This window comes from Streptomyces durhamensis (genome assembly GCF_000725475.1).
Lineage (GTDB): Bacteria > Actinomycetota > Actinomycetes > Streptomycetales > Streptomycetaceae > Streptomyces > Streptomyces filipinensis.
This window is the reverse complement of the sequence record NZ_JNXR01000027.1, coordinates 57,086-99,399: the sequence shown is the minus strand read 5'-3', so window position 1 is coordinate 99,399 and position 42,314 is coordinate 57,086. Positions and strand designations below refer to the sequence as shown.

Sequence of the window (42,314 nt, the reverse complement as noted above, 5' to 3'; positions counted from 1 at the left end):
GTCCCGCCCGGCCCCCGCATCCTGCGCCGGGATCTCCCCGCCCCGCGTACGCCCGTGCCACAGCCGCCACGCCCGTACGACCAGCGCCACCGGCATCCCGAACACCACCGTCCACGTGCCCACCGCTCCCCCGGTCTGCCACCACACCGGCCCGAAACGGGCCAGCGCGGCCACGCCCAGGGGACCGCCCGCCAGCGCGGCGAGCAGGGCGAAGGCCACCGCGCACACCGTCGCGGTCAGCAGCATCACCCCGGCGGTACGAGCGAGGGGCCACCGAGCCGTGGCCGCTCCCCCCGACTCCGGCTCCCCCACGGCACCCCGCGCCACGAACCACCCCGCCATCACCCCGGCCGCCACCGGCACCAGCCCCGCCAGCCAGTTCGGCAGCGTCCCGGCGCCCGGGTCTGGCACCGCGGCCAGCAACGGGAAGGGCGGCAGCAGCGGCGCCGGATCGGAGGCGAACGGGGTCACCCCGTGCCCGGTGCCGAGCAGGAAGCCGGGACCGAGGGCGTAGGACGCGGCCCAGAGCGCCGCGTTGGGGATGAGCGCGATACCGAGCAGCAGCACCGCGAACCGTCCCGTCCAGCCCTCGGTCAGCCGCAGGAAGGACGCCTGCGCCGCCTCTCCGTGCCACACCAGCGACACCCCGAGCACCAGCGCCCCGCCGCCGAAGAGCACCGCCGTGGCGGCACCGGTGGCCCGTACGGCCGTACCCACCCGGGCGCGTGCGTCCGCACCGAACACCGCCCGCCGCACCGGCCCCGGCAACACCGTCAGCGCACGCAGCACCGGTTCGCGCGGACGGCCGTACGCCGACCACACCCCGGCCGCCGCCGAGCCCGCCGCGACCAGCGGCAGACAGGCCGTCACCCAGGGCCAGGCGGGGCGCAGTTCACCGCCGGAGCAGTACAGCGCGATCGCGCCGCCGACACCCAGATAGCCGAGAACGACCCCGGTCCACACCGTGCGCGCCGGTACGGGCGGCGGGCCGTCGGCGTCCTCGGGTGCGTCCACCGCGTCCCTGGCCGCCCGGTACACCCGCCACACGGGCAGCGCGAGCAGCAGCAACGGGGTCACGCCCACCGGCATGGGCGTACCGGAGAGCGTGTCGGTGCGGACCAGTTCGACGCCGTGCGCCAGCAGCCACAGCCCGGCGGCGACGTGCAGCGCTCCGGCCGGACCGCTGTCGGGGTACGGCGAGCTGACCCACAGCACCATCAGCAGCGCGGCGTACGAGGCGAATCCGAGTCCGGCCGCGACGGCTCCGGCCAGCAGACTCGCGGCCAGTCCGGGCTCACGGTCCCGCATCCGGGTCAGCAGGGGGGCCAGCGACGGTCGGCGAGCGGTCATCAGAGTCACCACGCCATGCTGCCAATGCCACCCGCTTTCCCCACGCAAGAGGCGAACTTCCGCTGTGTCGCCCAATATACGTTTATGTTCTTTTTCGCACGGAAGGGCGCATGGTGACGACGACGCAGAACCCGGCCGGCCCGCTGCCGCCGCCGAACGAACGCCGACGGCTCCGTGAGTCCCGGTCGCTGACGAATGCTCAGGTCGCCGCGCGGATCGGCGTCAGCCGCTCGACGCTGCGCGCGTGGGAGTCCGGCCGCCGCGTCCCGCACGGACGCGAGGGCGAGGCGTACGCCCGGCTGCTGCGGGCGCTCGCCGCACCGGCGGCCGAGGACACGTCGACGGCCGAGGCGCTCCGGGAGCAGCCGACCGCGACCGCCGCCGCCCTCGCCCCCGCCGGACACACGGCCATGGGCTCCGCCGCTCCCCTGACGCCGGCTCAGGCCTTCGACGCGCTGTACGCCTTCTGCGCCCCGGCCCTCGTACGCCAGACGTATCTGCTCACCGGGCGCCGGGAGCTGGCCCGCGAGTCCGTGGAGCAGGCCTTCCAGCTGGCCTGGCAGCGCTGGCCCGAGGTGGCCCTGGACCGGGATCCGGGCGGCTGGGTGCGGGCGGTGGCGTACGACTGCGCGCTCTCACCCTGGCACCGCTTCCGGCCCCGGTACCGGCACCCCGAGCCGCCGCCCGCCGATCCGGCCGACCGTGCGCTGCTGAGCGCCCTGCTGAAGCTCCCGCCGTCGTACCGGCGCACGCTCGTCCTCTACGACGGGGTGGGCCTCGACCTGCCCGAGACGGCGGCGGAGACGGAGGCCAGCACGCCGGCGGCCGCGAGCCGGCTGACCCACGCGCGGGCGGCGGTGGCCGCGCGGCTGCCGGCCCTGGCCGACCCCGCGGAACTGCATCGCCGGCTGCTCGAACTGGGCTCGGCGGAGCAGGTGCGTGCGGCGAAGCCGCCGGTGGTGCGGACCGGTACCGAACGGCGGAACGTGTTCTGGACCCGGGCGGCGATCGCGTTCACCGTGACGATCGTCGGCGCGACGACGCTCACGCTGCGGACGGCACCGACGCACTACGAGCCCCCGATCGCTCCGGCCCAGGCGGTGGAGGGGGTGCCGTCGGTGGGGGTGATGGGCCCGCTGTCGCCGGACCAGCAGGCGTTGCGGGCGAAGCTGCGGGCCGCCGCGAGGGGTCCGGAACGGCTGGTGCCGGAACCCGGGTGAACCGGCCCTCCTCGCGGGAGGCGCTCACTGAGCGCGTCCGTCGCGAACGGCGGTAGGCCCGCCCCGGCGAACGGGACGGGCCTACCGGCGCTCAGCTGACGTGTCTCAGCCGGCCAGGATCTCGCGGGCGAGCTTGGCCGTCTCGGTCGGCGTCTTGCCGACCTTGACGCCCGCGGCCTCCAGGGCCTCCTTCTTGGCCTGCGCGGTGCCGGAGGAGCCGGAGACGATGGCGCCGGCGTGGCCCATGGTCTTGCCCTCGGGCGCGGTGAAGCCCGCGACGTAGCCGACGACCGGCTTGGTCACGTTCTCCTTGATGAACGCCGCGGCACGCTCCTCGGCGTCACCACCGATCTCACCGATCATCACGATGAGGTCGGTCTCCGGGTCGTTCTGGAACGCGGCGAGCGCGTCGATGTGCGTCGTACCGATGATCGGGTCACCACCGATGCCGACGGCGGTGGAGAAGCCGATGTCACGCAGCTCGTACATCATCTGGTACGTCAGCGTGCCGGACTTCGACACCAGGCCGATGCGGCCCGGCTTGGTGATGTCGCCCGGGATGATGCCGACGTTCGACTGGCCCGGGGTGATGATGCCGGGGCAGTTCGGGCCGATGATGCGGGTCTTGTTGCCCTTCTTGCCGGCGTACGCCCAGAAGGACGCCGTGTCGTGCACGGCGATGCCCTCGGTGATCACGACGGCCAGCGCGATCTCGGCGTCGATCGCCTCGACGACCGCGTCCTTGGTGAACTTCTCCGGCACGAAGATGACGGAGACGTTGGCGCCGGTCTTCTCGATGGCCTCCTTGACGGTACCGAAGACCGGTACCTCGGTGCCGTCGAAGTCCACGGTGGTGCCCGCCTTGCGCGGGTTCACGCCGCCCACGACGTTGGTGCCGTCACCGAGCATGAGCTTCGTGTGCTTCATGCCCGTGGCGCCGGTCATGCCCTGGACGATGACCTTGCTGTCCTTGTTGAGCCAGATAGCCATGGTGTGTTGTGTCCTCGTCCTGAGTGCTTACTTGGCGGCGTGGGCCAGCTCGGCGGCCTTGTCGGCCGCGCCGTCCATGGTGTCGACGCGCTGCACCAGCGGGTGGTTCGCGTCGGTGAGGATCTGTCGGCCCAGCTCGGCGTTGTTGCCGTCGAGGCGGACGACGAGCGGCTTCGAGACGTTCTCGCCGCGGTCCTCCAGAAGCTTCAGGGCCTGCACGATGCCGTTGGCGACCTCGTCGCAGGCGGTGATGCCACCGAAGACGTTCACGAAGACGGACTTGACGTCCGGGTCGCCCAGGATGATCTCCAGGCCGTTCGCCATCACCTGGGCGGAGGCGCCACCGCCGATGTCCAGGAAGTTGGCGGGCTTGACGCCACCGTGCTGCTCACCGGCGTACGCGACGACGTCCAGGGTGCTCATGACGAGACCCGCGCCGTTGCCGATGATGCCGACCTCGCCCTCGAGCTTGACGTAGTTGAGGCCCTTCGCCTTGGCGGCGGCCTCGAGCGGGTTGGCCGCGTCCTTGTCGTGGAGCTCCTCGTACTCGGGGTGGCGGAACTCGGCGTTCTCGTCGAGCGACACCTTGCCGTCGAGGGCGATGACCTCGCCGGAGGCGACCTTCGCGAGCGGGTTGACCTCGACGAGGAGGGCGTCCGACTTGATGAAGGTGTCCCACAGCTTGATCAGGACGTTGACGACCTTGTCCGCGACCTCGGCCGGGAACTTGGCGGCCGCGACGATCTCGCGGGCCTTGGCCTCGTCCACACCGTCGATCGGGTCGATCGGCGTCTTGGCGACGGCCTCCGGACGGGTGGCGGCCACCTCCTCGATCTCCATGCCGCCCTCGACGGAGGCGATGGAGAGGAAGGTGCGGTTCGCACGGTCGAGGAGGAAGGAGACGTAGTACTCCTCGAGGATCTCCGGGGCGGTCTCGGCGATCATGACCTTGTGGACCGTGTGGCCCTTGATGTCCATGCCGAGGATGTCCGTCGCCCGGGCGACGGCCTCGTCCGCGGAGGCGGCCAGCTTGACGCCACCGGCCTTGCCGCGGCCACCGACCTTCACCTGCGCCTTGACGACGGACTTGCCGCCCAGACGCTCGGTGATCGCGCGCGCCGCCTCAGGCGTGTCGATGACTTCACCGGCCAGCACCGGTACATCGTGCTTGGCGAAGAGGTCCCTCGCCTGGTACTCGAACAGGTCCACGCGCTTCCGTCCCTATCAGTGATCTCGCGGTTCGTTGGATGCGTGGGCGTGCCGCGAAGGGCAACGTGACGTCCGCTTGTCACAAGGGAGGCGCACACGGTGTCCGAGCGCGCGGCATGTCCGTCTCGCAGGTTATCGCCGCTTGCGGGGGCTCCCTAAATCGAGGGTCACACACGAGCGGTGATACCTGTCACATGATGCCGGGTTTCCTGACACGCCGTGCCGCAACCGGAGTGAAGTGCGAGGCCTCACCGGGCTGGGGTTGACCCGGTGAGGCCTCTGGGCGACCCCGGTGGTGCCGGGGCCGGGGCGGGTGGCCCCCCCCCCGGAGGGGGCCCCCCCGCCCGGGCCGCGGGGCCCCGCCCGGACGAACCGACGGCATTCGGCCGCCCGGGTCAGGACACCCGCGGAGCGGTGGGGGCCTCGGCCCTGCTCGCCGGAGGCCTGGACGGACCGCGAAGCCCGGACGCCCTGAACGCCCCGGACGGAGAGGCCGCGGGCGTCGCGCGTCGTGGGCGTCGTCGAGGTCGTGGGGGTATCGGGGCACGGCGGTACGGCCGTACGGATGACCGGCACCGCCTGTGGGGCGCCGGCCCTGCCGCCTAGCCGGGGAAGACGGGGATGTCCCGGTGCCGTTCCCGGGTGCGGGGCGCCTCGGCGTACGCGGTGGCGCAGGGCCCGCGCCACAGGGGTGCCCGGTGGTCGAGGGTGACGGCATGAGCGTCACCATGGCGGGACGCCGCACCGTCGGCCGCCTGCTTGCCGAGCACGCCGGCCGGGTCTCCGCTCGGCGCGGGACAGCCGGGGGCTCCCACGGCGGCGATGCCGTCGTACGCCGGGGTGTGCGCCGCGCGCCGGGGCGCGGGGGCGGCCTGCGGGCCGTACGGGGCGACCTGCGCCGGTGCGCCGCCTGCACCGCGGGCCTGGGCGCGGGCGTGGGGCCGCTGGTGCCCCGCCCGGCCGGGCGGGGCCGCACCGCCGTACCGCTGCGGGCCGGGTGCCATGGACTTCGGCTGCGGCGCCTCAGGCGCGGGGGCGGCCGGGACCGCGGTGCCGTCGTCCGGTGCCTGGGTGAGGGGCGGCAGGTGCGGGGAGGGTGCCGAGGACCGGGTCTGCCCGACGGCTCGGGCGCCGGGGGCGTCCTTGATGGACCGGAGCTCCGTGGAGACCGCGGTCACCGCGGTCACCACGTCGCGTACCGGAGCGACGGCCTGTGCGCCGGTTCGCCGTACAGGGGGGACGACCCGTTCGCCGGCACCGTGCATGGGAGCGGCGATCGACGTCACCTCGGCCGGCACCGGGATGCCGTCCGCCGCGTGCGCCTGTTCACCGCAGAGGAAGCCCAGCGTGAACAGTCCGCCGACCAGCAGCACCAGCTGGAGCGCACGCCGCCCACCCGCCGTGCGCAGCACGCGCACGGTGGCACCAAGGAAGGCTGCTGGGAGGGTCAAGGAGCTGAACATCCTCGGCTCGGCACGACACGGGCTCCGCCGATCCTTGCACGGCACGTCCGAGGCAGCGCAACCCCGCGGTTACCGATGGGTAGTCATGTCCCTTTTCTCTCCCTCCCCTTCCCTCCCCTCCCCTTCCCTTCGCTCCCCTTTCCCGCCCGGCGTCACGCGGTGTCCGGAATGGGCAGCGGCCGCTTTTCGAGCGCCGCGGCCATGACGTCGGGGAACAGGTCGGGTGTGCAGGCGAAGGCCGGTGCGCCGAGCGTGGCGAGCGCCGCCGCGTGCTCCCGGTCGTAGGCGGGTGCGCCCTCGTCCGACAGCGCGAGCAGCGCCACGAACTGCACCCCGGACGCCTTCATCGCCGCCACCCGCTTGAGCATCTCCTCGCGGATACCGCCCTCGTAGAGGTCGCTGATCAGCACGACCACCGTCTCGGCCGGCCGGCTGATCTGTGACTGGCAGTAGGCGAGCGCCCGGTTGATGTCCGTCCCACCGCCGAGCTGGGTACCGAAGAGGACGTCGACCGGGTCGTCCAGCTGGTCGGTGAGGTCGACCACCGCCGTGTCGAAGACGACCAGCCGGGTGCTGATCGACCGCATCGAGGCGAGCACCGCGCCGAACACCGACGCGTAGACGACCGAGGCGGCCATCGACCCGGACTGGTCGATGCACAGGACGACCTCCTTCTTCACCGACCGCGCGGCGCGCCCGTATCCGACGAGGCGTTCCGGCACCACCGTGCGGTACTCGGGCAGGTAGTGCTTGAGGTTGGCCGCGATGGTGCGGTTCCAGTCGATGTCGTGGTGGCGTGGCCGGCTGATCCGCGCGCTGCGGTCGAGGGCGCCGGTGAGGGTGGCCCGGGTACGGTTCGCGAGCCGCTTCTCCAGGTCCTCGACGACCTTCCGCACGACCGCGCGTGCCGTCTCCTTCGTCGTCTCCGGCATCGCCTTGTTCAGCGACAGCAGCGTGCCGACGAGATGCACGTCCGCCTCCACCGCCTCCAGCATCTCCGGCTCCAGCAGCAGGGAGGCGAGCCCGAGCCGGTCGATGGCGTCACGCTGCATGACCTGGACGACGGAGGACGGGAAGTACGTGCGGATGTCGCCGAGCCAGCGCGCCACGGACGGTGCCGAGGCGCCGAGGCCCGCCGAGCGGTCGCGTCCCGCCTGCGGCTTGTCCCCCTTGCCGTACAGCGCGGCGAGCGTGCTGTCCATCGCCGCGTCCCGGCCAGACAGCGCGCATCCGGTGCCGTCGGCCTGGTCGCCGCCGAGCACCAGCCGCCAGCGCCGCAGCCTCTCCCGCGCCCGGTCGTCGAGATCCACCGGCATCGACCCGGTCGTCATGCGCCCACCCCCGCAAGGCTGTTGTCATCACACGTGCCACCCCGGGTGGCAACACACCCGACCGACCCAGGCTGAGCCGGATCACCCTCGGCCGGGTCACGCTGAACCGGGTCCCATTCGGCCGGGGCATGCCTGGCCGGGGCACGCTGAGCCGGGTGACATTCGGCCGGATCATGCCTGCCAGGGTCACGCTCGGCCCGGTCACGCTCGGCCGGGTCATGCGTGTCCGGGCCACCCTGAGCAGGGTCACATGCGGCCGCGTCACGCCTGTCCGGGCCGCACTCGGCCAGGTCACATGCGACCGGGGCCCGCCTGGCCGGGTCACACTGAGCCGGGTCACATTCGGTCGAGTCACGCTGAGCCGGATCACAATCGGCCGCGTCACGCCTGTCCGAGTCACGCTGAGCCGGGGCACATTCGGCCGGATCATGCCTGCCAGGGTCACGCTCGGCCCGGTCACGCTCGGCCGGGCCACCCTGAGCCGGATCACTTTCGGCCGGGTCGTGCCTGGTCGGGTCACGCTCGGTCCGGTCACGTCTGGTCGGGTCACGCTCGGCCCGGTCACGCTCGGCCGGGTCATGCGTGTCCGGGCCACCCTGAGCCGGATCACTTTCGGCCGGGTCGTGCCTGGTCGGGTCACGTTCGGTCCGGTCACGTCTGGTCGGGTCACGCTCGGTCCGGTCACGCTCGGCCGGGTCGTCCAGGCCGAGCAGCAGCCGCAGCACCGGCAGAACCGCGTCGGCGCGCTCGGTGTCGGCCTCGGCGGCGAAGCCGGGCGTCACGGCTCCGTGAGCGGCCCGGCCCGCCGCCCCGTCTCCGGGGCCCCGCCGGACCAGCTCGCCGAGCGTTCTGCGCACCCCCGGCTCATACGCCGCGAACGTGCGGCGCAGCAGCGGCAGTACGTCCGTGAACGCCTCCGCCGACACCCCGGTCAGCCAGCTGTCCACCAGCCCGAGCAGCCGCTCGTCATGCACCAGCAGCAGCCCGCCCCCGCCGCCGACGAAGCCCTCGATCCAGGCGGCGGCGTCGGCGGGCGGTGTCCCCGGCGACAGCGCGAGCCCCATCAGCCGCGCCGCCTCCTCGGACCGCAGCTCCCCCTCGTCCAGCAACAACCGCACGGCCCGCCCGCGCAACACACCGGGCACGCTGTCTCGCGTCGACAGGGTCCGCAGCACGGCCCGCCATCGGTCCCGCAGATCGCCGCGGCCGGCTTCGCCGACGGCACGGCCACTCGTGTCCGGGCCGTGGCCGTGGCCGTGGCCGGAGGAAGCCGAACCGCCGGGGTCGGCCCGAGTGGGCACACCGGCACCGGCACCGGCACCGGTCAGGGTCTCCGTCAGCAACCCCACCGCCGTGTGCACGGCGTCCACATGGCCCCGCATCTCCTCCGCGGCATCGCTGTCGAGCGCGGCGCACGCCGGAGGCAGGCCCACGAAGATGCGTTCGGCGAGGCCCGCCGCGACGCCGGCCAGCGCTTCCGTGTCGGTGCCGCGCACGTCGCCGTAGCGCAGGGAGCGGACCAGGGCGGGCAGGGCTTGGGCGAGATGGCCGACGTCCGCGTCGAGCGCCGCCCGGTCGGCGAGCACCCGCATGACCACGGGCAGGGCGTCCGGCAGACCGGCCAGCAGGCACTGCTCGGCCAGCGCGGTGACGTCGGCCAGCGTGCGCGCGGCCGTCGCGTCCGCCTCGGCCTTGGCCTGCGCCGCCGCCAGTACGGTCGTCCCCCACCCGCCCGCCTCGGCGACCCGCACCGACAGCTCCGGCTCCCAGCGCAGCCGCCAGGTCTCCCGGAACGTGCCCGTGCTCCCCCGTGACCGCGCGGGCTCGCCCCAGCCGACGCCGAGCAGCCGCAGCCGGTGCAGCAGCCTGCTGCGGCCGGCGTCGGTGTCGCCCCGCAGGTCCAGCTCCAGTTCACGTTCCAGCGCCTCCGGCTTGAGCCGCAGCGCACGCTGCTGCCGGGCCAGGTCGCGCTGCAGCGGCACCGCCGGCGCCGACTCCGGGACCTCGCCGAGGACGTCCCCGACCACCAGCCGGTCGTGCACCAGCGCCAGCGGCACGTCCGAGCCGTCGCCCATCACCGCGCGCACGGCGTCGGTGGTCTCGCTCAGTCCGGGCAACGGGCGGCCGCGCAGCGCCGCCAGGGTCTCGGCGAGCCGGACGGCCTCGATGACATGGGCCGAGGAGACGATCCGGTCCTCCTCGCGCAGCAGCCGCGCCACCTTGGTCAGCCATCGCTCGACCGGCCGGTCGGGGGCATGGAACAGATGGCCGTACCACCCTGGCGAGTCGATGCCCGCCCCGTACCCGCTGGACCGGGCGAGCCTGCGGTGCGTCCAGGGCACCCAGGTCAGGTCGGCCTTGACCTTGGGCAGCCCCTTCAGCAGGGCGCGGTCGGCGGCGACGGTGGTCTTCGCGCGCAGCGCGGGCACGTGCCAGGCCCCGCACACCACGGCCGGCCCGTCCCCGTACTCCTTGCGCGCCGCGCGCAGCCGGAGCCGCATGTGGGCCTCGCGGACGAGGTCCCGGGAGTGCCCTCCGGCGCCGTACCGCTCGCGGAGTGCGCCCATGGCGTCCTCCAGTGCGCTGAACGGGGCGAAGGGGTCCCGCTCCCCCGGGCCCCGGTGCTCGACGACGTCCTCCCACCAGCGTTCGGGGTCGTCGTACCCGGCGGCCTCGGCGAGCACGGCGAGCGGATCGACACGGACCTGCTCGACGTCGGCACCGGCGCCCTGCCCCTCCCCCGCCTCCCCCGCCTCTCCCTTCTCTCCCTCTTCTCCCCGCTGCTGCTCTCCCCTCTCCCCTCTCTCCCCTCTCTCCTCCCGAGGCCCCCCGTTCTCCTGCCGGGGCTCCTCCTTCTCCTCCCCCGGCTCCTCCCACGCGAGCGTGTGTGTGGCCGGGAGGTCGATGAAGTGGGCGGGGACCTCGTGTTCGAGGGCCCAGCGGATCGCCACCCATTCGGGACTGAACTCGGCGAACGGCCAGAACGCCGAGCGGCCCGGCTCGTCCACGGCATGGGCGAGCAGGGCGACCGGAGGCCGCAGGTCCGGGTCGGCGGCCAGCTGGATCAGCGCGTCGGCCTCGGGCGGGCCCTCGATCAGGACGGCGGTGGGCCGGGCGGCGTCCAGGGCGGTGCGCACCGCGCGGGCGGAGCCGGGGCCGTGGTGCCGCACACCCAGCAGGAGCGGCCCGGAGTCGTGGGCCTGGGGCCAGCGGGTGTCGTTCACGCGCTCACCTCCCGGCACACGCGGTAGAAGTCCGTCCAGCCCGCGCGCTCGCGGACGACGGTCTCCAGGTACTCCTGCCAGATGACCTTGTCGGCCGCCGGGTCGCGGACCACGGCTCCGAGGATGCCGGCGGCGACATCGCCCGGGCGCAGCACGCCGTCGCCGAAGTGGGTGGACAGGGCCAGGCCGTTGGTGACGACGGAGATCGCCTCGGCCGTGGACAGCGTGCCGCTGGGCGACTTCACCTTGGTGCGGCCGTCGGCGGTGATGCCGTCGCGCAGCTCCCGGAAGACGGTCACCACCCGGCGGATCTCCTCGATGCCGTCGGGCGCAGCCGGCAGGTCGAGGGAGCGGCCGATCTGCTCGACCCGGCGGGTGACGATGTCGACCTCGGCGTCGGCGCTCTCCGGCAGCGGCAGGACCACGGTGTTGAAGCGGCGGCGCAGCGCGCTGGAGAGGTCGTTGACGCCTCTGTCCCGGTCGTTGGCGGTGGCGATGAGGTTGAACCCGCGGACCGCCTGGACCTCCTGGCCCAACTCCGGGACGGGCAGCGTCTTCTCGGACAGGATCGTGATCAGGGTGTCCTGCACATCGGCCGGGATGCGGGTCAGTTCCTCCACGCGGGCCGTCATGCCCTCGGCCATGGCACGCATCACGGGGCTGGGCACGAGGGCGTCGCGGCTGGGGCCGTGCGCGAGCAGCTGCGCGTAGTTCCAGCCGTAGCGGATCGCCTCCTCCGGCGTGCCGGCCGTGCCCTGCACCAGCAGGGTGGAGTCGCCGCTGACCGCCGCCGCCAGGTGCTCCGACACCCAGGTCTTCGCGGTGCCGGGCACACCGAGCAGCAGCAGGGCGCGGTCGGTGGCGAGCGTGGTGACGGCGACCTCGACGATCCGGCGCGGGCCGACGTACTTGGGGGTGATCACCGTGCCGTCCGGCAGGGTGCCGCCGAGCAGATACGTCGCCACCGCCCACGGCGACAGCTTCCAGCGGGCGGGGCGCGGGCGGTCGTCCTGCGCGGCGAGCGCGGACAGTTCGGCGGCGAAGGCGTGCTCGGCGTGCGGGCGCAGCACCTCGGCGCTCGTGTCGTGGCTCGGTGGTGCGGTGGTCGGTCGCACGGACGTAGACGCAGACGTGGCAGAAGCAGACGTGGCGGACATGGCTGAGGCCCCCTCCAGCTCGGCCGGTTCGGTTCTGGCACCCACCGTGCACCACGCCACTGACAATCGCTCTGACCTGCACAAACGCCAGCTGTGGAGCGATTGTCAGTGGCGGGTCCTACCGTCGGTGGCATGACTGAGCAGGGGGTGCGCTGGACCGCGGAGCAGGTGCTGGCACTGGCGCCTGACGCCGCGTCACGCAAAGCGGGCGGAAAGCTCGGCACGGCCGGTCCGTGGTCCGAGGCGGGGAGCGGAGAGGGGACGGTGTGGGGGCTGTGCAAGGGCAGCGGCAGCAGGCCGTATCAGACGGTGGTCGATCTCGCCGACGCGGCCGGTCCGGCGTACAAGTGCAGTTGTCCGAGCCGTAAGTTCCCGTGCAAGCACGCGCTCGGGCTGCTCCTGCTGTGGTCCGGCGACGACGGCTCGGTGACGGCGTCCGCCGAGCCGCCGGACTGGGCCGATCAGTGGCTCGCGGGCAGACGCAGGCGGGCCGAGGGCAAGCAGGACCGGATTGAGGGGAGTTCTGCGAGCGGGTCCGCCGATCCCGAGGCGGCGCGGCGGCGGGCCGAGCGCCGGGCCGAGCGGGTCACCGCGGGCGCGACGGAGCTGGAGCAGCGCCTCGCGGATCTGCTGCGCGGCGGCCTGGCCGCGGCCGAGCAGGCGGGGTACGGCCTGTGGGACGAGACGGCGGCCCGCATGGTCGACGCTCAGGCGCCCGGACTTGCGGCGCGCGTAAGGGAGTTGGGGGCGATCCCGGCGTCCGGGGCGGGCTGGCCGGCCCGGCTGCTGGAGGAGTGCGCGCTGCTGCACCTGCTCGATCAGGGCTGGCTGGGCCGCGACCGGCTGCCGGACGCCCTCGCGGCCACGGTCCGCGCCCGGCTGGGCCTGCCCGCCACGGCAGAGGGTGCACCGGTCCGCGACCGCTGGCTGGTCCTCGCCCAGTACGACACGGTGGATCCGAAACTGACGACCCGGCGGATATGGCTGCACGGCGCCGCTTCGGGCCGCACCCGGCTGCTGTTGTCCTACGGCGCGGCCGGCCGGGCTCCGGAGCTGTCGCTGCCGGTCGGCCTGGCCCTGGACGCGGAGCTGACCGCCTATCCCGGCGCCGGCCAGCCGCGGTCGGCCCTGGGTGAGCGACACGCCCCGCCCGCACCGGCCGCGTTCCGCCCGCCGGGCACGACCACGGCCGAGGCGGCGGCACGGTACGGCGAGGCGCTGCGGGACGACCCCTGGCTGGAGTCGGTCCCGGTGACGCTGGCCCGGGTGGTACCGGTCCCGGACGGCGACCTGTGGCAGCTGGCCGACGCCGACGCGGACTCCGCTCTGCCGCTGACCCGGTCCGCCCGTTCCCGTCCCGGGCTGTGGCGGCTGGTCGCCCTGTCCGGCGGCGGTCCGGTCACCGTGTTCGGCGAGTGCGGTCATCGCGGTTTCACGCCGCTCACGGCCTGGCAGGAGGGCACGGGCGAGGCGGTACCGCTGTGCTGACCGTCTGCCGGGAAGACGCCCGCGCCGGTGGGACGCGGACAGCGGGGGCACCTCTCGGGCGCACACGGACCGGCACCCCGCACCAGCACCCCACAGCCACACGCAGGAAAGGGACGCGATGAACGGGACGACTTCGACCGCCGGCGCCGCCGCGGCCGCCGCGAGCTCCTGGGAAGACCTGGTCACCACCGCTCTCCTCGGCACCGACCGGCGCCCGCCGGCGAAAGGCGGGTCCGGCCGCCAGGCCCCCCTGGCACTGCTGGACGAGGCCGCCGTGGCGACCGTACGGCGGCGGGCCGGGCTGCGGCCCGCCCGGGTGGCCCGCCGGCCGGAACGGGCGCCCGAGGATCCGCGCCCGGTCCTGCCCGCCGCGGCGGCCCGCCGGCTCGCCACGTTGCTGGCCGACCGTTCCGGTGGCGGGACCGGTGGCCGGCGGGGCAGTTCCCCGGACCTCATGGAACTGCTCCCCCAGTGGCTCGCGGCGGCCAACGCACACGGGTACGCGGCACCTCCGCAGGCGCTGCCCGCCCTGCTCGACGCGGCCCGGGGCCGTACGGACCTGCGCCCGGCGGCGCTGGAGTTCGCGGGCCCGCGGGCGCTGTGGCTGGCCCGGCTGAACGCCGACTGGCGCTTCGCCCTGCGCGCGACCCCCGGCGGCGGCGCCGCGCTGCCCGATCCCGGGGACGCCGAGGCGGTGCTACGGCTGTGGCAGGAAGGGCTGTTCGCCGAGCGGGTGGCCCTGCTGGGCGCGCTGCGCGCCGGTACGCCCGAGCTCGCGCGCGAGCTGCTGGCGTCGACCTGGTCCACGGAGCGGGCGGAGGACCGGCTGATGTTCCTCGACTCGCTGCGCACGGGCCTGTCCGCCGCGGACGAGGCGTTCCTGGAGCAGGCGTTGGCCGACCGCAGCCGTAATGTGCGGGCGACGGCGGCGGAGCTGCTGTCGGCGCTGCCCGCTTCGGCGCTCGCCGCGCGCATGGCCGTACGGGCCGCGGCCTGCGTGGCCCTCGACCGCACGGGCGACGCGCCGGCGATCGCGGTGGAGGCGCCGCTCGAGTGCGACTCCGGTATGGAGCGTGACGGTGTGGCCGCCACACCTCCCGCAGGCAGAGGGGAACGCTCATGGTGGTTGGGGCAGTTGGTGGAGGCGGCTCCGCTCGGCGTCTGGCGGGATCGGCTCGGCGGGCGGACGGCACGGGAGATCGTGGCACTGCCGGTGACGGACGGCTGGCAGGGCGAGCTGCATGCGGCCTGGTGCCGGGCCGCGGTGCGGCAGCGGGACGCCGAGTGGTCGAGGGCGCTGCTCGGCTCGCCGTCGGCGCCGGAGGCCGGCGGTCCGGGCGCGGTGTCACTGGCCGAGCGCGCGAAGCTGCTGGCCGCCCTGGAGCCGGCGGAACGGGCCGCCTGGGTGGCCGGGTTCATCGCGACACACGGTCTGTCGGAGGCGTTCCAGCTGCTCGGGGTGTGCGCGGTGCCCTGGGCTGCGCCGCTGGGCCGGGCGGTCGTGGACGCGCTGAACATCGCGCGGGACGCGGGCAGTTACCCGTGGAGTTTCAGTGGCGTGATGGGTCTGACGGAACGCTGCCTGGAACCCGCGGAGGCCGGCCGTCTGGAGGCGCTGCTGGCGATACCCGACGAACGGGAGGACGCCGCGCCCGGGGCCGGGGGATACTGGGCGGAGGCGTTCCAGCGGCTGGTGACCACACTACGGCTGCGGGCGGAGATGGCCCGGGAGTTGGCCCCCGTCAGCCCGTCCGGCGGTGCCGCTCGTGGTGGTGTTCGAGAGCACGGCAGCCAAGCCGGCCGGGAGTCCGGGGGCGGTGTCCCCAAGGACACCGGGCCCCGCTCACCGCAACCGCCGGCTCAGCCCCCCGACGCGGCCGGCTGACCGGCGTTCGCCCGCACCCACTCCACGATGGACACGGTCGTCGCCCCCGGAGTGAAGATCTCCGCGACGCCCTTCTCCTTCAGCGGCGGGATGTCCTCTTCGGGGATGATGCCGCCGCCGAAGACGAGGATGTCCTCGGCTTCGCGCTCCCTGAGCAGGTCGATGACCGCGGCGAACAGCGTGTTGTGCGCGCCGGAGAGGATGGACAGGCCGATAGCGTCGGCGTCCTCCTGGATGGCGGTGTCCACGATCTGTTCCGGCGTCTGGTGGAGCCCGGTGTAGATGACCTCCATACCGGCGTCGCGCAGGGCACGCGCGATGACCTTGGCCCCGCGATCGTGGCCGTCGAGCCCCGGCTTGGCCACCACCACGCGGATCGGACCGGCTGCCACACCCATCACTGCCTCCATCAAACGACCCCGGAAGCGATCGCTTCCGTCCGTAACGACAAGTACCGCACTTTTGGCGCGTTCCGCCACCCGTCGCGAAGTGAACGAACGTTATCTCCAGCATCCCGCAACCGGCAGTTTTACGGTGCGCAGCGAGGGGGAAATCACATGGTGGGACATGAGGGCACACGGGGGATCGAGCCGTCCTCCGGCGTGCCGACAGGAGGTCGGCCATGAAGGTCACCGGGGTACTGCCGCTCTTCCTCCCGTTCTGCCGCCGCCTGTGGCCCGGCAGACTGGCCGGACTCTCGGTGGCGCTGCTGAAGGCGACCGCCCTGGAGGCCGCGATCCTGACCGGCCATCTCCTGCTGTACCCCACCGGCCTCACCCAGGAACGCCACTGGCCCGCGCTGCCCGCCCAGGACGGCACCGCCCAGCTTCCGGTCCGGTCCGGCCCACCGGTGGTGCTGCTGCACGGCTTCATCGACAACCGTTCGGTGTTCGTGCTGCTGCGCCGCAACCTCGCCCAGCACGGCGGCCAGCGCGTCATCTCGCTCAACTACTCCCCGCTGACCTGTGACATCCGTGCGGCCGCCGAGCTGCTCGGCCGGCACGTGGAGGAGATCTGCGAGCGCACCGGCAGCGACCGGGTCGACATCGTGGGGCACAGCCTCGGCGGGCTCATCGCCCGCTACTACGCGCAGTGCCTCGGCGGTGACCTGCGGGTGCGCACGCTCGTCACGCTGGGTACGCCGCATGCGGGGACCAGCGCGGCGCCGCTGGCCGACGCCCATCCGATCGTGCGGCAGATGCGGCCCGGTTCGGGGGTCATCGAGGAGCTGGCCCGGCCGGCGCCCGGCTGCCGTACCCGGTTCGTCAGCTTCTGGAGCGACCTGGACTCCGTGATGGTCCCGCTGGAGACGGCCTGCATCGAGCACCCCGACCTCGACGCGGAGAACATCCGCGTGACCGGCATCGGGCATCTCGCCCTGCCTGTACACCCCGCCGTCGCGGCCGGGATACGCACCGCGCTCGACACACCGCGCCAGGGGGGCCGGGTCGACGACGGCCTGACGGTGGCGTGACGCACAGGTGACGAACAGTCACCTCACATCGAACACCAATCGAACTCTCGGCCAAACTCGTGTCCGGCACCCCCCGAAACACCGCCGAATGCCCGTTTCCCCTGCACCCGAAACCAGCTGAAGATTGTCGCGCCCAGGTACCGGCGGGTACAGTCGCCGCACTGCTCTGGCAGCCCCTGTTGTCGAGGCGAAAGAGAAGTTGGTGAACGACCGTCACCCGTCGGGGACCATGACCACCCCGGCCCCGGCTTCCGACGCCTCCGCCGCGCACTACGCGCCGTACGGCACACACGAAGCCCCCTACGGCGACCTCACCACGTACGGCGACTACGGCGCCACCGGTTTTCCGGACGGCACCGGCACGGGCTCCTTCTCCACCGACCCGCTCTTCGGCAGCCTGCCCAGCCAGCAGACCACCAGCGCGTACGAGACCACGCAGTGGCAGACCGGCCAGCACCTGAACCACGACCCGTACGCGGCCCAGCACCACACCGCCTACGACTCCGGTGCCTACGACACCACCGCCTGGACGGTCCCCGCCCAGGCGACGGGCAACGACATCAGCGGCCAGTGGGACGCGAGCGCCTGGCTGCAGCCCGACCAGTCCGACGGCGCCGGCCCGACGCAGCAGTGGGAGTGGGGCACCCAGACCTTCGAGACGGGCACGTACGACGCCACCCAGTGGAATTCCGGCGGCCAGGGCGTACCGGCGGAGCCGGAGGCCGGAGAACCGTTCGGCCAGCAGGCCACCGCCCTCTTCGAGCAGGTCGGCGACCCGCAGGCGACCGCGGCCTTCGCGCAGACGCCGTACCAGCACGAGGCGCCGTACGCGGACACCGGCTTCGCCGAACAGGTTCCCGGGACCGACGAGCCGGGCGGCACGGGCGAACTGCCCGCCGTGACCGGCCTGCTGGACGACCAGGAAGAGGTCACTCCGGCACCGGCGACCCGCGCCGGCGCGCGCAGCGCCGCGCGCTCCCGCCGCCGTACCCCCGCCAAGCGCTCCGCACTGCTGACCGTCGCCGTGCCCTCGGCGTGTGTGATGGGGGTCGCCGGGATCGCCGCCGCCTCGGTCGGCGCCCTGACCGACGGTGGCGGCAAGGACACCACGGCCGCCGCCTCGGACGCGCACGCGGTCAAGCCGTCGATCGCCAACAGCAAGCTGGACTCCCAGCTGAAGACCCTGTCCGCCGGCGCCGACGACTTCGCCGACCGGGCGAGCCGGACGCAGGAGCGGATCGACCTCAAGAACCAGCAGGAGCAGGAGAAGAAGAAGGCCGCCGCGGAGGCCGCGCTCAAGGAGCGGCTGCGCCCGAAGTTCGTGCTGCCGGTCACACAGAGGGGGCTCAGCGCCTACTTCGGCCAGGCGGGCGTGAACTGGATGTCCGTGCACACGGGCATCGACTTCCCCGTCTCCTACGGCACCACGGTGATGGCCGCCACCGACGGCACCGTCACGACCAAGTGGAACAGCGCCTACGGCAACATGTTGATCTTGACGGCGAAGGACGGCACGGAGACCTGGTACTGCCACCTGTCCAGCTACCGCGTCGCCTCCGGGACGGTCGTCAAGGCCGGCCAGCCGATCGCCTATTCCGGCAATTCCGGCAACTCCACCGGTCCGCACCTGCACTTCGAGGTACGACCCGCGGGCGGGGCGGCCATAGACCCGCTGCCGTGGCTGCGGAGCCACGGGCTCGACCCCACATAGGCCCCGGGGGCTCGCACCCACAGGTACGGGGGAACGGGAGGCTTACGCCCCCCGGGCCTCCTACAGCTTCTCCACCGGCGCGTACCGCAGCAGCAGCCGCTTCGGCTTGGCGTCGCCGAAGTCGATCGTCGCCTCCGCGTTCCCGCCCGTGCCCTTCACGGCGACGACCGTGCCGAGCCCGAACTGGTCGTGGGTGACCCGGTCTCCGACGGCCAGCGCGACCACCGGCTTCTCCGCCGTACGCCGTGTGGCGAAGCCGGACGCGCCCGACGCCGAGGAACGCGAGCGGGACGAGGACAGCGAGGCCGCGATCCCGGAGGCCGGGCCGGAGGACATCGGTGCCGTCGCTCCCGTCCGCTTCCAGTCCACATGGGTGGGCGGGATCTCCTCCAGGAAACGGGAGGGCGGGTTGTACGACGGCTGGCCCCAGGCGCTGCGCATCGCCGAGCGCGTGAGGTAGAGCCGCTCCCGCGCGCGCGTGATGCCGACGTACGCCAGGCGCCGCTCCTCCTCCAGTTCCTTGGTCTGGCCCAGGGCGCGCATGTGCGGGAACACGCCGTCCTCCATGCCGGTCAGGAAGACGACCGGGAACTCCAGGCCCTTGGCGGTGTGCAGGGTCATCAGTGTGATGACGCCGTCGCCGTCCTCCTCGTCGGGGATCTGGTCGGAGTCGGCGACCAGGGCGACCTGCTCCAGGAAGTCGGCCAGCCCCACCGACTCGCCCTCACCGCGTTCCTGCTCGAACTCCAGGGCCACGGCCGCGAGTTCCTGGAGGTTCTCGATGCGGGTCTCGTCCTGCGGGTCGGTGGAGGCCTGCAGCTCGGCGAGGTAGCCGGTGCGTTCGAGCACCGCCTCCAGGACGGTCGCCGGTCCGGCTCCGGACTCGACGATCGTGCGCAGGTCCTCCATCAGCGCGTTGAACCGCTTGACCGCGTTGGTGGAGCGCGCGGCCATGCCGTACGCCTCGTCCACACGCTTCAGCGCCTGCGGGAAGCTGATCTTCTCGCGCTGGCCGAGGGCGTCGATCATCGCCTCCGCGCGCTCGCCGATGCCCCGCTTGGGCACGTTGAGGATGCGGCGCAGCGGCACCGAGTCCTCGGGGTTGGCGAGAACGCGCAAGTAGGCGAGGACGTCCCGGACCTCCTTGCGTTCGTAGAAGCGGACCCCGCCGACGACCTTGTAGGGCAGGCCGACGCGGATGAAGATCTCTTCGAAGACACGGGACTGGGCGTTGGTGCGGTAGAACACGGCGACGTCGCCGGCCTTGGCATCGCCCGCGTCGACCAGGCGGTCTATCTCGTCGGCGACGAACTGCGCCTCGTCGTGCTCGGTGTCGGCGACGTAACCGGTGATCCGCGCGCCCTGGCCGGCGTTGGTCCACAGGTTCTTCGGGCGGCGGGACTCGTTGCGCTCGATGACCGCGTTGGCGGCGGACAGGATCGTCTGCGTGGAGCGGTAGTTCTGCTCCAGCAGGATCGTCGTCGCGTTCGGGTAGTCCTCCTCGAACTGCAGGATGTTGCGGATCGTCGCGCCCCGGAAGGCGTAGATCGACTGGTCCGCGTCACCCACGACGCACAGCTCGGCGGGCGCGAGGTCGTACTCGCCGGGCGGGGTGTCGGCCTCGTCGGCGCGCTCACCCGTGCCGACCAGCTCGCGTACCAGGGCGTACTGGGCGTGGTTGGTGTCCTGGTACTCGTCGACCAGGACGTGCCGGAAGCGGCGGCGGTAGTGCTCGGCGACGTCCGGGAAGGCGCGCAGCAGGTTGACCGTCGTCATGATCAGGTCGTCGAAGTCGAGGGCGTTCGCCTCGCGCAGCCGCGACTGATAGAGCGCGTAGGCCTGGGCGAGGGTCTTCTCGAAGCCGTCGGTGGCCTGGGCGGCGAAGTCCTCCTCGTCGATCAGCTCGTTCTTCAGATTGCTGATCTTGGCGCTGAACGACTTCGGCGGGAAGTGCTTGGGGTCGAGTTCCAGGTCGCGGCAGACCAGGGCCATCAGGCGCTTGGAGTCCGCGGCGTCGTAGATCGAGAACGACGACGTGAAACCGAGCTTCTTGCTCTCCCGGCGCAGGATGCGCACGCACGCGCTGTGGAAGGTCATCACCCACATCGCGTTCGCACGCGGGCCGACGAGTTGCTCGACGCGTTCCTTCATCTCGCCCGCGGCCTTGTTGGTGAAGGTGATCGCGAGGATCTGGCCCGGGTGCACATGCCGCTCGGCGAGGAGGTGGGCGATGCGGTGGGTGAGCACACGGGTCTTGCCTGAGCCGGCGCCGGCGACGATGAGCAGCGGCGAGCCGGCGTGCACGACCGCGGCGCGCTGGTTGTCGTTCAGCCCCTCCAGGAGGGCTGCCGCGTCGAGCGCGGGGCGGGGGGCGCCGTCGCGGTAGTAGGCGTCCCGGTCCGGCGGCACGTCGAACCTGCCGCCGAACAGGTCGTCCGGAAGCGGCTCCGGGGCGTGATCGTCCTCGGGCGGCGGCGGGGGCTCCTCCTCGCGCCCGCGAGGGGGCTGGAGGTCCGCCAGGAAGCTGTCGTCAAAGAGGCTGCTCATCGCTCTACGAGTCTAGGGCGCCCCACCGACAACCGGTCGCCGTCCCGGGAAGACGGCCCCACGGGCGAAAGCGGCGAACACCCTCCGCACGGCCCTCACGCTGGGGAATCGTCCGATGACAAGAACGTGATTCTCAGCCCAGATCACGAAAATGTATCGGACATATCACGCACCAACCTTCACACTAGTCACACCAGTTGGCTAGGTTGCCGTCAGGCCGCGTGCGCGGCCTCCGCCGAGTCCGGCGCGCCCCCCTGGCGCCCGGAGCCGGGGACCCACCGATCCTGGGGTGAATCGGCCGACTCCCGCCCGGGACGACGCCGTAGGGCAACCCTTCCGAACCACCGCCCGAACCCGACAGCTAACCCGGTAGGCGGCTCATTGGAAGGAGTCGCCTCCCTTGGCGTCGCACCGCAAGCCGCGCCCCGGCGGGACCACCGGAGCGGGCATCCGCACCCCCGCCCTCGCCACCGCCGCCCTCACCTCCATGGCCATGCTCTCGCAGACCGCCGAGGCCGCCCCGAGAACCGATCACGCCAAGCCGAGCCTGGAAGAGGTCGAGAAGAAGGTCGACGACCTCTACCGCCAGGCGGAGTCGGCGACCGAGAAGTACAACGCGAACAAGGAGCGGACCGGGAAGCAGCGGAGTCGCGTCGACGCCCTGCGCGAGGAGGTCGCCCGGCGCACCGACCGCCTCAACAAGGCGCGCGAGGAACTGGGCTCCTTCGCCGCCGCCCAGTACCGCACCGGCGCCGCCGCGCCCGACACGGCCACCTTCCTGCTCGCGGACAGCCCCCAGGACTACTTCGACCAGAGCCAGCTGATGAACCGGCTGACCTCCCGGGAGAAGCGCGCGGTCGACGACTACATCGGCGAGCAGGCCACGACCATGAAGAAGCGGCGGGAGGCCGCGGAGAGCCTGCGGACGCTGACCGACTCGCAGCACGACCTGCAGACCGCCAAGACGACCGTCCAGCAGAAGCTCGCCTCCGCGCGCGAGCTGCTGTCCCGGCTGACGGCCCAGGAGAAGGCGCGGCTGGCCGCCATCGAGCGGGAGAAGCAGCAGGAGGCGGCGCGCAAGGCCGCCGAGCTGGCGAAGCGGCAGGCCCAGCAGCAGTCCGACTCGTCCTCCTCGTCGTCCTCCTCGTCGTCGTCCTCGTCCTCGTCTTCCGGGTCCGGGTCGACCGGCTCCACGACGTCCGGCGCGTACGACACGAAGGCCGAGAAGGCGATCGCCTTCGCCCGCGCGCAGATCGGCAAGCCGTATGTGTGGGGCGCCACCGGGCCGGACTCCTACGACTGCTCGGGCCTCACCCAGGCCGCCTGGAAGGCCGCCGGCGTCTCCCTTCCGCGCACCACGTACGACCAGGTCGACGCGGGCACCACGGTGTCACTGGCGAACGCGCGGCCGGGCGACCTGATCTTCTTCTACGACGACATCAGCCACGTCGGCGTCTACATAGGCAACGGCATGATGATCCACGCCCCCAAGCCGGGCGCGTACGTCCGTGAGGAGTCGGTGTACTACGGCGGAGAGTCGATCATCCACAGCGTGGTCCGGCCGGGCTGACCGAGCCGGCTTTCTCCGCTCCACGCGCGCGTACCGGGGTTTTCGCCTTCCACGCGCGCGTGCCCTTCCTGGCCGGAACCGCGCGGCTCCCTAGCATCGGCGCATGTCCGGCATCTCAGGTCTGCGTACGTGGTGGGCGGAGCGGCCTCCCGCGGCCGGGGCCGCCGTGATGGCGACCGGCATCCTGTCGGTGGGCCTGCAGCTGACCGGCGCGGAGACGGTCTCCCGGCTGGCGCTGGCACTGACCGCCGTCGCCTGGGTGGCGCTGGCCGCCGACTTCGCCCTGCGGCTGCTCGGCCGGCGGCAGCGCTGGGCGGCCGAGGCTCAGAGCCCCGGCGCGCTCAACGCCGTCGCCGCGACCACCGTGCTCGGCACCGGGATCTCGGCGCTGGGCCGGCAGACCCTCGCCGGGGCCCTGCTGGCGCTCGCGGCGCTGCTGTGGCCGGTGCTGCTGGTCACGGTCGTACGGCACTGGAGGCGGCGCATGCCGGGCTCGGTGTTCCTGTGTTGTGTGGCCACACAGGGGCTCGCCGTACTGGCCGCGACACTGGCTGCCGCCGAGCACCGGGCGTGGCTCGCCCACACCGCGCTGGTGCTGTTCTGGCTGGGTCTGGTGCTCTACGGGCTCGCGCTGGCCCACTTCGACGCACGGCAGGTGTGGGAGGGGGCCGGCGACCACTGGGTGGCGGGCGGGGCACTCGCGATCTCGGCGCTGGCGGGGGCGAAACTGCTCATCGCCGCGGATGCGGGCCCTTACCTGTGGGACGACGACGACCGCGCCGTGCTGCGCACCACGACGGTCGCACTGCTCGTGCTGGATCTGGCCTGCTACCTCGCGCTGCTGGCCGCCGAGGCGGCGCGGCCCCGGCGCGGCTACCACATGCTGCGATGGGCGACGGTGTTCCCGATGGGGATGACGGCGACGGCGACGCTGTCCGTCGCGACCGCCGTCGGCGTCCCGTGGCTCGGATGGCCGGGACGGGTGCTGCTGGGGGTGGCGGTGGCGGTGTGGCTCACGGTCGCCGCCGGTGCGGTGCTCGCGGCCCGCGCCGGTGGCAGGGACGGCTGACGGTCAGGTCCACAGCACGGCGATGAAGATGTTCGCCATGGTCAGCAGGCCGACCAGCCCGAACGTGCCCTTGTCGATCTTCTCCTCGTCGCGCTTCACGTAGACCAGCCCGAGGATCACGATCAGCAGCGCCAGCTTGACGCCGATCTTGATGGTGTTGACGTGGTGGTCGTCGGCCTGGTTGAGACCGACCAGGGCCACACCGGTGACCAGCATGGTCAGCGCGCCGTGCAGCATCCCGGGCACGAAGCGGGCCGTGCCCTGGCCCATCGCCTTCATCTGGGTGAGGAAGCCGCCGAGCAGCGCGGCGATACCGATGATGTGCAGGCCGACGAAGAGATGGATGAGTACGTCCATGGGGCCGGAGCCTAGCCAGCGGTGTGCGGGCCCTCTGTCACCGGGCCCGCCCCAAGCAGTCGATGATCTTGCGCAGGGGACCCGCATATATGCGCCCCATAGCACTCCGCACCTCCCGTCCGCCCTGGTTTCCACACATCGGTCACTACGCTGCGTGAAGGCAACGACTCCAGACCGGCGGCATGGTCACATACGGTCACTTCCCGGTCTGTCCGGACCAGTTCCGTACACCGCGTTACCTGGTTGTCACCGTCCGTCCTAGCCTCCTCCTCCAGGTGACCGGCTCCCCACCGCCGCCCGGGCCAGGGACGGCCGTCGGCCACCACCACCGAGAGGTCCGGCGGTGGCCCGCTCCCCCTGTGCGGGCCGCCGCCGGACGCGACGTACGGGCCACTCGGTCGGGCCGCCCGGCCCGGCCTTCGGCCGTACGCGTCGTACGGAAGGACGTGACGGCCCAGGTGGCAGCACACCGCAAGCCCCGGCAACGCTCGCTCGGTGGCCCTACGGCCCGGACGGCCGCCACGCTCGCCCTGGCGGGCGCGGCCACCGCGACGGGGTTCGACGGGACGGGCCACGCCGAGACACAGCTGACGCCGGCCCAGGTCAGGGCCAAGGTGGACGAGCTGTACCAGGAGGCCGAGACCGCGACCGAGAAGTACAACGGCGCGAAGGACGAGGCGGACACGGCGCAGCAGCGGCTGAACGCGCTGCGGGACGAGACCGCCCGCAAGCAGGAGAAGCTCAACTCCACCCGGGAGACGCTCGGTTCGTTCGCCGCGGCGCAGTACCGCGACGGCGGGTTCGCCCCGGCCTGGCAGCTGGCCCTGTCCGGCGACCCCGACCGGTACCTGGACAACGCCGCGCTCGCGGAGCGGGCCGGCGACCGGCAGGCCTCCACCGTGTCCCGGGTGCGCGAACAGCTGCGGGAGATCGAACGGTTGCGCGGCGCCGCGCGCGTCGAGCTGACGTCGCTGCGCGCCCGGCAGGCGCAGCTGGGACGACAGAAGGAGGCCGTCACCGGCAAGCTGGCCGAGGCCCGTCGGCTGCTGGCGCGGCTCACCCCGCAGCAGCACGGCACGGTCACCGGTGACGGCGTCGCGCCGGAACGTGCCTCCCGCTCGGCCTCGGACACCCGTGAGGATCTGCGGCAGGCCGGGTCGGCCGCCGCCCCGAACGCGCGCGCCGCCGCGGCCGTCTCCTACGCCTACGCCAAGCTCGGCAGCCCCTATGTGTGGGGCGCGGCCGGCCCGAACGCCTTCGACTGCTCGGGGCTGGCCCAGGCCGCCTACCGCGCCGCCGGCATCACCCTGCCCCGCACCACCTACACCCAGATCAACGCGGGCCGGCGCGTCTCCCGCTCCGAACTCCAGCCCGGAGACCTGGTGTTCTTCTACTCCGGGATCAGCCACGTCGGCATCTACGTGGGCAACGGGCAGATGATCCACGCTCCGAACCCCTCGGCCCCGGTGCGGCTGGCCCCGGTCGACCTGATGCCGTTCGCGGGGGCCACCCGGGTCGTGTAGGGGCGCCGCGGCAGGGGTCAGACCAGCCGGCGGGCCGTCGCCCAGCGGGTCAGTTCGTGGCGGTTGGAGAGCTGGAGCTTGCGCAGCACCGCCGAGACGTGGGACTCGACCGTCTTCACCGAGATGAACAGCTGCTTGGCGATCTCCTTGTAGGCGTAGCCACGGGCGATCAGCCGCAGCACCTCGCGCTCGCGCTGGGTGAGCCGGTCCAGGTCCTCGTCCACGGGCGGGGCGTCGGTGGAGGCGAAGGCGTCGAGGACGAACCCCGCCAGCCGCGGGGAGAAGACGGCGTCGCCCTCCTGGACGCGGAAGATGGAGTCGACCAGGTCGGTGCCGGTGATGGTCTTGGTGACATAGCCGCGGGCGCCGCCGCGGATCACTCCGATCACATCCTCCGCCGCATCGGACACGGACAGGGCGAGGAAACGGACGGGCCGCTCGGCGTCCGCCGTCAACGCCGCGCACCGGCGCAGCACTTCGACACCGCCGCCGCCCGGCAGGTGCACGTCGAGAAGGACCACCTCGGGCCGGGTCGCGGTGATGACGGTGACCGCCTGGTCGACGTCCGCGGCCTCGCCGACCACCTCCACGCCGGTCTCGGCGGTCTGCCCGATCTCGGCCTGGACGCCGGTGCGGAACATACGGTGGTCGTCCACGAGCACCACCCGCACGTGCCGTCCGCCCGCGCCGCCGCCGGCCCCGGACCCGGCCGCCTCGGGGACTCCCGCCGTGCCGTTCGCCTCGGTCGCGTCGCTCATGACGTCTTCTCCGCCCTCTCCATCTCCAGCTCGATCTCCGTGCCGCCGCCCGGCACCGACCGCAGCCGGGCCGTGCCGCCGTGGCGCTCCATGCGGCCGATGATCGATTCTCTAACGCCCATGCGGTCGGCGGGTATCGAGTCGAGGTCGAAGCCCGGTCCGCGGTCGCGCACGGACACGAAGACCGTCTTACCCTCGACCTCGGCATAGACCTGTACGGCACCGCCCTCGCCACCGTACTTGGCGGCGTTCACCATCGCCTCGCGCGCGGCCTGCATCTGTGCGCCGGTCCTCTCGTCCAGCGGGCAGTCGCCGACGATGACGACCTCTATGGGCACCCCGTGCTTGTCCTCCACCTCGGCGGCGTTGCGCCGCACCGCCTCGGCGACCGTGTCCGGCTCGTCGGCCTCGTCCTTGCCGGTGCCCTCCGGCTTGTACAGCCAGGTACGCAGGTCGCGTTCCTGGGCGCGGGCGAGGCGGCGCACCTCGTTCGCGTTGTCGGCGTTGCGCTGGATCAGGGTGAGGGTGTGCAGCACGGAGTCGTGGACGTGGGCGGCGACCTCCGCGCGCTCCTGGGCCCGGATGCGCATCAGGCGCTCCTCCGACAGGTCCTGCGTCATCCGGACCAGATAGGGGCCGGCGAGGAGCGTGATGCCGACGAGGACGGCGAGGGCCGCCTGCAGGACCGCGCCGAGGTGGGCGGCCGAGCCCTGCAGCACGAAGATGGCGGAGACACCGGCCGTGACGAGCAGGACGCCGCCGGCCGCGCGCAGCAGGGTGAGGGTGCGGCGCCGGCGGCCGACCTCCACCCAGCGGGCCCGGCGGGCGTTGTCCGCCTGACGCCAGACGAGGGCGACACCGGCCGCGACGAGGACGGCGGGCACCAGATACATCTTGGCGCCGCTGCCCAGATTGACGCTGCTGACGAAGACCACGGACACGATGACCATGAGCAGCAGCGCGACGATCTGGCCCTTGTCCGGCTTGCGGGCCACGAGTCTGCGGCGGCCGTCCGGCGCGCTCTCGCCGCCGGCGAGCGACTGCCTCTGCTCGACGACTCCGCCGACGCCGAGCGGGACCCAGAACCAGAAGGCCGCGTACAGCAGCGCTCCGAATCCGTGGGCCATGAACAGGCCGACGAAGGCGAGCCGCACCCAGATGACGGGCAGCCCGAGATGCCCGGCGAGGCCCCGCGCCACTCCGCCGAGCCAGCGTCCGTCGCTGCTGCGGTAGAGCTTGCGCGGCGGCCGCGGGTCGTCGACTGGCAGGGGTGCGGCTTCCGGCATGCCAACGATGGTCACATGGCCGGCGGGGCTGGGCATCAGGGTCGGCCCCCGAGACGCCCCTGATCTTCGGCCGGGGCCGGGTCGGGGAGCACCGGCCGGCGGCGTCGCCGCGCTGGTCGAACGGTTCCCCGCCCCGTCTCAGGGCCGATTTCAGGGTTCGGCCAGGGTCGTCCCGACTGCCGCGGCGGTGGACGGGCCGTCACCATGGACACATGACGGATCACGAGCACGCCGCGACGGGTCCGGGACCCGGCCCCGGCCCGCGCCCGGTCCCGGGCACCGGGCCGACGGATGCCGCGCCCGCCGCGACTCAGAAGACGGGAGCGGCCACCGCCGGCACCGGCACGCACGTCGACGCACAGCAGCAGGACCGGGAGCGGTCCGCCGCCGCGGCCCCCGAGCGGTTCCGGCGCGACCGCCGGCACAAGATGATCGCGGGCGTGTGCGCGGGCCTCGGCCGGCAGACGGACATGGACCCGGTGATCTTCCGGATCACGCTGGCCGTGCTGTCGGCGACCGGCGGCATCGGCCTGATCTTCTACGGCTTCGCCTGGCTCCTCGTGCCGTACGAGGACGAGGAGGAGAACGAGGTCCGCAAGCTGCTGACGGGCCGGATCGACGGCCAGGCGCTCGCCGCCGTGCTGTTCGCCCTGGTCGGCTGCGGGATCTTCCTGACCATGCTGAGAAACGGCGGCGTGCTGACCTTCGCCGTCGTGCTCTCCCTGCTCCTGGCGGGCGCCGGGTACTGGTCTCGGCGCCGCGGTGCTCCCGACACCGACCCGCTCGCCGCGCAGGCCGCGGCCGACGCCCCGCCGGAGGCCCAGGCCCCCCCGGTCGTCACCACCTATCCGTCCTGGTGGCGGGATCCGATCGTCAAGGACGGCACGCATGTCGGCGGCACCGGCTATCTGTGGGGTCCCGGCGACGCCCGCGACCCGGACGTCACCTCGGTGATCGACGTGGGCATCGCCACCCCCTGGACGCACCCCGGCTCCCCGCAGCCGCGGCCCGCCGCGCCTCCGAGACCACGCGGTCCGCGCTGGATCGGCGGCTGGGTGTTCCTGCTGGCCCTGGTGGCGGGCGGCCTGGGCACCGGACTGACGTGGGACACGCATCCGCTGGGCGCCAGTCTGCAGGCCGGTCTGGCGTGCGCGCTGGGCGTCTTCGGCCTGGGTGTCGCGGTCAGTTCGTTCCTGGGCCGCACGGGAGCCGGGACGGTCTTCCTGGCGATCGTCACCGCGGCCCTGCTGGCCGGGGCGGCGGCCCTGCCCAAGGACATCACCACCCACTGGAGGGACGCCTCCTGGAGACCTGCCGCGTCGGCGCAGGTGCGGCCGGCCTACGACCTCGGCAGCGGGCGCGGCACCCTGGACCTGAGCCGGGTGCACCCAGGCACGGGGCGGACGGTCACGACCGGCGCCCATGTGGGTGCGGGGCAGCTGAAGGTGATCGTGCCGGCGGACGCGACCGTGCGGATGAAGATCGACGTGGGCGTGGGCGACATCCGGTTGCCCGGGGACAGCAGAAAGGACGTGGACGTGCAGCCCGACCGGCACAAGGTCGTGACGCTGGCTCCGGCCAAGGGCGCCAAGGACGCCGGCACGCTGGATCTGACGCTCGGGGTCGGTCTGGGACAGGTGGAGGTCAGTCGTGCTGCGTCATGAGTTCCAGCCCGGGAAGCTGGTCGCCGGACTGTTCCTCGCCGCCACGGGCGTGGTGTTCGCGGGGGACGCGGAAGGACTGTGGCAGACGCCGTGGTTCGCGGCCGTCCCGCTGGTCGTGGGCGGTCTCTGTCTGGCCGGGGTCGCGGCGGCCGTGGGGCGGGCCGTCCGCAGACGGGGCGGCGCCGAGAGCGGCTGAGCGCTCCGCCGGAAGGCCGCGATGTTCCCGATGTGCCGCCGTGCGGCCGCCGGCTCGGCTCGTCGGCTCGTCGGCTCGTCGGCTCGTCGGCTCGTCGGCTCGTCGGCTCGTCGGCTCGTCGGCTCGTCGGCTCGTCGGAGACCGTACAACCGCCGTCCGGTCGCCCGGCCCGTTTCAGGGCCCGCCGATCCGCCCAGCGCCCGCCCAGCCATCCGGCCCGGCCCAGTGCCTGCCCGGCCAGGGCCCGTCCGGTCGCCCAGTGCCCGCCCAGGCGGCCGGTCGGCTAGTGGTAGCCGCCCAGCGGCGGTCGGCGGCGGGCCCGCCAGGCCGCGTCGAGGGAGAGATAGGGGGCGCCGGCGAGGATCAGGGGGAGCCAGGCCATCAGATAGGCGAGGTCGTTGCCGTAGTAGTAGGGGCTCGTCGCCCAGCTCACCGTGAGCCACAGGCTGAGCGAGATCAGCGCGCCGCCGAGCGCGGCCAGCCGGCCGAACAGCCCGATCAGGGTGCCGATGCCGACGGCCAGCTCACCGAGGGCGATGCCGTAGCCGAAGCCGACCGGAGCCTTCAGGGCCAGGTCGACCAGGGCCGGGACGGCGGCGGAGTCGCGGGCGGCGCGCATGGTCTCGCCGACGGACCCGGCACCGCCGGACTTCATGAAGGCGCTGTCGGTGAGTTTGTCCAGGCCGGCGTAGATGAACGTGACGCCGAGGAAGACGCGCAGGGGAAGGAGCGCGTAGTGGTTGGCGGTCTCCCGCCAGCCGCGGGGGCCGTTCAGCCTGGTGGTGTGCGTGTCCGTCCGGATGCCGTGGGTCATCGTCGCCAGCCGCCTCTCGCCTGCCGTGCCGCTCCCTCATCTGACCATACGTATGACAAGGGGAGGCGGTTCAACCCCGTCCCAGGTGTTTTTCCGGATTTCGGCGCCTCGGCGCCGCCCGGTCGTGCGTGCCGTTCACTCGGTCACCTGGACGATGCACCGGTTGGTCGCGACCCCGGCCGCGGTGACCACCTGCACCTCCACCGCCCCGGGTTCCACGTCGGCCGGTACGGGCACGGTCAGGAGGTTGTCCGTGGGGTTGCGGAAGCCGCCGGTGACCGGGACCAGCGGGACGTGGACGTCGACCGCGCCGATGCGGACGACCATCCGGGAGAGCCGCTCGGCGGTCTGCGCACCTGGCGGGACGAAGCCGGCTCCGCGGATCTCGACGTCGTCGCCGGTGCGGATCGGGCCGTCCAGGTCGCCGGGTTCACGGGCGCGGACCACGGACAGGACGACCGGGCGGCCGCCCTCGGCGTACTTGCCGGCCAGGTAGGTCGCGGCCGAGACCAGCACCACCAGGCCCAGCCCCCAGGGCAGGTCGGGCAGCTGGTCGGTGCGGCGGGCGAGCCGTACGGCGGCGAACAGCACGGCGACGGCGCTGACGGCGACGTACTGGATGTCGGCGAAGGCGCCCCGGCCGGAGTCGTCGGTGAGCAGATCGGCGGCGCGCGGCCGGTGCGCCGGTACCTTCTGCAGCCGTTGCGTGAGGATGCGCAGGCCCACCACCCGGCGGACCAGGACGGCGATGCCGCACACCACGGCGAGGACGGTCACCACGCCGGCGCCGCGCGCGAGGTCGAGGCCCGAGATCAGCGCGTCGCGTTCGGCGTGGTCGGAGGCGGCGGCCAGCCGGGCGGCCAGCAGCAGGACGGCGTAGCCGACGAACAGCACCCAGCCGGCGGCCACGGTGCGGGAGGTGGACATCCGGTTGTCCTCGCCGATCACCGGGGCCAGCGCTCCGCCGCGCGCCCGGTGCAGCCAGGAGGCGGCGCTGAGCGTGGTGGCGACCACGAGCGCGGCGGCCAGGGCCGCGGTGCGGGGGCCGGTCCAGCCCGTGCCGACCGCGGTGAGCGCCTCGCCGAGCAGCAGCGCGAGGACCGCGCCCCACACCGTGCACACCGTCCGCAGCCACAGCCGTGCGAGCCGGGCCTCGCCCTCGGCGCGCCCGCGTTCGGCGACGGCCTCCGCCCGTTGGGTCAGTTCCTCGGAGACCCACCGGCGCGACGCCGAGGCGGAGTGCGCCACGCCCACCGGCAGGCCCTGCCCGGCCGCGTACCCGTCACGCAGGCGCAGGAACGCGGCGACGGCCCTCCGGTGCCCCTCGCGGGCGCCGTGCGGGCAGTCCCCGCAGGTGCAGCCGCCCCCGTGGATCCCTTCGGCACCCGTGCCCTGCCCCGCCTCCTGCACCGCCACGCCCGGCGCCCGCCTTCCCCACGACCTTCCGGCACGGCCGGCGGCGCCCCGTTGGAGGCCCCGCCGCCGTGCAACTCCCCTGCATCGACAGCGAATTGTTCCCTATGCCGGGCCGTCAGGAGCCCTCGGAGCGGGTCACGGCGGGTGAAGTACGAGCCGTCGTGTTGACCCGGCTGCGAGAATTTCCGCATGGCCGAGATCATCCAGCGGGACGGGACCTGGGCCTTCGACGGCAGCACGATCCGGATCACCCCCGGGCTGCACCGCCGCGTACCGCTGTTCCGGCAGACGTACGGGGAGGTCTGCGTGCCCCTGGAGGCGGTCTCGGACGTCGTCTGGGAACCCGAGCGGGGGGGTGGCCGGCTGCGGATGCGGCTGCGCGAGGGCGCCGACCCACTGCTCCAGGCGACGGGAGGGCGGCTGCCGGACCCGGCCGACCCCTACCGGCTGACGGTGGACGCGAACCGCGGCGGGGTCGCGGAGTACGTCGCCGAGGAGATCCGGCAGGCCCTGCTCCTGGACCGGGTCCCCAAGGAGCCCACGCACGCCTATCTGCTGCCGGGCCCGCCGGTGCCGGTGTCCGTGCGGTCCTCCGACGGCACGGTCTCCTTCGACGGCACGCAGGTGCGCATCGACTGGGCCGACACCTCCGACCGGATCAAGCGCGCGACCGGCCCGCGGATCATCGCGCTCGGCGACCTGGTGCAGGTGGAGTGGCTGCCCAACCGCGGGTACGAGGACGGCTTCCTGCGGTTCGTGACGCCGGAGACGGTGTTCTCCAAGCTGCCGCCCGAGCGGGACCCCTACACCCTGGACCTGTGGGGCAGTGTGCGGCGCGATCTGCTGACGGCGCTGGTCGCGACGGCCGTCACCGCCCGGCTGCCGCATCCGTCCCTGCGCACGGGCACCGGCTTCGACGGCCGGGACGGGCGGCGGACGGCCGTGCCGGGGCAGGCCGACCACCATGACGTCCTGCTGCGCCGGCTACGGGAGTTGGGCGAGCTGCACCGGGACGGGGTCCTCACGGACACGGAGTTCGCGACGACCAAGGCCGCCGTGCTCAGAGGCTTCGGCTGAGGGGACGCGCCGGCCGACCAGGCGCACCCGGTCGCCGCCCCGGCTTCCGGTCAGGAGTGGGGCCCGGTCAGCTGAGCAGGTCCGGTTCGGTGCGGCTGATGTCCTGCCACAGCGGCTGGTAGTTGATCCAGGCCACCAGGTCGCCGCCGAGCTGTTCCCGGGTGGCGACGGCCAGTTTGTGGTCGATGAGGACCGGACGGCCGGCCGCCTTCGCCATCAGCTGCACCTGGCAGGACCGCTCCATGGACATGAACCACCAGGCCGCCGCGTCCACCGAGTCGCCCACGGTGAGCATCCCGTGGTTGCGCAGCACGAGCGCCTTGCGGGAGCCGAGGGCGCCGGCGATGCGGCGGCCTTCCTCGATGTCGACGGTGACGCCGGTGTAGGCGTCGTAGAGCGCGACGTCCTCGTAGAAGGCGCAGCTCTCCTGGGTGATGGGGTCGATCAGCTCGCCCAGCGCGGCGACGGCGCGGCCGTGCACGGAGTGGCAGTGGGCGACGGCGACGACGTCCGGGCGGGCGGCGTGCACCTGGGCGTGCACGGTGAACGCGGCCTGGTTGACGTGGTAGCGGCCCTCGACGACCTGCCCCTCCTGGTTGGCGAGGACGAGATCGCTGACGGTGACGTGCTTGAACGGCATGCCGAACGGGTTGACCCAGAAGCAGTCGCTGAACTCCGGGTCGCGGGCGGTGATGTGCCCGGAGACCCCGTCCTCGAACCCGGCCCGGCCGAAGATCCGCAGGGCTCCGGCGAGCCGCTCCTTGCGGTGCTGGCGTTCGGCCTCCACCGACTCGTGCATCGGCGGCATGGCGAACCGCAGCTGGTCGGTGGGCAGCGGCAGGGGCGGGGTGGGCCCGTGCATAGGTCCTCCAGCGGGCGAATTGCTGTACGCGCCGGAAGTTACCGCCGGTCAGCCCAAAAGGGCAGAGCTGTTTTGTAAAGATGGCGTACGCGGTGAATACCCGACAGAGGTTGTCCGGTTTTCCGGTGAGACTGGCGGGTATGAACTGGGCAGCCTTCACATCCGCCGCACCCGAACTGGCGACGATCGCCGAGGCACGCTTCGGCGCGTACCGGCACCACGTCCTCGCGACCCTGCGCAAGGACGGCTCCCCGCGCACCTCCGGCCTGGAGGTCCGCTTCCTGGGCTCAGAGCTGTGGCTCGGGATGATGCCGGGCTCGGTGAAGGCGCTCGACCTGCTCCGCGACCCCCGCTTCGCGCTCCAGACCCACCCCGGTGCCGACGACATGAGCGACGGCGGGGACGTCCGGGTCGGCGGGCGGGCGTTCGAGGTCGTGGACGCGGCCGTGAAGGGGACGTACGCGAAAGAGGTGGAACCGCCGCAGCCGTTCCACCTCTTCCGTACCGAGCTGACCGAGGTCGTACGGACCTACGTCGAGGACGAGAAGTACCTCGTCACGCAGGTCTGGAAGCCCGGTGAGCCCCTGCGCACGCTCAAGCGCGCCTAGGGCCCCTGGGGACTACTCCCACTCGATGGTGCCCGGGGGCTTCGAGGTCACGTCGAGGACGACGCGGTTGACGTCCCGGACCTCGTTGGTGATCCGGGTCGAGATGCGGGCGAGGACGTCGTACGGCAGGCGCGACCAGTCGGCCGTCATGGCGTCCTCGGAGGACACCGGGCGCAGCACGATCGGGTGGCCGTAGGTGCGGCCGTCGCCCTGGACACCGACGCTGCGGACGTCCGCGAGCAGGACCACCGGGCACTGCCAGATGTCGCGGTCCAGCCCGGCGGCGGTCAGCTCCTCGCGGGCGATCGCGTCGGCGTCCCGGAGCAGGTCCAGGCGCTCCTTGGTGACCTCGCCGACGATGCGGATGCCGAGGCCGGGGCCCGGGAACGGCTGGCGCTGGACGATCTCCTCCGGCAGGCCCAGCTCCTGGCCGACCATGCGGACCTCGTCCTTGAACAGCTTGCGCAGCGGCTCGATGAGCTTGAACTCGAGGTCCTCGGGCAGGCCGCCGACGTTGTGGTGCGACTTGATGTTGGCGGTGCCGGTGCCGCCGCCGGACTCGACCACGTCCGGGTACAGGGTGCCCTGGACCAGGAACTCCACGGCCGGGCCCTCGTCGGCGATGATGTCCGCCTGCGCCTGCTCGAAGACGCGGATGAACTCCCGGCCGATGATCTTGCGCTTCTCCTCGGGGTCGGAGACGCCCTTGAGCGCGGTCAGGAAGCGCTCCTCGGCGTCCACGACGACCAGCTTGACGCCGGTCGCGGCCACGAAGTCCTTCTCGACCTGCTCGGTCTCACCCTTGCGCATCAGGCCGTGGTCGACGTACACACACGTCAGCTGGTCACCGATGGCGCGCGCGACGAGGGCGGCGGCGACGGCGGAGTCCACGCCGCCGGACAGACCGCAGATCGCACGCTTGTCGCCGACCTGCTCGCGGATCGCGGCGACCTGCTCCTCGATCACGTTGCCGGTCGTCCAGTCCGGCTTCAGACCCGCGCCGCGGTACAGGAAGTGCTCCAGCACCTGCTGGCCGTGCGTGGAGTGCATGACCTCGGGGTGGTACTGGACGCCGTAGAGCTTCTTCTCGTCGTTCTCGAACGCGGCGACCGGCACGACGTCCGTGGACGCGGTGACCGCGAAGCCCTCGGGGGCGGCGGAGCAGGCGTCGCCGTGCGACATCCACACGTGCTGCTCGTCCGGGGTGCCCTCGAACAGGGTGGAGGAGTTCTTCGAGACGTGCAGGTCGGTACGGCCGTACTCGCGGGCTCCGGTGTTGTCGACGGTGCCGCCGAGGGCCTGCGCCATCAGCTGGAAGCCGTAGCACATGCCGAAGACGGGGACGCCGGCCTCGAAGAGCCCGCGGTCGAGGGTCGGGGCACCCGTCTCGTACACCGAGGAGGGGCCGCCGGAGAGGATGATCGCCGCGGGGTTCTTGGCGAGCATCTCCTCGACCGGCATGGTGCTCGGCACGATCTCGCTGTAGACCCGCGCCTCGCGGACGCGACGGGCGATGAGCTGGGCGTACTGCGCGCCGAAGTCGACGACCAGGACGGTGTCGGTGGTGGCGGCAGTGGAAGTCGCTGATGACACGGGGTGCCTTCTGGTGGTCGGGCGGGGTCTGTGCTACCGAGTCTAACGGTGTGGACGTGAAGGCCTCCCCTGGACTTCGCCGTGGCATACTGATCCCATGCTTCAGCACACGACCTTCGTCTTTACCTATGGCACCCGGCCCGCCGGCTGCCATGGTCGTGCTGCTTGAGCCAAACGCCAAGCACTTCCCAGGCGCCCCGGGCCGACAAGGCCCGGGGCGCCTGTCGTTTTCCGGGTCCTGTCGTCCGGGGGCGTCCACCCTTCCCGACCGAGGAGCCCCGACATGACCACCACGACCCCGGAAGCGACCGGCACCCCGGAAGCGACCATCGCCGACGCCCGGGAGCGCATCGACGCGCTCGACGACCGGATCATCGGCCTCATCCAGGAGCGGATGGCCGTCTCCGCCGTCGTCCAGCAGACCCGCATCGCCTCCGGCGGACGCCGGGTGCACCTGTCCCGCGAGATGGAGATCCTCGGCCGCTACCGCGATGCCCTCGGCAAGCCCGGCACCGGCCTCGCCATGACCCTGCTCGAGCTGTGCCGTGGTCGCATCTGAGTTCGGTCCCGTTCTCACCCGTACGGCGCGTGACCGGTCCCCGCACCGCTTCGTTGAGCGGGGTGTCCGTGCCAGCCAGGGGCGGGCCCGACAGAACCACGCGTGGCTCGCTGGAGCGATGAGGCGTACGGGTCGTGCCGTGCGCCGTGGGACCTCGCTCCAGGGAAGTGACCGGACGGCAGGGGACAGCAGCCCGGTCACCCAAGAGAACGGTCGGCTCCGGGGACGCCCGGGGCCGACCGGCGGAAGAACCGCACTCCCACACCAGGACCAGCGGCGCAACCCCCCGGCGCCGCACCCAGGCACCGGCGCTGCCCTGACGTCGGTGCTGACCGAAGAAGGGCCCCGCGGTCTCTCCGTCCCGCGGGGCTCTTCGTCATGCGGGGCTCTTCGTCATGTAGGTGACCCACGCCACACGAATATTCCGGGCGCAGGAGCAACCCTTCACGGCTTTCGCAGATCAAACCTGCCGAGTCGAAAAAGAGGGACCTGCTTTCGGAGGGGGATGCAGGTCCCTCTTTTTCGACTCGGGCCCGTGCCCGCTCGGCAGGGCTACTGCTTCGGCGGCACCGCCGGCATCCCCAGGAACGGCAGTCGCAGCGCGCCGAACGCCTCCGCCGGGACCGCCGGGGCCTGCGGCTCCACCGGCTTCAGCCGCTCGTACGCCGCTCCCGGCGCCGGCCGCGGGTCCTCCTCGCCCTTGTTCGGCCAGAAGGACATGGCCCGCTCGGCCTGCGCGGTGATCGTCAGCGACGGGTTCACCCCCAGGTTCGCCGAGACGGCGGCGCCGTCCACGACCGAGATGCCGGGGTGGCCGTAGAGGCGGTGGTACGGGTCGATCACGCCGGTCCGGGGGGAGTCGCCGATGGGGCAGCCGCCGAGGAAGTGCGCGGTGAGCGGGGTGCCCATCAGCTCGCCGACGTTGCTGCCCGCGAAGCCGTTGATCTCGGCGGCGAGCACGGAGGCGGCCTGGGTGGCGGCCTTGATCTGCTTGGGGTTCGGCGAGCCGTGCCCCTGCCGCGCGGTGAGCAGGCCCCTGCCGACGCCGCCGGGCTTCAGATACGTCGTCAGGGAGTTGTCCAGCGACTGCATGACCAGGCCGATGATGGTCCGCTCGGACCAGCGCCGGTTGGACAGGGAGCGCAGGACCAGCAGCGGGTGCCGGGCCGCGTTCGCCAGCCAGGCCAGCGCCCGGGAGGAACCCTCGGCGTACGGCACCTGGAGGATCGACAGGCCGCCCATGGAGTTGGATCCCTTGCCGTAGCGGACCGGCTCGATGTGGGTGTTCTCGTCCGGGTGGATCGAGGAGGTGATCGCGACGCCCCGGGTGAAGTCGGCCCTCGGCTCGCCGGTCGCCCTGCGGTAGCGGCGGTTGTCGGTCTGCGCGCCCACCAGCGCCTCGGAGTTGGTCCGGGTCAGCTCGCCGAGCCGCTTCGACAGGTACGGCAGCTGGCCGCCCGCCTTCATGCGGTGCAGCAGGGTCTGGGTGCCGTACGTGCCCGCCGCGAGCACGACCCGGCGCGCGGTGAGGATCCGGCCCCTGCCCTTCTTCTTCTGGTCCGTGGGCAGGGTGGCCACGGCGTATCCGCCCCGCGAGTCGTCGGTCACGGACACGACCGTCGTCATCGGGTGCACCACCGCGCCCGCCTTCTCGGCGAGGTGGAGGTAGTTCTCGTTGAGGGTGTTCTTCGCGCCGTGCCGGCAGCCGGTCATGCACTCGCCGCACTCGGTGCAGGCCTTGCGGGAGGGGCCCGCGCCGCCGAAGTACGGGTCGTCCACCTGCTCGCCGGCCCTGGCCTTCGCCGTGCCGTCGGCGTCCTTGCCGTCACCGAAGAACACGCCGACCGGTGCGAGGTGGAAGGTGTCGCCGACGCCCATCCGCTGGGCCGCCGCCTTGAGATGCACGTCGGAGGGGGTCATCGTCGGGTTGAGCCGTACACCGAGCATGCGCTGGGCCTGGTCGTAGTACGGCTTCAACTCCTCCTGCCAGTCAGTGATGTCCCGCCACTGGGGATCGTCGAAGAAGGGTTTCGGCGGGACGTAGAGGGTGTTGGCGTAGTTCAGCGAGCCGCCGCCCACGCCCGCGCCGGCCAGCACCATCACGTTGCCCAGCAGATGGATGCGCTGGATGCCGAACATGCCGAGCTTCGGCGCCCAGAGGTAGTTCTTCAGGTCCCAGGAGTTCTTCGGCAGGGACTCGCGGGTGAAACGGCGGCCGGCTTCGAGCACACCGACCCGGTATCCCTTCTCGGTCAGGCGGAGGGCGGACACCGAACCGCCGAACCCCGATCCGACCACGATGACGTCGTAGTCGTACCCGTCCTCGTCCCGGGTCTGGACAGACTTCTCCTGCGACACGTGCTCTCCTCGTCGAGAACGGGTGTTTCTAGCGGAACCGGAATGCCTTCATGAGCCGCAGACTCGTGCTCATGAACCGGGCGTAGCCCTCGTCGTCCATGCCCAGCGAGGGCGCCATCGGCAGCAGCCGCTGCTGGGCGACCGTCTGGGCCTCCGTGTACTTGAGGATGCCCTCGGAGCCGTGCCGGCGGCCGAGGCCGGAGTCCTTCATGCCGCCCATCGGGGACTGGACGCTGCCGTAGGCGGGGGCGTAGCCCTCGTTGACGTTGACCGTGCCGGTGCGCAGGCGGCCGGCGACGTCACGGCCGCGCACGGCGCTCTTCGTCCAGACGGAGGAGTTCAGGCCGTACGGCGTGGCGTTGGCGCGCTCGACGGCCTCGTCGTCCGTCGTGAAGCGGTAGACCGAGACGACCGGGCCGAAGGTCTCCTCCTCGCACACGGCCATGGAGTCCTCGACGCCGTCGAGGATGGTCGGCTCGAAGAAGTAGGGGCCGATGTCGGGACGAGCCTTGCCGCCCGCGACGACCTTCGCGCCCTTGGCGACGGCCTCCTCGACATGCCGTTCGACGGTCTTGAGCTGCCGCTCCCCCACCAGCGAGCCCATGTCGGCGCCGTAGGCGAGGGAGTTGCCGAGCCGCATCGCCCTCGTGCGGGCGGCGAAGCGCTCCAGGAAGGCGTCGGCGACCGACTCGTGGACGTACAGCCGCTCGATGGAGATGCAGAGCTGTCCGGCGGAGGAGAAGCAGGCGCGTACGGCGCCGGCGGCGGCCTTTTCGAGGTCGGCGTCGTCCAGGACCAGCATGGCGTTCTTGCCGCCGAGTTCGAGCGAGACGCCGACCAGGCGGGCGGCGGCGCCCTGGGCGACCTCGCGGCCGGTGCGGGTGGAGCCGGTGAAGGAGACGTAGTCGGCGTGCTTGACGACCTCGGGGCCGACGACCGGGCCCTCGCCGAGCACGACCTGGAAGACGCCCTCGGGCAGGCCGGCCTCGATGAGCAGGTCACGGGCCCACAGGGCGGTGAGGCAGGTCTCGGTGTCCGGCTTCATCACGACCGCGTTGCCGGCGACGAACGCGGGCAGCGCGTCGCCGACGGACAGCTCCAGGGGGTAGTTCCAGGGGGCGATCTGGCCCACGACGCCGCGTGGGTGGCGGAGTTCGGTGACCTTGGTGAGCGTGGGGACGGCGCCGGTGTGCCGCTTGGGCCGCAGATAGGCGGGGGCCTTGCGGCCGTAGTGGCGGGCCGCGACCGCGACGGCCTGCACCTCCTCGTGCGCGTGCAGGCGGGCCTTGCCGGTCTCCAGCTGGATGAGGTCGAGCACCTCGGCCTGCCGCTGCAGCACCAGGTCGTGGAAGCGGAGCAGGACGGCGGCCCGCTGCCGCACCGGGGTCCGCTCCCACACGGCCTGCGCGGCACGGGCGGCCTCGAAGGCCTTCTGTACGTCCTCGGAGGTGGACTCGGGCAGGTCGGCCAGCTTGTCGCCGGTGAACGGGGTGTGGTTGGCGGTGCGGCCGGAGCCGGTGACGCCCTTGGTGAGCTGGGCCACCAGTTCCGGGGTGACCACGTCGGCGGCGGTGCGGACGCCCTCGGGGGCGGCCGCGAGGGGGTTGGTGCCGGTGCTGTCCGGGGCCTGCGTGTCCGTCATGACGCGCAGGGTATGCCGGGGCGGAGTCTTTGTGTACCCGTCGGTAACGCGGATTCACCGAGTGCTCACATACCGCCAGTGATCACTGGCAGAGAATGTGCTGATCAGGGCGTTGACACGGTCGCGAGCGGAACGATCATTCGAGTCCGGCTTTTTTCGCCAGGAGCAGCCCGAGCGCGGTGCGCGGGGCCCGCCGCCGGGGTTCCGCAGGCGGCGGCGAGGCGGGCGCGGACGACGGCTCCGGCGTGGTGTCCGGTACCGGCGTGAGCCCGAGGTACGCGCGCAGTGCCGCCGCGACGTCCTCGGCGGCCGGGCGCTCCTCGGGCCGCTCGGCGCGCAGCCGGTCCAGCAGCGGACCCAGCGGGCCGGGGTCCGCGTCCCCCAGCGCGGCGCGGAGCAGGGCGCCCAGCGACCACAGGTCGCAGGCCGGGCCGGCGCCGGGGCCCGCGGTCCGCTCGGGCGCGACGAACCCGGCGGGCGCCTGGGCCGGATGCCCGTCGCCGGTGCCGAAGTCGGTGACGACCACCCGCCCGGTCCCGGACTCCAGCAGGACGTTGGCCGGTTTGACGTCCCGGTGCACGATGCCGACGGCGTGCGCGGCCCGCAGGGCGCCGAGGACGGCGAGCCCGACGCGGGCGGCCTCGGCGGGCGGGAGGGGCCCGCGGCGCAGGACCTCCCGCAGGGACTCGCCCGCCACCAGCTCCATGACGATCCAGGGGACATGGCCCTCGGTGACGACGTCGTAGACCGTGACGGCGGCGGGATGGCGCACCCTGGCGGCGGCGCGTGCCTCCCGGTAGAGCCGGTGGGCGATACGGCGGCTGTCCTCGTCGTCGGCCGGATCGCCGGGCAGCGAGGGCTCCTTGAGGGCGACGCGGCGGTCCTGCCGCTGTTCGTCCCGGGCCCGCCAGACGGTTCCGGTGGGCCCCCCGCCGAGGCGTCCGGCCAGCCGGTAGCGGCCGCCGATCAGACGTGCGTCGGGCGGGTGTTCGCCGTCTCCACTCATGTCACATGAGTACCGTGAGCACCACGCCGTTGTCGAAGCGGGGGTCAGACCGCCCAGCGGTGCAGGGTGAAGCCGTATCCCGCCTTCCTCACCTCCACCGCGCCGGCACCCCCGAAGTGCGCCCGGACGACCAACTCCCGTTCGGCCGCCGCGCGTTCCCGAACTGCGCACCGCCGTCGGCCTCCTGGCCGGTGAGCTGGACGAACGCCGGCCGGGCGGCGCCTGGATGGACCGGGCGGAGACGGGCGCCTGGCCGGCGGTGCTGGGCGACCCGGTCACGACGGCCGCGCTGCGCGCCCTGCACTCGGATCCGGCGGCCCCCTGGACGGCCGTCCGCCTCGCCGCCGAGGCCGGTGTCTCCCGCGCCACCCTCGCCCGCCGCTTCACCTCCCTCGTCGGGCGGCCGCCGATGGCCTACCTGACCTGGTGGCGGCTGACGCCGGCGGCGGCCCGGCTGCGCGCCTTTGACGCGCCGCTCGCGACGGTGGCGCGGGAGACCGGGTACGGCAGCCCGTACGCCCTCTCGCACGCCTTCCGCCAGGAGTCCGGGATCACACCGGGCCGGTACCGGAACCTGAACGCCTCGCGCGTCAGGGCTTCGTGACGTCCAGGTTGGCGATCGCCGCCCTGGCCACCTCCCGGCCGCGTGCCGTGAAGTCGCTCCGGTCCGGATAGCCGACGGTGAGGGTGTACATGTCTCCGCCGCCGGTGCGGTAGTAGAAGATCTGCACCTCGCGCGGGCGCGGGTTCTCGCTGTCGTCGGTCCGGTAGCCGACGGTGTTCTTCGCGGCCTGCCTGCCGTGGTACGTGGCGGTGTCGTCCGGGTGGGTCCGCGCACCCTTGGGCATGTCCAGGGTGTACTCGCCGTCGGTGCGGAACTTCTCGTCGTCGGCGTACATCTGGGACC

Annotated in this window: 33 protein-coding genes, 1 pseudogene and 1 riboswitch (1 of these 35 cut by a window edge); of the genes and pseudogenes, 14 read left to right on the top strand and 20 right to left on the bottom strand. The window is 72.8% G+C overall.

Annotated features, from left to right (window positions below; genetic code table 11):
• On the bottom strand, positions 1–1,350 hold a 1,350-nt coding region (locus IO33_RS0132825), incomplete at its 3' end, for a cell division protein PerM (RefSeq protein ID WP_031171770.1).
• A gap of 110 nt (positions 1,351–1,460) precedes the next feature.
• Here IO33_RS0132825 and IO33_RS0132820 point away from each other — a divergent pair.
• Entirely contained in the window at positions 1,461–2,570 is a 1,110-nt protein-coding gene (locus IO33_RS0132820; protein ID WP_031171768.1) for a helix-turn-helix domain-containing protein, read from the top strand.
• Between the two features lie 105 nt (positions 2,571–2,675).
• Here the strand turns inward: IO33_RS0132820 and sucD are convergent, their stop codons facing one another.
• From sucD to IO33_RS0132790, 6 genes are all read right to left on the bottom strand, one after another.
• On the bottom strand, positions 2,676–3,560 hold the full coding sequence (sucD, locus tag IO33_RS0132815) for a succinate--CoA ligase subunit alpha (protein WP_031171766.1): 885 nt from the start codon (positions 3,558–3,560) through the stop codon (positions 2,676–2,678).
• Between the two features lie 27 nt (positions 3,561–3,587).
• Positions 3,588–4,769, bottom strand: coding sequence for an ADP-forming succinate--CoA ligase subunit beta (sucC, locus tag IO33_RS0132810; protein ID WP_031171765.1), 1,182 nt, complete (start codon positions 4,767–4,769; stop codon positions 3,588–3,590).
• 602 nt (positions 4,770–5,371) lie between these two features.
• Positions 5,372–6,220, bottom strand: coding sequence for a hypothetical protein (locus IO33_RS49700; protein ID WP_157857950.1), 849 nt, complete (start codon positions 6,218–6,220; stop codon positions 5,372–5,374).
• A 164-nt stretch (positions 6,221–6,384) separates the two neighbouring features.
• Positions 6,385–7,563 carry a vWA domain-containing protein gene (locus IO33_RS0132800; protein WP_031171761.1) on the bottom strand — a complete coding sequence of 393 codons (1,179 nt, stop codon included), beginning with the start codon at positions 7,561–7,563 and terminating at the stop codon, positions 6,385–6,387.
• A complete protein-coding gene (locus tag IO33_RS44665; RefSeq protein WP_425347986.1) occupies positions 7,560–10,787 on the bottom strand; it encodes a DUF5682 family protein in 3,228 nt (1,075 codons plus the stop codon). The genes IO33_RS0132800 and IO33_RS44665 overlap by 4 nt, the downstream gene beginning before the upstream one ends.
• Positions 10,784–11,944, bottom strand: a complete 1,161-nt coding sequence (locus tag IO33_RS0132790) for an ATP-binding protein (protein ID WP_031171757.1) — start codon at positions 11,942–11,944, stop codon at positions 10,784–10,786. Before IO33_RS0132790 ends, IO33_RS44665 begins: the two co-directional genes overlap by 4 nt.
• 132 nt (positions 11,945–12,076) lie before the next feature.
• On the opposite strand from IO33_RS0132790, the gene IO33_RS0132785 reads away from it, so the two are divergent.
• Both IO33_RS0132785 and IO33_RS0132780 read left to right on the top strand, forming a co-directional pair.
• Positions 12,077–13,432, top strand: a complete 1,356-nt coding sequence (locus IO33_RS0132785) for an SWIM zinc finger family protein (protein WP_031171756.1) — start codon at positions 12,077–12,079, stop codon at positions 13,430–13,432.
• Between the two features lie 118 nt (positions 13,433–13,550).
• Positions 13,551–15,317 (top strand): DUF5691 domain-containing protein, encoded by a 1,767-nt coding sequence (locus tag IO33_RS0132780; protein WP_245235941.1) that lies wholly within the window; start codon positions 13,551–13,553, stop codon positions 15,315–15,317.
• On the opposite strand, the gene icmB is transcribed toward IO33_RS0132780, so the two are convergent.
• The gene (gene icmB / locus IO33_RS0132775) at positions 15,293–15,715 is read right to left on the bottom strand and encodes a coenzyme B12-dependent isobutyryl CoA mutase small subunit (RefSeq protein WP_031171751.1); all 423 of its coding nucleotides are present in this window, start codon (positions 15,713–15,715) and stop codon (positions 15,293–15,295) included. The genes IO33_RS0132780 and icmB overlap by 25 nt on opposite strands.
• A gap of 224 nt (positions 15,716–15,939) precedes the next feature.
• On the opposite strand from icmB, the gene IO33_RS0132770 reads away from it, so the two are divergent.
• Together IO33_RS0132770 and IO33_RS0132765 are read left to right on the top strand one after the other, a co-directional pair.
• Entirely contained in the window at positions 15,940–16,791 is an 852-nt protein-coding gene (locus IO33_RS0132770) for an esterase/lipase family protein (RefSeq protein WP_031171749.1), read from the top strand.
• Positions 16,792–16,993: 202 nt separating this feature from the next.
• The gene (locus tag IO33_RS0132765) at positions 16,994–18,502 is read left to right on the top strand and encodes a M23 family metallopeptidase (RefSeq protein ID WP_031171747.1); all 1,509 of its coding nucleotides are present in this window, start codon (positions 16,994–16,996) and stop codon (positions 18,500–18,502) included.
• 60 nt (positions 18,503–18,562) lie between these two features.
• Here IO33_RS0132765 and pcrA read toward each other — a convergent pair whose 3' ends face one another.
• Positions 18,563–21,049, bottom strand: coding sequence for a DNA helicase PcrA (gene pcrA, locus IO33_RS0132760; RefSeq protein ID WP_031171745.1), 2,487 nt, complete (start codon positions 21,047–21,049; stop codon positions 18,563–18,565).
• 223 nt (positions 21,050–21,272) lie between these two features.
• Positions 21,273–21,441: riboswitch (cyclic di-AMP (ydaO/yuaA leader) on the top strand.
• Positions 21,442–21,449: 8 nt separating this feature from the next.
• Between pcrA and IO33_RS0132755 the strand changes: the two genes are divergently transcribed.
• Positions 21,450–22,619: a C40 family peptidase gene (locus IO33_RS0132755; protein WP_031171744.1), complete on the top strand. Its 1,170-nt coding sequence runs from the start codon at positions 21,450–21,452 to the stop codon at positions 22,617–22,619.
• 103 nt (positions 22,620–22,722) lie between these two features.
• Entirely contained in the window at positions 22,723–23,688 is a 966-nt protein-coding gene (locus tag IO33_RS0132750; protein WP_031171743.1) for a tellurite resistance/C4-dicarboxylate transporter family protein, read from the top strand.
• 3 nt (positions 23,689–23,691) lie between these two features.
• On the opposite strand, the gene IO33_RS0132745 is transcribed toward IO33_RS0132750, so the two are convergent.
• Complete coding sequence (locus tag IO33_RS0132745) at positions 23,692–24,045, bottom strand: hypothetical protein (RefSeq protein WP_031171741.1); 354 nt, start codon at positions 24,043–24,045, stop codon at positions 23,692–23,694.
• A 458-nt stretch (positions 24,046–24,503) separates the two neighbouring features.
• On the opposite strand from IO33_RS0132745, the gene IO33_RS0132740 reads away from it, so the two are divergent.
• Positions 24,504–25,568 (top strand): C40 family peptidase, encoded by a 1,065-nt coding sequence (locus tag IO33_RS0132740; RefSeq protein WP_031171739.1) that lies wholly within the window; start codon positions 24,504–24,506, stop codon positions 25,566–25,568.
• A 17-nt stretch (positions 25,569–25,585) separates the two neighbouring features.
• Here the strand turns inward: IO33_RS0132740 and IO33_RS0132735 are convergent, their stop codons facing one another.
• Entirely contained in the window at positions 25,586–26,326 is a 741-nt protein-coding gene (locus IO33_RS0132735; protein WP_031171737.1) for a LuxR C-terminal-related transcriptional regulator, read from the bottom strand.
• Positions 26,323–27,648 carry an ATP-binding protein gene (locus IO33_RS0132730; RefSeq protein ID WP_390985230.1) on the bottom strand — a complete coding sequence of 442 codons (1,326 nt, stop codon included), beginning with the start codon at positions 27,646–27,648 and terminating at the stop codon, positions 26,323–26,325. Before IO33_RS0132730 ends, IO33_RS0132735 begins: the two co-directional genes overlap by 4 nt.
• Before the next feature lie 176 nt (positions 27,649–27,824).
• On the opposite strand from IO33_RS0132730, the gene IO33_RS0132725 reads away from it, so the two are divergent.
• Both IO33_RS0132725 and IO33_RS0132720 read left to right on the top strand, forming a co-directional pair.
• Positions 27,825–29,276, top strand: a complete 1,452-nt coding sequence (locus IO33_RS0132725; protein WP_031171733.1) for a PspC domain-containing protein — start codon at positions 27,825–27,827, stop codon at positions 29,274–29,276.
• Positions 29,263–29,472 (top strand): hypothetical protein, encoded by a 210-nt coding sequence (locus IO33_RS0132720; protein WP_031171731.1) that lies wholly within the window; start codon positions 29,263–29,265, stop codon positions 29,470–29,472. Before IO33_RS0132725 ends, IO33_RS0132720 begins: the two co-directional genes overlap by 14 nt.
• A 283-nt stretch (positions 29,473–29,755) precedes the next feature.
• Here IO33_RS0132720 and IO33_RS0132715 read toward each other — a convergent pair whose 3' ends face one another.
• Entirely contained in the window at positions 29,756–30,286 is a 531-nt protein-coding gene (locus tag IO33_RS0132715) for a DoxX family protein (RefSeq protein WP_031171729.1), read from the bottom strand.
• Between the two features lie 135 nt (positions 30,287–30,421).
• On the bottom strand, positions 30,422–31,702 hold the full coding sequence (locus IO33_RS0132710; RefSeq protein ID WP_031171727.1) for a hypothetical protein: 1,281 nt from the start codon (positions 31,700–31,702) through the stop codon (positions 30,422–30,424).
• 189 nt (positions 31,703–31,891) lie between these two features.
• On the opposite strand from IO33_RS0132710, the gene IO33_RS0132705 reads away from it, so the two are divergent.
• The gene (locus tag IO33_RS0132705; protein WP_031171725.1) at positions 31,892–32,779 is read left to right on the top strand and encodes a DUF4429 domain-containing protein; all 888 of its coding nucleotides are present in this window, start codon (positions 31,892–31,894) and stop codon (positions 32,777–32,779) included.
• Between the two features lie 67 nt (positions 32,780–32,846).
• Here the strand turns inward: IO33_RS0132705 and IO33_RS0132700 are convergent, their stop codons facing one another.
• Positions 32,847–33,641: a class II aldolase/adducin family protein gene (locus IO33_RS0132700; RefSeq protein ID WP_031171723.1), complete on the bottom strand. Its 795-nt coding sequence runs from the start codon at positions 33,639–33,641 to the stop codon at positions 32,847–32,849.
• 140 nt (positions 33,642–33,781) lie between these two features.
• Here IO33_RS0132700 and IO33_RS0132695 point away from each other — a divergent pair, with 140 nt between their 5' ends.
• A complete protein-coding gene (locus IO33_RS0132695; protein ID WP_031171722.1) occupies positions 33,782–34,249 on the top strand; it encodes a pyridoxamine 5'-phosphate oxidase family protein in 468 nt (155 codons plus the stop codon).
• A gap of 12 nt (positions 34,250–34,261) precedes the next feature.
• On the opposite strand, the gene guaA is transcribed toward IO33_RS0132695, so the two are convergent.
• The gene (gene guaA, locus IO33_RS0132690; RefSeq protein ID WP_031171720.1) at positions 34,262–35,842 is read right to left on the bottom strand and encodes a glutamine-hydrolyzing GMP synthase; all 1,581 of its coding nucleotides are present in this window, start codon (positions 35,840–35,842) and stop codon (positions 34,262–34,264) included.
• Between the two features lie 283 nt (positions 35,843–36,125).
• Here guaA and IO33_RS0132685 point away from each other — a divergent pair, with 283 nt between their 5' ends.
• On the top strand, positions 36,126–36,401 hold the full coding sequence (locus IO33_RS0132685; protein WP_031171718.1) for a chorismate mutase: 276 nt from the start codon (positions 36,126–36,128) through the stop codon (positions 36,399–36,401).
• A gap of 552 nt (positions 36,402–36,953) precedes the next feature.
• Here the strand turns inward: IO33_RS0132685 and IO33_RS0132680 are convergent.
• The 3 genes from IO33_RS0132680 to IO33_RS0132670 all read right to left on the bottom strand — a co-directional run bounded on the left by IO33_RS0132680 (position 36,954) and on the right by IO33_RS0132670 (position 41,407).
• On the bottom strand, positions 36,954–38,759 hold the full coding sequence (locus IO33_RS0132680) for a GMC family oxidoreductase N-terminal domain-containing protein (protein WP_031171716.1): 1,806 nt from the start codon (positions 38,757–38,759) through the stop codon (positions 36,954–36,956).
• A 28-nt stretch (positions 38,760–38,787) separates the two neighbouring features.
• Positions 38,788–40,401, bottom strand: coding sequence for a succinic semialdehyde dehydrogenase (locus tag IO33_RS0132675; protein WP_031171714.1), 1,614 nt, complete (start codon positions 40,399–40,401; stop codon positions 38,788–38,790).
• A gap of 136 nt (positions 40,402–40,537) precedes the next feature.
• The gene (locus tag IO33_RS0132670; protein ID WP_078963995.1) at positions 40,538–41,407 is read right to left on the bottom strand and encodes a protein kinase domain-containing protein; all 870 of its coding nucleotides are present in this window, start codon (positions 41,405–41,407) and stop codon (positions 40,538–40,540) included.
• 136 nt (positions 41,408–41,543) lie between these two features.
• Between IO33_RS0132670 and IO33_RS0132660 the strand changes: the two are divergent.
• Positions 41,544–42,011 (top strand): annotated as a pseudogene (locus IO33_RS0132660) (helix-turn-helix transcriptional regulator); the annotation flags it as partial.
• On the opposite strand, the gene IO33_RS0132655 reads toward IO33_RS0132660, so the two are convergent.
• Positions 41,998–42,314 carry the end of a serine/threonine-protein kinase gene (locus IO33_RS0132655; protein ID WP_031171708.1) on the bottom strand. 1,312 nt of this gene lie beyond the right edge of the window, so the window shows 317 of its 1,629 coding nt (coding positions 1,313–1,629); its start codon lies off the right edge, out of view; its stop codon occupies positions 41,998–42,000. The pseudogene IO33_RS0132660 and the gene IO33_RS0132655 overlap by 14 nt on opposite strands.

What these genes read in the sequence shown, in the direction of transcription:
- pcrA (WP_031171745.1), bottom strand. Translation starts at nt 21,049, where the DNA reads ATGAGCAGCCTCTTTGACGACAGCTTCCTGGCGGACCTCCAGCCCCCT.
- IO33_RS0132735 (WP_031171737.1), bottom strand. Translation starts at nt 26,326, where the DNA reads ATGAGCGACGCGACCGAGGCGAACGGCACGGCGGGAGTCCCCGAGGCG.
- IO33_RS0132695 (WP_031171722.1), top strand. Translation starts at nt 33,782, where the DNA reads ATGAACTGGGCAGCCTTCACATCCGCCGCACCCGAACTGGCGACGATC.
- IO33_RS0132705 (WP_031171725.1), top strand. Translation starts at nt 31,892, where the DNA reads ATGGCCGAGATCATCCAGCGGGACGGGACCTGGGCCTTCGACGGCAGC.
- sucD (WP_031171766.1), bottom strand. Translation starts at nt 3,560, where the DNA reads ATGGCTATCTGGCTCAACAAGGACAGCAAGGTCATCGTCCAGGGCATG.
- IO33_RS0132700 (WP_031171723.1), bottom strand. Translation starts at nt 33,641, where the DNA reads ATGCACGGGCCCACCCCGCCCCTGCCGCTGCCCACCGACCAGCTGCGG.
- IO33_RS0132820 (WP_031171768.1), top strand. Translation starts at nt 1,461, where the DNA reads ATGGTGACGACGACGCAGAACCCGGCCGGCCCGCTGCCGCCGCCGAAC.
- IO33_RS0132770 (WP_031171749.1), top strand. Translation starts at nt 15,940, where the DNA reads ATGAAGGTCACCGGGGTACTGCCGCTCTTCCTCCCGTTCTGCCGCCGC.
- IO33_RS0132785 (WP_031171756.1), top strand. Translation starts at nt 12,077, where the DNA reads ATGACTGAGCAGGGGGTGCGCTGGACCGCGGAGCAGGTGCTGGCACTG.
- IO33_RS0132745 (WP_031171741.1), bottom strand. Translation starts at nt 24,045, where the DNA reads ATGGACGTACTCATCCATCTCTTCGTCGGCCTGCACATCATCGGTATC.
- IO33_RS0132685 (WP_031171718.1), top strand. Translation starts at nt 36,126, where the DNA reads ATGACCACCACGACCCCGGAAGCGACCGGCACCCCGGAAGCGACCATC.
- IO33_RS0132800 (WP_031171761.1), bottom strand. Translation starts at nt 7,563, where the DNA reads ATGACGACCGGGTCGATGCCGGTGGATCTCGACGACCGGGCGCGGGAG.
- IO33_RS0132790 (WP_031171757.1), bottom strand. Translation starts at nt 11,944, where the DNA reads ATGTCCGCCACGTCTGCTTCTGCCACGTCTGCGTCTACGTCCGTGCGA.
- IO33_RS0132725 (WP_031171733.1), top strand. Translation starts at nt 27,825, where the DNA reads ATGACGGATCACGAGCACGCCGCGACGGGTCCGGGACCCGGCCCCGGC.
- icmB (WP_031171751.1), bottom strand. Translation starts at nt 15,715, where the DNA reads ATGGGTGTGGCAGCCGGTCCGATCCGCGTGGTGGTGGCCAAGCCGGGG.
- IO33_RS0132670 (WP_078963995.1), bottom strand. Translation starts at nt 41,407, where the DNA reads ATGAGTGGAGACGGCGAACACCCGCCCGACGCACGTCTGATCGGCGGC.
- IO33_RS0132675 (WP_031171714.1), bottom strand. Translation starts at nt 40,401, where the DNA reads ATGACGGACACGCAGGCCCCGGACAGCACCGGCACCAACCCCCTCGCG.
- IO33_RS0132730 (WP_390985230.1), bottom strand. Translation starts at nt 27,648, where the DNA reads ATGCCCAGCCCCGCCGGCCATGTGACCATCGTTGGCATGCCGGAAGCC.
- IO33_RS0132715 (WP_031171729.1), bottom strand. Translation starts at nt 30,286, where the DNA reads ATGACCCACGGCATCCGGACGGACACGCACACCACCAGGCTGAACGGC.
- IO33_RS0132750 (WP_031171743.1), top strand. Translation starts at nt 22,723, where the DNA reads ATGTCCGGCATCTCAGGTCTGCGTACGTGGTGGGCGGAGCGGCCTCCC.
- IO33_RS0132780 (WP_245235941.1), top strand. Translation starts at nt 13,551, where the DNA reads ATGAACGGGACGACTTCGACCGCCGGCGCCGCCGCGGCCGCCGCGAGC.